46 protein-coding genes, 2 tRNA genes and 3 pseudogenes (1 of these 51 cut by a window edge) are annotated in these 57,671 nt (G+C 37.1%); 22 read left to right on the top strand and 29 right to left on the bottom strand.

Annotated elements, in window-relative coordinates; all coding sequences use genetic code 11:
• Positions 1–1,001, bottom strand: partial view of an ATP-binding protein gene (locus tag MCO_RS08355; RefSeq protein WP_007553865.1) — the start only. 1,540 nt of this gene lie to the left of the window's left edge; 1,001 of the gene's 2,541 nt are visible here — the first part of the coding sequence; its start codon is at positions 999–1,001; the stop codon falls past the left edge of the window.
• Between the two features lie 190 nt (positions 1,002–1,191).
• Here MCO_RS08355 and MCO_RS08350 point away from each other — a divergent pair, with 190 nt between their 5' ends.
• Positions 1,192–1,713 carry a flagellar biosynthetic protein FliO gene (locus MCO_RS08350; RefSeq protein WP_007553859.1) on the top strand — a complete coding sequence of 174 codons (522 nt, stop codon included), beginning with the start codon at positions 1,192–1,194 and terminating at the stop codon, positions 1,711–1,713.
• Positions 1,714–1,765: 52 nt separating this feature from the next.
• On the opposite strand, the gene dksA is transcribed toward MCO_RS08350, so the two are convergent.
• Positions 1,766–2,182, bottom strand: a complete 417-nt coding sequence (gene dksA, locus MCO_RS08345) for an RNA polymerase-binding protein DksA (RefSeq protein ID WP_007553852.1) — start codon at positions 2,180–2,182, stop codon at positions 1,766–1,768.
• A 321-nt stretch (positions 2,183–2,503) separates the two neighbouring features.
• Positions 2,504–3,037 (bottom strand): flavin reductase, encoded by a 534-nt coding sequence (locus tag MCO_RS08340; RefSeq protein WP_040299107.1) that lies wholly within the window; start codon positions 3,035–3,037, stop codon positions 2,504–2,506.
• 133 nt (positions 3,038–3,170) lie between these two features.
• On the opposite strand from MCO_RS08340, the gene rpe reads away from it, so the two are divergent.
• From rpe to MCO_RS08285, 10 genes are all read left to right on the top strand, one after another.
• Positions 3,171–3,845, top strand: coding sequence for a ribulose-phosphate 3-epimerase (gene rpe, locus MCO_RS08335; RefSeq protein ID WP_007553846.1), 675 nt, complete (start codon positions 3,171–3,173; stop codon positions 3,843–3,845).
• A 9-nt stretch (positions 3,846–3,854) separates the two neighbouring features.
• The gene (purB, locus tag MCO_RS08330; RefSeq protein WP_007553844.1) at positions 3,855–5,159 is read left to right on the top strand and encodes an adenylosuccinate lyase; all 1,305 of its coding nucleotides are present in this window, start codon (positions 3,855–3,857) and stop codon (positions 5,157–5,159) included.
• A 78-nt stretch (positions 5,160–5,237) separates the two neighbouring features.
• Positions 5,238–5,786, top strand: coding sequence for an alpha/beta hydrolase (locus tag MCO_RS08325; protein ID WP_007553842.1), 549 nt, complete (start codon positions 5,238–5,240; stop codon positions 5,784–5,786).
• A gap of 174 nt (positions 5,787–5,960) precedes the next feature.
• Positions 5,961–6,725: a phosphoribosylaminoimidazolesuccinocarboxamide synthase gene (gene purC, locus MCO_RS08320; RefSeq protein WP_007553840.1), complete on the top strand. Its 765-nt coding sequence runs from the start codon at positions 5,961–5,963 to the stop codon at positions 6,723–6,725.
• An 86-nt stretch (positions 6,726–6,811) separates the two neighbouring features.
• On the top strand, positions 6,812–7,051 hold the full coding sequence (gene purS, locus MCO_RS08315) for a phosphoribosylformylglycinamidine synthase subunit PurS (RefSeq protein WP_007553838.1): 240 nt from the start codon (positions 6,812–6,814) through the stop codon (positions 7,049–7,051).
• Positions 7,052–7,063: 12 nt separating this feature from the next.
• Complete coding sequence (purQ, locus tag MCO_RS08310; protein WP_007553836.1) at positions 7,064–7,735, top strand: phosphoribosylformylglycinamidine synthase subunit PurQ; 672 nt, start codon at positions 7,064–7,066, stop codon at positions 7,733–7,735.
• A gap of 302 nt (positions 7,736–8,037) precedes the next feature.
• Positions 8,038–10,251 carry a phosphoribosylformylglycinamidine synthase subunit PurL gene (gene purL / locus MCO_RS08300; protein ID WP_007553832.1) on the top strand — a complete coding sequence of 738 codons (2,214 nt, stop codon included), beginning with the start codon at positions 8,038–8,040 and terminating at the stop codon, positions 10,249–10,251.
• A 70-nt stretch (positions 10,252–10,321) separates the two neighbouring features.
• On the top strand, positions 10,322–10,555 hold the full coding sequence (locus tag MCO_RS08295; protein WP_007553831.1) for a BolA/IbaG family iron-sulfur metabolism protein: 234 nt from the start codon (positions 10,322–10,324) through the stop codon (positions 10,553–10,555).
• 99 nt (positions 10,556–10,654) lie between these two features.
• Positions 10,655–10,987: a Grx4 family monothiol glutaredoxin gene (grxD, locus tag MCO_RS08290; protein ID WP_007553830.1), complete on the top strand. Its 333-nt coding sequence runs from the start codon at positions 10,655–10,657 to the stop codon at positions 10,985–10,987.
• Positions 10,988–11,055: 68 nt separating this feature from the next.
• A complete protein-coding gene (locus MCO_RS08285; protein WP_007553829.1) occupies positions 11,056–12,312 on the top strand; it encodes a multidrug effflux MFS transporter in 1,257 nt (418 codons plus the stop codon).
• 101 nt (positions 12,313–12,413) lie between these two features.
• On the opposite strand, the gene parC is transcribed toward MCO_RS08285, so the two are convergent.
• Together parC and aspS are read right to left on the bottom strand one after the other, a co-directional pair.
• Positions 12,414–14,663, bottom strand: coding sequence for a DNA topoisomerase IV subunit A (gene parC, locus MCO_RS08280; RefSeq protein ID WP_040299097.1), 2,250 nt, complete (start codon positions 14,661–14,663; stop codon positions 12,414–12,416).
• An 861-nt stretch (positions 14,664–15,524) separates the two neighbouring features.
• Complete coding sequence (aspS, locus tag MCO_RS08275; RefSeq protein WP_007553825.1) at positions 15,525–17,318, bottom strand: aspartate--tRNA ligase; 1,794 nt, start codon at positions 17,316–17,318, stop codon at positions 15,525–15,527.
• 136 nt (positions 17,319–17,454) lie between these two features.
• On the opposite strand from aspS, the gene rnd reads away from it, so the two are divergent.
• Positions 17,455–18,609, top strand: coding sequence for a ribonuclease D (rnd, locus tag MCO_RS08270; RefSeq protein WP_007553824.1), 1,155 nt, complete (start codon positions 17,455–17,457; stop codon positions 18,607–18,609).
• A gap of 236 nt (positions 18,610–18,845) precedes the next feature.
• Here rnd and ppx read toward each other — a convergent pair whose 3' ends face one another.
• Together ppx and MCO_RS08260 are read right to left on the bottom strand one after the other, a co-directional pair.
• Complete coding sequence (gene ppx / locus MCO_RS08265) at positions 18,846–20,357, bottom strand: exopolyphosphatase (protein WP_007553823.1); 1,512 nt, start codon at positions 20,355–20,357, stop codon at positions 18,846–18,848.
• Between the two features lie 6 nt (positions 20,358–20,363).
• Complete coding sequence (locus MCO_RS08260; RefSeq protein ID WP_007553822.1) at positions 20,364–22,547, bottom strand: RNA degradosome polyphosphate kinase; 2,184 nt, start codon at positions 22,545–22,547, stop codon at positions 20,364–20,366.
• A 322-nt stretch (positions 22,548–22,869) separates the two neighbouring features.
• Here MCO_RS08260 and MCO_RS08255 point away from each other — a divergent pair, with 322 nt between their 5' ends.
• Positions 22,870–23,118, top strand: a complete 249-nt coding sequence (locus MCO_RS08255; RefSeq protein ID WP_007553821.1) for a zinc-finger domain-containing protein — start codon at positions 22,870–22,872, stop codon at positions 23,116–23,118.
• Positions 23,119–23,150: 32 nt separating this feature from the next.
• On the top strand, positions 23,151–24,404 hold the full coding sequence (locus MCO_RS08250) for an FAD-binding protein (RefSeq protein ID WP_040299095.1): 1,254 nt from the start codon (positions 23,151–23,153) through the stop codon (positions 24,402–24,404).
• Between the two features lie 203 nt (positions 24,405–24,607).
• On the opposite strand, the gene dnaE is transcribed toward MCO_RS08250, so the two are convergent.
• Positions 24,608–28,096 (bottom strand): DNA polymerase III subunit alpha, encoded by a 3,489-nt coding sequence (gene dnaE / locus MCO_RS08245; protein WP_007553819.1) that lies wholly within the window; start codon positions 28,094–28,096, stop codon positions 24,608–24,610.
• A gap of 402 nt (positions 28,097–28,498) precedes the next feature.
• On the opposite strand from dnaE, the gene recG reads away from it, so the two are divergent.
• Positions 28,499–30,607 carry an ATP-dependent DNA helicase RecG gene (recG, locus tag MCO_RS08240; RefSeq protein WP_007553818.1) on the top strand — a complete coding sequence of 703 codons (2,109 nt, stop codon included), beginning with the start codon at positions 28,499–28,501 and terminating at the stop codon, positions 30,605–30,607.
• 46 nt (positions 30,608–30,653) lie between these two features.
• Here the strand turns inward: recG and glmS are convergent, their stop codons facing one another.
• The 5 genes from glmS to MCO_RS08215 form a co-directional block, all read right to left on the bottom strand.
• Complete coding sequence (gene glmS / locus MCO_RS08235) at positions 30,654–32,477, bottom strand: glutamine--fructose-6-phosphate transaminase (isomerizing) (protein ID WP_007553817.1); 1,824 nt, start codon at positions 32,475–32,477, stop codon at positions 30,654–30,656.
• 174 nt (positions 32,478–32,651) lie between these two features.
• Positions 32,652–34,001, bottom strand: a complete 1,350-nt coding sequence (glmU, locus tag MCO_RS08230) for a bifunctional UDP-N-acetylglucosamine diphosphorylase/glucosamine-1-phosphate N-acetyltransferase GlmU (protein ID WP_007553816.1) — start codon at positions 33,999–34,001, stop codon at positions 32,652–32,654.
• Between the two features lie 14 nt (positions 34,002–34,015).
• Positions 34,016–34,804 carry a cytochrome c biogenesis CcdA family protein gene (locus tag MCO_RS08225; protein ID WP_007553815.1) on the bottom strand — a complete coding sequence of 263 codons (789 nt, stop codon included), beginning with the start codon at positions 34,802–34,804 and terminating at the stop codon, positions 34,016–34,018.
• A gap of 44 nt (positions 34,805–34,848) precedes the next feature.
• On the bottom strand, positions 34,849–35,865 hold the full coding sequence (locus tag MCO_RS08220; RefSeq protein ID WP_007553813.1) for a hypothetical protein: 1,017 nt from the start codon (positions 35,863–35,865) through the stop codon (positions 34,849–34,851).
• Positions 35,866–35,877: 12 nt separating this feature from the next.
• Positions 35,878–36,201, bottom strand: coding sequence for an iron-sulfur cluster assembly accessory protein (locus MCO_RS08215; RefSeq protein ID WP_007553811.1), 324 nt, complete (start codon positions 36,199–36,201; stop codon positions 35,878–35,880).
• 106 nt (positions 36,202–36,307) lie between these two features.
• Between MCO_RS08215 and MCO_RS08210 the strand changes: the two genes are divergently transcribed.
• The 3 genes from MCO_RS08210 to MCO_RS08200 all read left to right on the top strand — a co-directional run bounded on the left by MCO_RS08210 (position 36,308) and on the right by MCO_RS08200 (position 41,941).
• Entirely contained in the window at positions 36,308–37,504 is a 1,197-nt protein-coding gene (locus MCO_RS08210) for a deoxyguanosinetriphosphate triphosphohydrolase (RefSeq protein ID WP_007553810.1), read from the top strand.
• Between the two features lie 31 nt (positions 37,505–37,535).
• Positions 37,536–39,293, top strand: a complete 1,758-nt coding sequence (gene argS / locus MCO_RS08205; protein WP_007553809.1) for an arginine--tRNA ligase — start codon at positions 37,536–37,538, stop codon at positions 39,291–39,293.
• A gap of 155 nt (positions 39,294–39,448) precedes the next feature.
• Positions 39,449–41,941: an SPOR domain-containing protein gene (locus MCO_RS08200; RefSeq protein ID WP_007553808.1), complete on the top strand. Its 2,493-nt coding sequence runs from the start codon at positions 39,449–39,451 to the stop codon at positions 41,939–41,941.
• Between the two features lie 148 nt (positions 41,942–42,089).
• Here the strand turns inward: MCO_RS08200 and MCO_RS08195 are convergent, their stop codons facing one another.
• Positions 42,090–42,407 carry a hypothetical protein gene (locus MCO_RS08195; RefSeq protein WP_007553807.1) on the bottom strand — a complete coding sequence of 106 codons (318 nt, stop codon included), beginning with the start codon at positions 42,405–42,407 and terminating at the stop codon, positions 42,090–42,092.
• A 303-nt stretch (positions 42,408–42,710) separates the two neighbouring features.
• Between MCO_RS08195 and MCO_RS08190 the strand changes: the two genes are divergently transcribed.
• Positions 42,711–43,817 (top strand): branched-chain amino acid aminotransferase, encoded by a 1,107-nt coding sequence (locus tag MCO_RS08190; RefSeq protein ID WP_007553806.1) that lies wholly within the window; start codon positions 42,711–42,713, stop codon positions 43,815–43,817.
• A gap of 127 nt (positions 43,818–43,944) precedes the next feature.
• Here MCO_RS08190 and glpX read toward each other — a convergent pair whose 3' ends face one another.
• Positions 43,945–44,931: a class II fructose-bisphosphatase gene (glpX, locus tag MCO_RS08185; protein WP_007553805.1), complete on the bottom strand. Its 987-nt coding sequence runs from the start codon at positions 44,929–44,931 to the stop codon at positions 43,945–43,947.
• Between the two features lie 150 nt (positions 44,932–45,081).
• Positions 45,082–46,392 (bottom strand): homoserine dehydrogenase, encoded by a 1,311-nt coding sequence (locus tag MCO_RS08180; RefSeq protein ID WP_007553804.1) that lies wholly within the window; start codon positions 46,390–46,392, stop codon positions 45,082–45,084.
• 1,681 nt (positions 46,393–48,073) lie between these two features.
• Here MCO_RS08180 and MCO_RS08175 point away from each other — a divergent pair.
• A tRNA-Glu gene (locus MCO_RS08175) sits at positions 48,074–48,148 on the top strand.
• An 88-nt stretch (positions 48,149–48,236) separates the two neighbouring features.
• Here the strand turns inward: MCO_RS08175 and MCO_RS08170 are convergent.
• The 6 genes and pseudogenes from MCO_RS08170 to MCO_RS10335 all read right to left on the bottom strand — a co-directional run.
• The gene (locus MCO_RS08170) at positions 48,237–48,611 is read right to left on the bottom strand and encodes a helix-turn-helix domain-containing protein (protein WP_007552642.1); all 375 of its coding nucleotides are present in this window, start codon (positions 48,609–48,611) and stop codon (positions 48,237–48,239) included.
• A 64-nt stretch (positions 48,612–48,675) separates the two neighbouring features.
• Positions 48,676–49,461 (bottom strand): DNA adenine methylase, encoded by a 786-nt coding sequence (locus MCO_RS08165; RefSeq protein WP_007552641.1) that lies wholly within the window; start codon positions 49,459–49,461, stop codon positions 48,676–48,678.
• Positions 49,462–49,487: 26 nt separating this feature from the next.
• Positions 49,488–49,718: a hypothetical protein gene (locus MCO_RS08160; RefSeq protein WP_007553803.1), complete on the bottom strand. Its 231-nt coding sequence runs from the start codon at positions 49,716–49,718 to the stop codon at positions 49,488–49,490.
• Positions 49,678–49,902 carry a hypothetical protein gene (locus tag MCO_RS11355; RefSeq protein WP_007553802.1) on the bottom strand — a complete coding sequence of 75 codons (225 nt, stop codon included), beginning with the start codon at positions 49,900–49,902 and terminating at the stop codon, positions 49,678–49,680. The genes MCO_RS08160 and MCO_RS11355 overlap by 41 nt, the downstream gene beginning before the upstream one ends.
• A pseudogene (locus MCO_RS11350) lies at positions 49,835–50,033 on the bottom strand (hypothetical protein). The gene MCO_RS11355 and the pseudogene MCO_RS11350 overlap by 68 nt, the downstream one beginning before the upstream one ends.
• Positions 50,015–50,200 (bottom strand): annotated as a pseudogene (locus MCO_RS10335) (hypothetical protein); the annotation flags it as partial. The pseudogenes MCO_RS11350 and MCO_RS10335, both read right to left, overlap by 19 nt.
• Between MCO_RS10335 and MCO_RS11600 the strand changes: the two are divergent.
• Positions 50,200–50,397 (top strand): annotated as a pseudogene (locus MCO_RS11600) (hypothetical protein); the annotation flags it as partial. The pseudogenes MCO_RS10335 and MCO_RS11600 overlap by 1 nt on opposite strands.
• Before the next feature lie 1,315 nt (positions 50,398–51,712).
• On the opposite strand, the gene MCO_RS08155 reads toward MCO_RS11600, so the two are convergent.
• The 6 genes from MCO_RS08155 to MCO_RS08130 all read right to left on the bottom strand — a co-directional run bounded on the left by MCO_RS08155 (position 51,713) and on the right by MCO_RS08130 (position 56,841).
• Positions 51,713–52,021: a hypothetical protein gene (locus MCO_RS08155; protein ID WP_007553800.1), complete on the bottom strand. Its 309-nt coding sequence runs from the start codon at positions 52,019–52,021 to the stop codon at positions 51,713–51,715.
• A gap of 469 nt (positions 52,022–52,490) precedes the next feature.
• Positions 52,491–53,045: a biotin transporter BioY gene (locus tag MCO_RS08150; protein WP_007553799.1), complete on the bottom strand. Its 555-nt coding sequence runs from the start codon at positions 53,043–53,045 to the stop codon at positions 52,491–52,493.
• A 15-nt stretch (positions 53,046–53,060) separates the two neighbouring features.
• On the bottom strand, positions 53,061–53,699 hold the full coding sequence (locus tag MCO_RS08145; protein ID WP_007553798.1) for an energy-coupling factor transporter transmembrane protein EcfT: 639 nt from the start codon (positions 53,697–53,699) through the stop codon (positions 53,061–53,063).
• On the bottom strand, positions 53,696–54,376 hold the full coding sequence (locus MCO_RS08140) for an energy-coupling factor ABC transporter ATP-binding protein (protein WP_007553796.1): 681 nt from the start codon (positions 54,374–54,376) through the stop codon (positions 53,696–53,698). The genes MCO_RS08145 and MCO_RS08140 overlap by 4 nt, the downstream gene beginning before the upstream one ends.
• Before the next feature lie 12 nt (positions 54,377–54,388).
• The gene (locus MCO_RS08135) at positions 54,389–55,843 is read right to left on the bottom strand and encodes an amino acid permease (RefSeq protein WP_007553794.1); all 1,455 of its coding nucleotides are present in this window, start codon (positions 55,841–55,843) and stop codon (positions 54,389–54,391) included.
• Between the two features lie 821 nt (positions 55,844–56,664).
• Entirely contained in the window at positions 56,665–56,841 is a 177-nt protein-coding gene (locus MCO_RS08130) for a SlyX family protein (protein WP_007553792.1), read from the bottom strand.
• 451 nt (positions 56,842–57,292) lie between these two features.
• Here MCO_RS08130 and MCO_RS08125 point away from each other — a divergent pair.
• A tRNA-Thr gene (locus tag MCO_RS08125) sits at positions 57,293–57,368 on the top strand.
• Between the two features lie 99 nt (positions 57,369–57,467).
• Here MCO_RS08125 and MCO_RS08120 read toward each other — a convergent pair.
• Positions 57,468–57,671 carry an AlpA family transcriptional regulator gene (locus tag MCO_RS08120; protein ID WP_007553275.1) on the bottom strand — a complete coding sequence of 68 codons (204 nt, stop codon included), beginning with the start codon at positions 57,669–57,671 and terminating at the stop codon, positions 57,468–57,470.

The following is a 57,671-nucleotide window of genomic DNA, read 5'->3' as shown; positions in this document are numbered from 1 at the left end:
CCCTTTTGTACCTGCTGCGGAATTACGACAATACGATAAATAGCTTCATCTTCTAGGAGAGAAGAAACACACATAAAACAATTCAATATTTTCTTAACACTGATCTCTGAATTTAAACATAACGAAAACGTGTAAGGTAAAGGGTACCCTGAACTTTGATGTTTGTCATATTGCAAACAAATATCACGCCACGCGCCATTAACTCCAACGCTACCAAATAATTGATCAAAACTATATTGCCCAATAGTAAAGTTAACCAAGTCAATTGAAAACCATTCAGCAAAAACTGCATTTACATAAAGAACATTCCCTTGGCTATTCACGGACAAAAAACCAACAGGAGCTTGATCCAAATGATTTATAGCTTCTTGAAGATTCGAGAAAAAAACTTCACGACATTCTTGCAAATGTGAAACATCAGCAATACGCCAAAATAAAAGCTTTTTTCCCCGCTTTGTAATTGGTTGAACAGAAATATTATACCAAACAGATTTTTTTTGCGTAGAATGGACAAAAATTGGTTGCTCGACCCTCAATTCTTCTTGCGCTGCAAGATGACTACATGCTGCAACTTTTAAGCGATACGCAAGTGCACCAGCCCCAGGAAGATCAGCAATAACTACATAACAAGAGGAGTCAGGCTTATAGGTAAGAATTTTTCGATAACTTTGATTAGAGTAATAAACAAAACCAGATAAATCGGAGATTATAATTGCATCATCGCTACTATTAAAGATGCGAAGATCAAAATCTTCATGAAATTGTGCTGCATTACATTTTAAAACTCCCATTCCAATCAGAACGAGTGCAGCAACCCCTATAACCGCTAAAGCTAAAAAAGAAATCAATTCGACCTTTTGCAAATAGCTTTGTGGATAAAAAAAACCTAGAACACCCACAATGAAAAGAAAAGCTATTACAAAAATAACACCAAGAACCACACCTCCTCGATTTACAGAAGAAGACGATGATCTTCCATTATTCTCAAAACTTTTATCCATCTTACTTTGCCTTGATTAAAGCTGTTACCATAAATTAACTCCATAATCATTGTTATAAAGTATATACCATGATAATATCTCCCTAAGAAACGTCACCCATATTATGTTATAAGCAAACCTTTTAAGGGTATATTTATAAGCTTATCTCAATATAAAATAATATTTCCATTCCAAAATGGGAGAAATTTTTATGTATGTCTGGTTATCAAGCCAAATAGGCACATCTGCCGCGAACATAACCACAAGCGCTGCGTTTTTTATAATAACAATCGCTGCTCTTTCTGCAATCATCCTGTTTGTACGTCGTTTAAACACAGGAAAATTCAGTATCAACAGAAAAAAGCGTCCAACGCGATTAACAATATGTGATACAATTGCTATCGATCGCGCGCGTAGACTTATTTTGGTACGTTGTGATGATAAAGAGCATTTGCTTCTTATTGGCGGATTAACAGATGTTGTTGTAGAATCCAATATCACCAGTACATCCATCATACAAAAGAGAGAAGCACAGCCAACATTAACAACAGCAGAAATCACTCCAAATGCCAACCTTACAGAAAAAAGGTCTTTTTCCATAAAAGAAAGAGAACGCCCACAGAACGATTCTTCTAGCTCTTTTATGAAACAAAACGTTGAAGATTCAGCAATTATCGCTGAAATTGAAGGGCGACAAGAGCCATCCTTATTTATCCCTGCCCCCAAAAAATAAAATACACAACTCTAACAGCGCGCATCTCACTTGCTCATCATCTCAACCAACTTTAATCATCACGATAAACTTTTTCCCGTCGTTCGTGGCGTTCCTGTGCTTCCAACGATAAAACTGCAATTGGTCGAGCCTCAAGACGCTTTATACTAATAGGCTCACCAGTTTCCTCACAAAAACCGTAAGTTCCATTATTGATGCGCTCTAAAGCAGCATCTATTTTTGAAATGAGTTTTCTTTGACGATCACGAGCACGTAATTCAATTGTACGATCAGTTTCGCAAGACGCCCTATCAGCCAAATCGGGTTGACCAACATTCTCTTCTTGCAAATTTTCCAAAGTCCCCCGCGCTTCTCTTAATATATCATTTTTCCAAGAAACCAATTTAGCACGGAAATATGCCTTTTGTCGCTCATTCATAAAAGGCTCGTCTTCGCTAGGGCGATATTGATCATCAATCTCTTCGCTCATGCCATAAAAACCTCCACATACGGTATGTGCGGTCTATATATTGTGCAACACCGATCAACACAAGCGCAAAATATTTTTTTATACACTCTATAATATGTTTAAAATTCCTGTTTAACTCTTCAGCTACTCTTTCTAAATAGCATGTCACTCCCTTGACATAATGACTAGTCAAGGCTTGTCCATAAATCCTCTTTCTCATGATATCTACAAGCCTAGAAAAGCAGATATTCAAAATCAGATGCAATAATCTTACTCAATTATTGGAGCAAGACTCAAACCTACTAAAAACAAATCGTCTCAGTATGCAAAAAATAAAAATCTTTACAAAGGCAGAGTATGATATTCGCGATTCAAATACATCAAAGCGTTTTTTTCTTGATTACGGTTGATCGCAACAACTTCACCAATCAAAACAAAATGAGTTGCATGTTCATGCCAACAAATCAAACGACAATCAAAAGACGCTAAAGCGTCTGAAAGACTAGGTGCACCAGTCTGCAAAGTACTCCATCGCGCTATACTAAAATGTTCATTTTGTGTATCATGACAAGACCTAGAAAAAATATCTGCTAATGAACGATGTTTTCCTGCTAAACTATTAACACAAAAATTCCCATTTTCTATAAATAACTGATTCTTAGGATTATGCCGCATGAGGCAAACAAGAAGTGTTGGGGGGGCATCAGATAAGGAACAACATGCTGAAACTGTTACACCACGCCTTCCTTTAATGCCATTTGTTGTCACAATATGCACGGCTCCTGCAAAATGACTCATAGCATCTCGATATTCTTGCGAGGAAACAGTAATATTATGTTGAAGTCCAAGCATTAAATGTGTTGTATGGTTTGACATATCTTTCACTTATACAGCTCTAAAATTTCAAGTGATCTTTCCATAAAAAAAATCTATTACACATACTCTATAATACAAATGATATTTTAGTATACAAAACTACATGCTAAAAAAGTCAATCTAGGAGATCTTAATGCCTCATTCTCATCTCATTTCGCCTTCACTCTTGGCTTCTGACTTTTCCAAACTTGGCAAAGAAGTGTTAGATGTTGTTGATGCCGGTGCAGATTGGTTGCATCTTGATATAATGGATGGGCACTTCGTCCCTAATATCACTTTTGGCCCTGATGTCGTCAAGACACTCCGACCATTAACCAAAGCAATATTTGACGTTCATCTGATGATCACACCTGTAGATCCTTATCTTGAGGCTTTTGCAAAAGCTGGTTCAAATATTATAACGATTCATGCTGAAGCAAGTCCCCACCTTCATCGTTCACTACAAATAATCAAAGCAACAGGAAAAAAAGCAGGAATTGCAATCAATCCAAGCACACCAGAACATGTGCTTGAATATTTGCTTGATCAATTAGATCTTATCCTCATCATGACAGTCAACCCTGGTTTTGGTGGGCAAAATTTCATTCCAGAAATGAAAGATAAAATCAAGCGCGTTAAAAGCATGATCGCTAACAGACCTATTGATCTTGAAGTAGATGGTGGCATCACTGTTGATACAATTGGAATAGCTGCAAAAGCTGGTGCCAATGTATTTGTCGCAGGCTCTGCAATTTATAAAAATGGAAACAAAGAACTTTACAAAACCCGAATTAATGCATTGCGCCAAGCAGCAGCTCTCTCACAATAAGGAAAAATCATGATAGCACGTTATTCTCGCTCTGAAATGGTAACAATTTGGTCAGCAAAGACAAAATATCGTATTTGGTTTGAAATTGAAGCACATGCCTGTGATGCACTTGCTGAACTTGGAATTATTCCAAAAGAAGCAGCAAAGATCATCTGGGAAAAAGGGGCAGCAGCCGAATTTGATGTTAATCGCATTAATGAAATTGAGGCAATCACCAAACATGATGTCATTGCCTTCCTAACCCACTTAGCTGAATTTGTTGGACCAGAAGCACGCTTCATTCACCAAGGTATGACATCATCAGATGTTCTAGATACAACGCTTAATATTCAATTGATGCGTGCCAGTGATATTTTGCTAAAAGACATAGACCAACTTCTTGAAGCATTAAAAAAACGTGCTTTTGAACATAAAGAAACAATCACCATTGGGCGAAGTCATGGCATTCACGCTGAACCGACAACATTTGGAGTTAAGTTCGCTCTTGCATACGCTGAATTTTTCCGTTGTCGCAAACGTCTTTTTGCAGCACGTGAAGAAATTTCTACTTGCGCTATTTCAGGGGCTGTAGGGACTTTTGCAAACATTGACCCACGCATTGAAGAACATGTAGCAAAAGCATTGGGAATGCGTACTGAACCTGTTTCCACCCAAGTCATACCACGTGATCGTCACGCCATGTTCTTTGCAACACTTGGTGTTATTGCTTCATCTATTGAAAGATTAGCTATAGAAATACGCCATCTTCAACGAACAGAAGTTCTTGAAGCAGAAGAGCATTTCTTACCTGGGCAAAAAGGCTCATCCGCTATGCCCCATAAACGTAATCCAGTTTTAACAGAAAATTTAACAGGATTAGCACGTATGGTGCGTGCATTTACAATTCCTGCCATGGAAAATGTAGCACTTTGGCATGAACGTGATATCTCTCATTCATCTGTTGAGCGTTATATTGGCCCTGATGCTACCATTACACTTGATTTTGCTCTTGCCAGACTCACATCTGTCATTGAAAATCTAATTGTCTATCCAGAAAACATGAAAAAAAATCTTAATAAATTCCGTGGGCTTGTTCATTCACAACGGGTGCTTTTAGCACTCACGCAAGCTGGAATGAGTCGTGAAGATGCTTATCGGATTGTACAACGAAATGCGATGAAGGTTTGGGAACAAGGAAAAGATTTTTTAGAAGAACTGCTCAATGACAACGATGTTACAAAAGTTTTAAGTGAGACAGAACTTCGCGAAAAATTCGACCTTTCTTACCATACAAAACATATCAACACAATTTTTAAACGTGTTTTTGGGGAGTGATAAAAATCGCGTATAAGGAACTAACATATTTTCTTCCATCTATGATCTAAAATCTGTTTTGTAATGAGGAAACAATTCATGAAAGCAAACCAGCTTGATATTCTCATTGTTCCTGGCTACAAAGGAGCTGGCCCTGATCATTGGCAAACACGATGGGAAAAGAAATTATCTACAGCTCACCGTATTAAACAAGTCGACTGGTCAAAACCTGTTTGTGAAGAATGGGTTAATGAGGTTAAATTCGCTATTGCACAAGCTCAAAAGCCCGTTATGATTATTGCCCATTCATTAGGAGTTCCAACTGCTGTTCAAGCAACTATACAAAACGCAGAAAAAGTTTGTGGTGCCTTTTTTGTTGCACCTCCAGATGTAAACAATGAAAAAATACGCCCCAAACATTTAATGACATTTGGCCCTTATTATTGCAAAAAATTATCCTTTCCCTCTGTAGTTATAGCCAGCCGAAACGATGAATTTTGTCAATTCTCAGTAGCAGAGAATCTTGCAAATAATTGGGGTGCACTCTTTGTGGACGCTGGTCAATCAGGTCACATTAATGCAGAATCTGGACATGGACCTTGGCCTGAAGGACTTATGGTTCTCTCTCATTTTCTTGCAAAAATCTGATTCAAAAAAAGATAATCGTCTTTACCCTATCTATACAGTTTCATTTTTCTTTGGCAGAGCTACAATGACAAAAGTTGTAAGAAGTATTATAGCAATCATTGAGAATTTCTGCCAATTAGGGTAGTATCACTTATCAACGCTGTTTAAAACCTTTCAAACCAATAGAGAATCATAATGAATCGTCGCCACCGTATCTATGAAGGCAAGGCCAAAATTTTATATGAAGGACCTGAACCAGGGACCTATATTCAATTTTTTAAAGATGACACAACTGCTTTTAATGCAAAAAAGCACGAAATTATTGACGGAAAAGGGGTTTTAAATAATCGTATTTCTGAACATATCTTCAGCCATCTTAGCCGTTTGGGTATCCCAACACATTTTATCAAGCGTATAAACATGCGCGAACAACTCATTAAAGCCGTTGAAATTATTCCATTGGAGGTTGTTGTTAGAAACATTGCCGCTGGCTCTCTTTCTAAGCGTTTGGGATTAGAAGAAGGAACCGCTCTTTCGCAATCCATCATTGAATTTTATTATAAAAATGATTCTCTTGATGACCCAATGGTAACTGAAGAACATATTACTGCCTTTGGATGGGCTGTTCCACAAGAAATAGAAGACATTATGCAACTTGCCATTCGTATTAATGATTTTCTTTCTGGGCTTTTTGCAGGTGTTAACATTCAATTAGTTGATTTTAAAATGGAATTTGGTCGCTTGTGGGAAGATGAAACGATGCGCATTGTTCTTGCTGATGAAATTTCTCCTGATTCTGCTCGACTATGGGATATGCAAACACAAGAAAAAATGGATAAAGATCGTTTTCGGCGTGATATGGGTGGACTTATTAACGCTTATCAAGAGGTTGCAAAACGTCTCGGAATCATCAATGAAAATGAACCTCCGCGACCAAGTGGTCCCGTTTTGGTAAAATAAACAATAAGGTGACATTATATCGCCTTCCTTGATATTGAGGAGTAGACCTCTTCAAGGAGAAAAATTTTAGCAATAGGAAATAAAAAATGAAAGCACGCGTTACAGTTACCTTAAAAAACAGCGTTCTTGATCCACAAGGAGAAGCGATTGTTAATGCTTTAGAACGTTTAGCTTTTAAAGGCATTCACTCTATTCGCCAAGGAAAGATTTTTGATGTTGTGCTTGATGATCAACCTGCTGAAACGGCAAAGCAAAAACTCGAAAAAATGTGTGAAGAATTACTCGCAAATACTGTTATTGAAAATTACACTATAGAACTTCTTTAAGTGGAACTCTCCATGAAAACTGCTATCATTCAATTACCTGGACTAAATCGCGACCGAGATATGATCGCAGCATTACATCATATAACAGGAGTTGAACCATTCAAAATTTGGCAAACAGATTCAACAATTCCAGATGTAGATGTCATTGTTATTCCTGGTGGTTTTTCTTATGGGGACTACTTAAGATGTGGTGCTATTGGCGCACGAACACCAGTTTTACAAGCCGTTAGTGAAAAAGCAGAAAAAGGTGTTACAATAATCGGCATATGTAATGGATTTCAAATCTTGTTGGAAGCTGGATTATTACCCGGTGCTTTAATGCGTAATGCTTCGTTAAAATTTGTTTGTCGTGACATAAAACTTGAAGTAACCAACAACAGTACAAGATTTTCTCGGTATTATTCTAAAGGACAAATCATTCGCTGTCCTGTTGCACATCACGACGGAAATTATTTTGTTGACGGTGCAATATTAAAACAAATGGAAGATAATGAGCAAATTGTTTTCCGCTATGCTGAAAATACAAACCCTAATGGTTCACTTAATAATATTGCTGGTATTGTCAATAAAGCTGGTAATATCCTTGGTATGATGCCTCACCCTGAAAATTTCATTGAGCCCGCACATGGTGGCACTGATGGCCGCTTACTTTTCCAAAGTGCTTTAGAATTGGCAAATGGGTAGCAATAAAAGAGAAAATATGTTATTTAACCTTTTTAAAGTCGAAAATCTCTATCATCTCCTACGTAATAAATTTACGAATCAAATGCTTTATAGATCCATTGGATGGTGTTTCTCTAGAAATACACAAAGATTTATTCAAAAGCCGTTTCTGGTCTTTGAAACATCGAATAAATCACCAGAATCTCAGTTAATGATTTGTGAACTGCTACCTTATCAAACAATGCAACCACTTATGATCTAAGCTGCTAGATTTAGGATAATAAAAATGCTAAATTTTAATTAATTTGACGGATAAACTACTCATGAATCCTTGCAATAATAACATCGCCATTACACCAAAATTAATTGCACAACACGGCTTAAAAGATGATGAGTATCAACATATCCTAGCCTTAATTGGGAGAGAGCCAACATTTACTGAGCTAGGAATTTTTTCTGCAATGTGGAACGAACATTGTTCTTATAAATCATCTAAAAAGTGGCTTAAAACTCTCCCAACAAAAGGAAAATGTGTTATTCAAGGACCTGGTGAAAATGCTGGCGTTGTGGATATTGGTGAAGGTCAATGCGTGGTTTTCAAAATGGAAAGTCATAACCATCCCTCCTATATTGAGCCTTATCAAGGTGCAGCAACAGGTGTTGGTGGCATTTTACGAGATGTTTTTACAATGGGTGCCCGTCCTGTCGCAGCCATGAATGCATTGCGATTTGGTTCTCCTGATCATCCTCGAACACGCCATCTTGTTTCTGGTGTAGTTTCTGGAATTGGTGGCTATGGAAATTCTTTTGGTGTTCCAACCATTGGAGGAGAAGTAAATTTTGATAAGCGTTACAATGGTAATATCCTTGTCAACGCCTTTGCCGCTGGAATTGCAAAAACAAACTCTCTTTTTTACTCAAAAGCGCAAGGAGTAGGGCTTCCTGTTGTTTATCTTGGAGCTAAAACAGGACGTGATGGTGTCGGTGGAGCAACAATGGCTTCTGCCGAATTTGATGATTCAATCAGTGAAAAACGTCCAACCGTTCAAGTAGGTGATCCTTTTACGGAAAAATGCCTTTTCGAAGCTTGCTTAGAACTTATGGAACTAGGAGCTGTCGTTGCTATCCAAGATATGGGAGCAGCAGGTTTAACATCCTCTGCTGTTGAGATGGGAGCAAAAGGAAATTTGGGTATAGAACTTAATCTCGATAAAGTTCCTGTTCGTGAAGAAAACATGACAGCCTACGAAATGATGCTTTCTGAAAGCCAAGAGCGTATGCTCATGGTTCTAAAACCAGAAATGGAACAACAAGCAGCTGAAATTTTTCACAAATGGGGACTTCATTTTTCCATAATTGGAAAAACAACAAATAATTTACGTTTTTGCGTAAAGCATCAAGGAGAAGAAGTCGTTAATCTTCCCATCAAAGAACTGGGTAATGAAGCACCTGTTTATGATCGCCCTTGGAGTGAGCCTGCTAAAAAAACACCTCTTAAAGCAGAAGACGTTGAGAAAGTCGAAAATCTTGGTGGTGCACTTCTTACGCTACTAAACTCTGCAAATCTAAGTTCACGACGATGGATTTATGAACAATATGATACCCTCATACAAGGCAATACACTTGTTCGTCCAGGAAGCGATGCAGGAGTCATCCGTGTAAGCAATAACGACAAACGTGCCCTTGCCTTTTCTTCTGATGTGACACCTCGATATTGTGAAGCTGATCCCTATGAAGGAGGGAAACAAGCAGTTGCAGAATGCTGGAGGAATATTAGCACTACGGGCGCAACACCACTAGCCGCTACAGATAATCTCAATTTTGGGAACCCTGAAAAACCTGAAATTATGGGACAGTTCGTTTTTGCCATTAAAGGCATAGGTGAAGCTTGTAAAGTTCTTGATTTTCCTATCGTTTCAGGCAATGTCTCTCTTTATAATGAAACAAACGGAGAAGCAATCCCTCCTACTCCCACAATCGCTGGTATCGGTCTTCTTGACGACTGGTCTAAAATGGTAACGATCAGCGGTATGCAACATGGAGATAATATTATTTTGATTGGAGCTTGCGGCTCTCATCTGGGACAATCAATCTACGTGCAAGACATTTTAAATATTGATACCGGCACACCACCTCATGTGGATTTACAACTTGAAAAAAAGCATGGTCAATTTGTTAGAGATGTCATTCATCGTGGTTTTGTTCATGCCGCGCATGACATTTCTGACGGAGGATTAGCTGTTGCACTTGCAGAAATGGTCATTAAAGCAGGTAAAGGAATCAAAGCAAAATTAAGTAATCAATCACCAGAGCATGCAGAACTTTTTGGAGAAGACCAAGGGCGTTATCTCTTAGCAGTTAAACCTGAAGCGCTTAATAGCTTTAAAGAACTTGCACAAATAAGTGCCGTTTCCTTAACAGAGCTTGGTATAGTTGAGGGTACTTTGCTTGATATAGATGGGGTATTAAAACTTTCTGTATATGAACTCATGCAAGCCTATGAAAACTGGTTTCCAGAATTTATGGGCGGAAAATAAAGATTTTTTTCATTTCTCTTTAACCTTATGCTACTCTTATAAACAAATTAACAAACACAGGAGAATAATCATGGCAATGAGTGCCAGTGCAATTGAAGCACTTATTCGTGAAGGCATTCCTGATGCAACTGTAACAATTCATGATCTTACTGGCGATGGAGAACATTACGCCGCAGAAGTTATTTCTGAAAGTTTTCTCGGTAAAAGCCGTGTTCAGCAACATAAAATGGTCTATGATGCTCTTAAAGGCAATATGGGAAATGCACTCCATGCTTTAGCGCTACAAACGAATACTCCTAAATAATTGAAAAATTTCTTCTTGCATTCATTCACTCAATACGATTAGAAAATAATGCAAGCGTAAATTCACACTTATAAAAATCTGCAATATCGAGGAATAGAGATGACCACTGTTCATAAGTTTATTGACAACGAAATTAAAACAAATGATGTCATTTTATTCATGAAAGGAACACCGGATGCTCCACAATGCGGCTTCTCAGGACAAGTTGTTCAAATTCTTGAGTATTTAGGGTTAAATTATAAAGGGGTTAATATCTTAACTTCTGATGAATTGCGTCAAGGAATTAAAGACTATTCAAATTGGCCAACAGTTCCGCAACTGTATATAAAAGGTGAATTTATTGGGGGCTGTGATATTGTTAAAGAAATGTTTCAAAACAACGAATTGCAAGAACTGCTAAGAGAAAAAAACATTCCCTGCAAAAAAACATAAGTATTCCTCGTTTTATCCAATCTTTTATAGAGTTGTGTTCAGTCGAAACTTTTATTTCAAGGATGCATATGTCATATTTAATCGACGAACAAACGCATAGTGATACGATTAGAAAAAAAATTGGCTATAAAGAATTTGTTATTCTCATTGGCGCGCTTATGGCCATCAATTCTATAGCCGTTGACATTATGCTGCCGGCAATGCCTGATATTTTAAATAGCTTACATGCTATCAATGAAAATGATCAGCACTATATCATTTCCAGTTATCTTATTAGCTATGGCATTACACAAATATTTTTTGGCCCAATAAGTGATCGTTATGGGCGACGTAAGATTCTTCTCATCGGTCTTGCTTTTTATTCATTTACGGCGATTGGTTGTGCTTTTATATCCAATTTTTCTTTATTGCTTATTTTACGTATCTTGCAAGGTATGGGAGGTGCCGCTATGCGTGTACTCACAGTTTCCATTGTACGTGATCTCTATAGTGGTCGAAAAATGGCAGAGGTCATGTCTATCGTCATGATGGTTTTTCTTATTGCACCAATGATTGGACCCGCAACGGGACAAGTTATTCTACTGTTCGGGCATTGGCAATTTATTTTTATATTCATGGCAATGATTGGTTTTGGGCTCATGATTTGGATTCAACTGCGCTTGCCTGAAACTCTTTATGCACGACGCTCTCTTTCCTTTTCTTCGATCAGACATAATCTATGGATTGTTATAACCAATCGCACTACACTTTGCTACACACTGGCCACTTCTATCATTTTAGGTTGCATTTTCACTGCCGTTAATACATCACAACAAACATATGAAGGGATTTATAACTTAGGTCTCTGGTTCCCCCTTGCATTTGCTATCGGCGCTGCATTTCAAGCTCTATCATCATTCTTTAATTCTCAACTTGTCGGACGCCTCGGAATGCGCCGCATTGCGCACACAATGCTTTTACTCTTTTGTGCTACCTCACTCATCTGGTTTGTCGGATCCATCTTAGCAGATGGTGTTGTCCCTTTTCCTTTTTTCATGCTGTTATTCTGCGTATTAATGTTTGCGTGCGGCGGCATTATGGCAAATTTCAACACACTTGCTCTTGAATCTGTAGGAAAAATTGCAGGAACAGCATCTTCTGTATCTGGCTTTCTTCAAACATCTATTGGAACGGGTCTTAGCTTTTTTATTGCGCAACAATTTAACGAAACAACCATCCCTAATTCGGCAGGTTTTTTCTTTCTTAGCCTCATCGCTATAGTTCTAGTTTTATGGGCCGAACGTGGACATCTCTTTAGACAACATAATAGTAACCCTCATGAATAAAAGCTGTGAGGAAAACTCAACAACACTCCTATCAAGTAATAAAACCATAAAGCATTCTTTTTTGTGCTTTTATAAACTAACAATTAAATATACTATATTGATTAATTGGTGAATTTTCCTGATTTTGGGAAGCCTTTCGGAACTGAACGCCCTCCCCCAGCGCGCGTTCCCATCCATTCATGGAGATCATTAACTTGGCGATTAAAGCAGCGTGCAGCTGCGTCTTGCCAAATTAAACCTTCTGATAAATTAAAAGTTTTGGCATCGGCAATACCACCCTCTTTATAACGTTGTAAACGAACACCTTTACCACGATTCATTTCTGGTATTTGTTCAATAGCAAAAATAAGCATTTTACGATTTTCACCAACCACTGCGACATGATCACCTTTTACCGGAACACAAAGCTTTACTTTATCAGGGAGCTTCACATTCATAATCTGCTTACCTTTTCGTGTATTAGCAACTACCTCGCCTGCAGGTACAATAAAGCCATTTCCGTGCAATGAAACTAAGAGAAGTTTTTCCTCTGCATTGTGTACAAAAGCTGTAAGAACATCATGTTCATCATCCATATCAACTAAAATACGAATTGGTTCACCATGCCCACGCCCTCTAGGCAAACTATTTGCACCAATAGCAAAAAATTTTCCGCCAGTACTTACCAGCACAATCTTATCTGTAGTAGACGCCGGAAATGCCAACTTTAAGCAATCCCCTTCTTTGAAAGAAAGTGCTTTGTAATCACTTAAATGTCCTTTTAAAGCACGCATCCACCCCTTTTCAGAAATAACAATTGTAATTGGTTCCTTTTCGATCATCGCCTGATGAATGTCATCAATATCATGTCTTGGTGCTTCTTCAAATGTTGTACGCCTTCTCCCTAAGAGAGTATTAGGACCAAAAATTTTCCGAACTTTTATGATTTCTTCTGAAATTATTTTCCATTGCTTTGTATGAGAAGCCAACAGACTCTGCAATCTTTCTTTTTCAGCTTTCAGGGTTTCAAACTCCTTACGAATTTCAAGTTCTTCGAGCTTACGGAGAGACCGCAACCGCATATTAAGAACGGCTTCAGCCTGATTCTCGGTTAATTTAAAACGGTCGATTAGTTTCTTTTTAGGTTCATCCTCTTCACGAATAATCTGAATGACCTCATCAAGATTCAAATATGCGATAAGGTATCCATGGAGAATTTCTAATCGGCAATCAATTTGATCAAGCCGATAATGAGAGCGACGAATAAGCACCTCTTGACGATGTTCAAGCCATTGCTGCACACTTTCGCGCAAAGAAAGAACGTTCGGTATTTTTCCCAAAGACAAAACATTAAGATTAAGAGGAAATCTTACTTCAAAATCAGTCAATTTAAAAAGGGATTCCATGAGGAGTTCAGGGGTAATTGTACGATTTTTAGGAACAAGTACGATACGGATATCTTCTGCCGATTCATCACGAATATCTTCAAGCATTGGTAATCGCCGAGCAAGCAGTAATTCTGCTGTTTTCTCAATAAGTCGTGACTTTTGAACTTGATAAGGAATTTCAGTAACAATAATCACATAAGAACCACGACTACCGGACTCTTGATGCCAACGCGAACGCAGCCGAAAAAAACCACGCCCTATCCGATAAGATTCCTCAATACTTTTTTTAGGCTCAACTAAAATGCCACCTGTTGGAAAATCAGGACCAAGCACAAATTGATTTAATTCCTCATCATGTGCATTGGGATGTGCAATTAAATGTAGTGCCGCATCACAGAGCTCAGCAACATTATGGGGTGGAATAGATGTCGCCATACCAACAGCGATACCAGATGAACCATTTGCTAAAAGATTAGGAAAAGCTCCCGGCAAAACAACAGGCTCTTCATCTTCCTCATTATAGGTTAAACGAAAATCAATGGCGTTTTCATTAATTCCTTCCAACAGCAATGCTGCCACTTCAGTCATACGCGCTTCCGTATAACGCATAGCAGCAGCATTATCACCATCAATATTACCAAAATTACCTTGTCCATCAACCAATGGATAACGCACAGCAAAATTCTGCGCCAAACGCACTAATGCATCATAAATAGATGCATCACCGTGTGGATGAAATTTTCCCATGACATCACCAACAATCCGTGCACATTTCGCATAGGACTGCCCTGGGTTAAGTTTGAGCAAACGCATTGCATGGACAATACGCCGATGCACAGGTTTCAAACCATCACGCACATCAGGTAATGCACGGTGTGTAATAGTAGAAAGCGCATAAGCCAAATAACGCTCTTGTAAAGCAGACCGTAATTCTATTGGCTCAATATGTTCTTTATCAAAAGGTAAATTCATTTTATCAGACACAATATCAGAATAACAATTCCCCCAATAATGAGAAATTATTTTATAAGCTTTCTTCAGTAAAATCTCTCATGAGTCGACTATTTTTATCAAAAATCGACTATATAAAAATAACCATTGCAATTAAAACATGAACAAACAATTATATCAATTTGAAAAATTTATATGTATATTTAAAATAGTATATGAAAATACTCAACGAATTCATTCAAAAAAAAATTGCAAGAATGATAAAATACTGTCTTTAAAAAAAATTAACACAAAAATAAACAGCCCCTAAAGAAATAAAGAACATATCCACCGTTAAACTTGGCAATGAGCATTTTCAGGATAAACAGAAAATCTAAAAAATGCTATTACTCATTTGAAGTTGATATATCCAGACAAACCAAAAGCGTTATATGATTTCCTTAAAAACAATGCGAAAACACTCTGAAAACGAATCCTCATAATATTTTTAATAACAACAATTTATCGCTACTAATATTTTGAGTGCAAATATTTCAAAAAAAATCCTATTGTTACCCTATGTTTTTCTGAAAATCTGACGATAAATGAGCTCTCTAATCTTATAGATCTTTAACAATCAGCCATATTGCATAACAACCACATCCAGTTTTTATATGATGAGCTTTTCAAAGCATTTAAAGCTTATAAAATTCAAATTTTTCAGCATATTACAGTGTTTAGCAACACTGCATTATTCTTACTAAACTAAGATAGGTGTTTTACTGCACCATTAAAAAACTAAGAATCATAGGTCTGAGTTTGTTATCAACCGTATGTGCTCTAACATCATTGAAGATATTAAAACTTTACAACACACAGTAAAAAAGTGTCACCAACATCCAAACTTCAGCAACTTTATGAACTCTTTTTGTCAGCAGGAGCAATCCGGATTCCTAAATCACGTAATTGTGCAGCAGAAACATCAGATGGAGCACTCATCAAGAGATCAAGTGCTTGCTGATTCATAGGAAATAAAGCAACCTCACGTAAATTTTTGACACCTTGTAAGAGCATAATAATACGATCAATACCTGCCGCCATACCACCATGCGGTGGTGCCCCATAATGGAATGCACGATAAAGACCACCAAAACGATTTTCTACCACTTCCTTAGAAAGACCAGCAAGATTAAAAACTTTAAGCATCATTTCTGGTGAATGATTACGGATTCCGCCCGAAGCAATCTCATAACCATTGCATACAAGATCATATTGAAAAGCTTTAAGAGTAAGAGGATCTTGATATTCAAGCGCATCCTGTCCCCCTTGAGGCAAGGAAAAAGGATTATGAGCAAAATCAAGCTTTTCTTCATCTTCATTCCATTCAAAAAATGGAAAATCAACAATCCATGCTAAAGAGAAACACTCCCGATCAACAAGGTTTAATTCTTCTCCTACCCGCGTACGTGCCACTCCCGCAAAAGATGCAAATTTCTTTGGATCTCCTGCCACGAAAAAACAGGCATCACCATTTTCAAGTCCAAGCTGTGTACGGAGTGCTTCAGACCTCTGCACACCAATATTTTTAGCAATAGGCCCCGCCCCTTCAAACTTCCCTTCTTCTTCGCGCCAGAAAATATAACCGAGCCCTGGTTGTCCCTCACCTTGTGCCCATGCATTCATACGATCACAAAAAGCACGGCTTCCACCGGTTTTAGCTGGAATAGCCCATATCTGTGCTTTTTCATCATTTGCCAAAATTTGAGCAAAAACTTTAAAACCAGAATCATAAAAATGCCGAGAAACATCTTCCATGATTATCGGATTACGTAAGTCAGGCTTATCTGAGCCATATTTCCGCATTGCTTCATCATAGGAAATACGAGGAAAATTTTGTGTTACAGGCTTTCCATTTGCAAACTCCTCAAAAAGAGAACGTATAATGGGCTCCATTGTTATAAAAACATCTTCCTGTTCAACAAAACTCATTTCAACATCTAATTGATAAAATTCTCCTGGAAGACGATCAGCCCGTGGATCTTCATCTCTAAAACACGGAGCAATTTGAAAATAACGATCAAAACCTGACATCATCAACAACTGTTTGTACTGTTGTGGTGCTTGTGGCAATGCGTAAAATTTTCCTTGATGAATACGACTTGGAACCAAAAAATCACGCGCTCCTTCCGGTGATGACGCTGTCAAAAGCGGCGTGGTAAATTCCGTAAAACCATCATCTTGCATAAAACGTCTGATAGCAGCAATAATTTCAGTACGACGCATTATATTTTTGTGCATAGTTTCGCGACGTAAATCAAGAAAACGATACCTCAACCGAATATCTTCTGGATAATCAGGTTCGCCAAAAACAGGTAAAGGAAGCTCATCAGACTTCGAAAGAATCTCCACCTCTTTTGCAAAAATTTCAATCTCGCCGGTTGGGAGAGATGTATTAATAACTTCATCAGAACGTGCGCATACTTCCCCATCTACACGAATAACCCATTCAGAACGCACTTTTTCAATAATTTTAAAAGCTGGCGAAGCAGGATCAGCAACAATTTGTGTAATTCCAAAATGATCACGCAAATCTACAAAAAGGATTCCTCCATGATCACGAACACGATGAACCCATCCCGAAAGACGAACGTCTGTTCCTACATCACATTTACGAAGAGCAGCGCAATGATGACTGCGATAACGGTGCATAGCTTTTGCCTTTAATTATAATATTTCACATGCGCTACAAACGCTTTTTAACAACCATTTGTCAAGATATGAGGATAAAGACTCAAAAAAAAAGTCAATAAAAGACAAATTTAATTTATCTGGTTATAATAAAATAATGATGAATCTTATTACACAAACTACAGATCTTGAAATCGCACTTGCTACTTTACGTACCTCAGATTTTATAACAGTCGATACTGAATTTATCCGCGAAACAACTTTTTGGCCGCAACTGTGTCTAATCCAGCTTGCATCACCAGACACTACAGTTCTGATTGATCCAATATCACAAGATATTGATTTGCAACCATTTTTTGATCTAATGGTAGATAAAAAAGTTGTCAAAGTTTTTCATGCGGCACGCCAAGATATTGAAACGATTTATCATCTCGGAGGTATTATTCCCTCCCCTCTTTTCGACACACAAATAGCAGGATCAATCTGTGGATTTGGTGATTCTATCTCCTATGACCAAATTGTACAACGCTGCACGGGGCATCAACTTGATAAATCATCTCGTTTTACAGATTGGAGCTACCGGCCTCTTTCCGAAAAACAACTGCTTTATGCACTTGCCGATGTAACCTATCTGAGAGATATTTACCTCTTATTAAAAAAGCAGTTAGAAAAAAACAAACGCATACACTGGATGGATGATGAAATAGCAATCTTATTATCACCCAAAACTTATGATTTGCCAGAAGATGAAGCATGGAAAAAAGTGAAAGGAAAAGTCAAAAAACCTCGTGAGCTTGCTGTATTACAAAAAATAGCGGCTTGGCGTGAACGTAAAGCACGAAAATATAATATTCCACGTCGCCATATTATGAAAGATGAATGCCTTATCGAAATCGCAACGCAACAACCAAAAGATGAATCTTCATTAAAACGTTTGCGTAGTCTTAGCAAAAACTGGGATAAATTCTCAATCGCACAGACATTAATCAAAGCTATTCACGAAGGCTTAGAAGCCGATCTTGCAATTTTACCTGCCCTACCTAAGCATAAACCACTTAATGATACGACAACTGCTGCTATTGATCTTCTCAAAGTACTCTTAAAACTTGTTGCCAATGAAAATAATATTGCACCAAAAATTATTGCAACTTCCAATGATTTAGAAAAAATCGCAAATGGATGTATAAAGACAAATATTCCTGCAATGAATGGTTGGCGCTATGAAATATTTGGGCAGAAAGCCGAACAAATGCTAAAAGGTCAAATAGGCTTTTATTTTAGCAACGGAGAAATAAGCATAAAACAGTTCTAATATACAAAAAAAAATTAATCATTTGTATACTAAGCTTTTTGCAACAAAAATCTTTTAAAGAAGAAAACTATCCATTTTTGTGAATGAAAAAATTGATTAAAAATCAAAAGATTAAAATTTTTTAATTTCATTATATCTCAATATAAATGGAAATAAACTCTATATGATGATTTAGTATCCAAAATACGCAGCAATATAATATATGGATAGGTTTTTATATCTTAGGAGAAAAAGAATCAGAAAGTTTCAAAAGCAAGGGGTATTTTTATTATTTTTGATAATTTCTTCAACCGTCCGAGAGGACGTTCTCCCATTAAATCAGCGTAACGCCTTGGGATGTACAATACAACGTGATCTGTTTTTTTACGCCATGACAAGTGAGGTAGAATGCCTGCAATAGAAGCACTAAAAAGATAAGCAATACGCATAGTTGTGCCGAGAATGCGTGCTTTTTCAATTATATTTCTGGTAGCCAGTTGAAAAATGGGAAGAGATTCTTCATCAATGAGTGAGCTTGTATTACGAAAAAACACAGCCAGCGCAGCATAAAGACGCCCTTCATGAGAGATTCCCGGATAAGATCCTAATGCTATCTGATGAGCCGCCTCATTGCCACGATAATCTGGATGTATACGCCAACCAATATCAGCAAGAAGACAGGCAGCTTTACGGTAACGACATTCATTTTCCGTTTCTGAAATTCCAAAAGTTTCAAAAGCATTGGACGTGAAATCAATGAGCTCCTCTGCTTGCTTTGGTGAACGGGCTCGTAGAATAGCCACTTCCATACATGCCGCAATGAGAGGATCTGAAAGACGAATTTTTTGCGATAATCGTGAATAAAGAAAGCCTTCACGGACTCCAGCTCCAGAAAAAATTATTTTTTCAAAACCTATACAGCGAATAAGTTCAATAAGAATGATTGCCCCATAAGGCAAAAGCTGACGGCGATTTTTTGAAACAGCTGAAATCCCTTCCATATCATCAATACTGCCACTCACAACAAAACGCAAAAAATCCTCCATCTCAACTGCATCAACTTCATAGCCATGCATCACAGGTAGTCGATAGTGTTTTGTTGTCATATGAAGTTTTGCCAAATTACGCCAAGTTCCTCCTACTGCATAGAAATAACGTGCCATGCCTTTACGAAGGAAAGAAGATTTACAAAACTGCTCATGTGCAATTTTTTCAGCGACAGTAATATCATTATTGGACATATACTGTAATCGTAAACCACCTAATGGAAGAGTTATCCCTTCACCCATATCAGAATCATCAACATTAATAAGCTCAAGACTTCCTCCCCCAAGATCACCAGAAATACCTTTGGGTCGGTAAAAGGTAGAAACAACTCCGTACGCTGAATAAACAGCCTCTTCATTTCCCGAAAGAAGGTATATTTTATCTTGCAAAATATTTTCAGCATTTTGAATAAATGTTAACCCATTTTTTGCGTCCCGCGCTGCTGCTGTTGCTAGAGTATAGACCTCATCTGCGCCAATTTGTCGACAAAGTGCACGAAACCGTTTTAGTGTTCGCAATGCCATTTTCATTGATTTTTCTTCTAAAAATCCAGTTTTTGCAACTCCTTGACCAAGACCGCAGAGAACTTTTTCATTAAATAGAACTGTTGGTGAACGGACAAGTCCTTCGTAAACAACAAGCCTAACAGAATTTGAGCCAATATCGATAACAGCGATAGGCTTGCATCCTTTTAGCCGACCTTGAGCATTTATATATGTCATTGAATTTCAGTCTTTATGCACTTCGGCTTGTTGCCGATGCAACGCAATCAAACGCGAAGCAGAAGACTCGAAAGATCTCTCCCCACCCGAAAGACCTGCATTTTCCATAAAATACTCCTGTGCGTTAAACAGTCTCTCACCTCTTTGCGGCGTTATGCGTTTTGATGTGCCATTGCTCAGTATATCAAAGCTTTGCTGATTATCAATGATGTTAGCCAACATAATTTGTAAAAGAATCTGCTGACGAACCGTTTTATTAAAAACTGGAACCAATATTTCAATACGATAATCTAGATTGCGTGGCATCATATCAGCAGACCCTAAATAAACAAGTGCATTTTCATTAGGCAAATCCTCACCGTTACCAAAGCAAAAAATGCGACTATGTTCAAGAAAGCGGCCTACTATTGATTTTGCACGAATATTATCTGAAATTCCTACAATACTAGGACGTAAACAACAGATACCACGTACAACTAAATCAATCTGCACTCCTACTTGGCTAGCACGGTATAAAGCGTCAATAATTTCAGGATCAACCAATGCATTGACTTTCATCCAAATAGCAGCAAACCGCCCTTGTTGCGCATTGGTAATTTCTCCTTCAATATGTTTGAGAATACGACTGCGCAATGTTAAAGGTGAAAAAGCAACTTTCATTGCCTTATTTGGACGCGCATACTGCGCGATATATTTAAACAATAATGCAACATCGTGAGCAATATCATCATCATTGGTAAAAAAAGAAAGATCGGTATAAACTTTAGCATTAATTGGATGGTAATTTCCAGTTCCAAGATGAACGTAAGAGCAACGACGTTTTCCTTCACGCCTCACGATAAGTGACATCTTAGCATGTGTCTTTAATGCAATAAAACCAAAAACAACTTGAACGCCTGCACGTTCAAGATCACGCGCCCAACGAATATTTGCTTCTTCATCAAAACGCGCTTTAAGTTCTACTAAAGCGGTCACTGACTTCCCCTGTTCAGCAGCTTCAATCAAAGCGCTGACAATTGGGCTATCATTCGATGTACGATAAAGAGTTTGTTTAATTTCAACAACATCAGGATCCCTAGCAGCTTGACGTAAAAACTGGATCACAACATCAAATGACTCATAAGGATGATGAAGCACGATATCATTTTCACGAATAGCAGCAAAACAATCACCATTATGCTTCCGAATACATTCAGGAAAACGGGGATTATAAGAAACAAATTTTAAATCATTACGCGGGATAGAGATAATCTCTGATATCATATTAAGCGCCAAAAATCCATCGAACACACTGATACAATTATCAGGAACAGCAAGTCCATCCGCTATAAATCGGCGTAAATTCTTTGGCATCTTTGCATTAAATTCAATTCGAATAACCTGACCGCGACGACGCCTTTTAAGCGCTGCTTCAAAAAAATCAACAAGATCTTCAGCCTCTTCTTCTACTTCAATATCACTATCGCGAATAACTCTAAATGTACCAATTCCATCAACTTCATAAGTAGGGAATATATGATGTATAAAAAGACTAACAGCATCTTCAGACGCTATAAAACGAAAATGATTGCCCTCTTCTTGAGGAAGGAGAATAAAACGTCTTAAAACAATTGGGATAGGCAACAACACTATGAATGAGTGTTGATCTGTACAGTGAGACAACTGAAGCGCAAGTGAAAGCCCCAAATTAGGAATGAATGGAAAAGAATGAGCAGAATCAACAGGTAAAGGTGTTAAAACAGGAAAAATTGTATCAAGAAAATATTTTTCGAGCCATAATTTTTCAATTTTTGAAAGCTTACTAGAACAAACAATTTCAATATCATTTTGTTTTAACTCGTAACGTAAAAGACTCAATTCTTGTAGTTGATTAACCTGCAAATGTGAAATCTCAGCTAACACAAAATCAAGTTGCTCCTGCGGTGTGCGCCCATCTGCACTACACGATGTAACTCCAGCACGAATTTGAGCAGCAAGGCCAGCAACACGAACCATAAAAAACTCATCAAGATTTTTTGCTGAAATCGAAAGAAACTTTAGCCGCTCCAATAAAGGATGCTTCGGATTAGCAGCTTCCATCAATACACGATTATTAAATTGTAGCCATGAAAATTCTCTATTAACAAACCGCGCCGGATCTTTCATCGTTATATCCGACATTAAACTCTGATCTGCCACCATTTGTTTCATATATTCTAGCTAATCTTTTTTATTTCCGAAATCCTTATGAACAAATATTTCACAAAACACTTTATGATATGTTATCGTATAATAATCTATAATGTTCAATTTTTCTTATGTTATTTACAATTTAATATTTCAAAACACTTGGAGCTCTTTCCATACACGAAATGCTAAGAACGCACGAAAAAACAGCATAACATAAAAGATAATTAGTTTTTTTAGAAAAGCGTCTTGCATTATTATAAGCTTTATTACAAACTGATCTATATATAGAATAGAGGATCAAAATCATACCTGATTAAGGTGTTTTATCGGGAGTTTATACACCATGGCTGATCACAACATTCCCTATTTCCAAAATGATCTTGGATGTAGAACAATCGAAATTGGTGTAAAAGAATTTATGTGTGTGGGTGCTACACAACCATTTGATCATCCCCATATTTTTATCGACATGGGATCAGCTGACGAAAAAATTTGCCCTTATTGTTCAACACTTTATCGCTATGTTTCTTCACTATCCTACAACCAAACGAACCCAACAGGATGTCTCTATCATCCGAGCGATTCGTTATAGTGAGTTCTCGGCTTTTTCAATATGAAGTACTTATGGATCAATCGCCAATCATTGTTGGAGCAGGTATTGCTGGTTTAGTTACTGCTTTGGCACTCGCCCATAAAGGAATTGCAAGTACCATTTTCGAAAAGCATAAACAGCTTGATGCTGTAGGTGCTGGTATTCAGCTCACCCCAAATGCAACCTGTATACTTGCTCATTGGGGAATTCTTGGCAAACTTACTGAAGTAGGTACAACACCGCACTTTCTTGAATTAAGAGATGGAGTATCTTTAAAAACGCGACTGCGTGCTGATCTTCTCAATTTATCAGAAAAAAACTGGAAAGCGCCTTATATTACAATCCATCGCGCCGACTTACAAAAAGTTTTATACAACGCTGTTGTTAAAAATCCTTTTATTAAATATAAAACAGGCGAAGCTGTTGTAGCGTCTACCCAAACAACCACAAACAGCATTCATATAAAAACAATAAAAACAGATGTACCAACTGAGACACAACAACCCCAATTTTATTCAACGCCGCTTCTTATCGGATGTGATGGAGTGTGGTCCACATTACGGAAATTAGCTCCTTTTCATGAAACGGCAGATTTTAGCGGCTTTATTGCTTGGCGCGCAATAAAAAAATTCGAGCATCTCCCTAAAGGCTTTCGTTCTTTATTGCAAAATGTGAAAACAATTACTGCTTGGATGGGACCCAAAAACCATCTTGTTGTATATCCCATTCAATCATCCGAAAAAATTTTTAATTTTGTCGCCATTACTCATGGCGAAAATTCAAAAGAAGGGTGGGCTCATAAAGGAAATAAAGAAAACTTGAAATCTTTTTTCAAAGATTGGAACCTGCAAATTTTGCAAATCTTTGACCATATTGACGAATGGAGCTATTGGCCAGTCTTTCAAATGAAACAAAATCGTTTTTTAGGACTAGAAAGACAAGTATTTGTTGGTGATTGTGCACATGCTGCCCTCCCTTTCGCTGCACAAGGTGCTGCTATGGCAATAGAAGATGCCGCCACATTGGCAGAAACACTCTCTATGAAAGATCTTTCACTCATTGAAGCTCTTTCATTCTACGAAAAAACACGAAATCCCCGCGTTGCTGCGGTAAAAAAACGTGGAGATTTCAATAGAATAGTTTATCATGCAACTGGTCCTATAGCAATCGCACGTAATTTCGTAATGAAAATTCGTACATCAGAAGCTATTATGTCAAGTCTCGATTGGCTTTATAGTTATAATGCCATGAACTTAGCAAAAATGAAGCGAAGCGCTGTGCAGTAAAAAATTATAAAATTCATAATCCCCAAGTTACCTTGGATATTCATAAATGAAATAGGTGCATTTTTTAATTTTATTACATTAAAAATGTATCATATCTGAAAAGAAAATCTTTCCGAATGTAAGGCTCGCTTCAAATCCCCAATTTAAATCGCTAATAAAGATAGTACTTCCACTCAAAACAAAAAGTCACCATAGAATCCTACTCAAATCAACTCTACATCAACAACACCCTGCACCGATTTCATAGCACTCGCTACATATGCATTAACCTTGTATCGCTTTGGAAGCATAATTTCGACTTCCCGTAATCCATCCTGTTGAATGAGAATAAGCCCCACTTCACCATTACCACTAGGATTCAAATTTTGTTCAATTTGCGGCAGCATATCAACTGTTTTTATAAAGAGACGCATCATTTTATGATGCTGCAACACCTCCTGTTCCAAAGATTGAACTGTTTCAAGTCGCAAACTAATACCCTCAGAGCGATTTTCTGCACCCACAGTAATGATAAAAGATTTTCCAAGTTCTAGTATCTCCTCATAATTTGAAAGCCCCTCAGAAAAGAGAATTGTTTCATACTGTCCACTCGTATCAGAAAAATGAATAATCCCCATTTTCTTCCCAGATTTTGTTTTGCGCACTTGTTTTGCCACGACAGTTCCAGCAAGCCTAGCAGCAGTTGCCCCTCCTTTAACAGCATTGGCAAAATTAGCCCAAGTTTGTACACGCTTTTTAACGAGCATAGCCCGATACTCATCCAAAGGATGAGCAGAAAAGTAAAAACCTATTGCTTGAAATTCTCGATAAAGTTTTTCATCCAGTAACCAAGGAGATGCTTGCGATAAAATTAAGGACTCTTTTAACCCACCCGTCATCCTAAATATATCAATTTGCCCACTAGAATTATTATCAAGAATACGAAGTCCGTATGCATGAAGAGTTCCAAGATTCGCCAACAAAATCTCACGTGCAATATTAAAGCAATCAAACGCACCAGCACAAACCAAACTTTCCATCGCACGCTTATTAACAATACGAGGATCAATACGCTCACAAAAATCTTCCAGATCCTTAAAAAGTTTATTTCCACGACAAGCTACAATATGATCAACTACCGCTTCTCCAACACCTTTAATAGCAGCAAGAGAATAATAAATACAATTATCACCAACCTCAAAAACACGATGTGATGTTTGCACACAAGGTGCAATAACTTTAATACCCAATCTTAATGCCTCACGCCGAAAATCATTTAACTTATCCGTATTCGCCATATCACACGTCATTGAAGCAGCTAAAAACTCAACGGGATGATGTGCTTTCATATAAGCTGTTTGGTAAGAAACAATCGCGTAAGCAGCGGCATGCGACTTATTAAAACCGTAATCTGCGAATTTTGCTAAAAGATCAAAAATAATATCAGCCTGATCCTTATCAACACCACCAGCAACAGCCCCATTCACAAAACGTGTACGCTGTTTTTGCATTTCTTTGTGAATCTTTTTACCCATAGCGCGACGTAATAAGTCCGCTTCCCCAAGTGAATAACCAGCAAGCACCTGAGCAATCTGCATCACCTGCTCCTGATAGACAATAACACCTTGTGTTTCTTTAATCAGATGATCTATTTTAGGATGAATAGAAGCGATTTCCTCTTCCCCGTGTTTGCGTGCATTATAGGTTGGAATATTCTCCATCGGACCAGGGCGATAAAGCGCGACAAGAGCAATAATATCTTCAATACGATCTGGCTTCATCCCAATCAGCGCCTTGCGCATCCCAGAACTTTCCACCTGAAATACACCAACCGTTTCACCACGTGCCATCATAGCATAGGTCGCTTCATCATTCAGGGGGATATTCGACAAATCTATTTTGATACCCTTTCGAGCAACAAAATCTACTGCCATTTTCAAAACAGTGAGCGTTTTCAACCCTAGGAAATCAAACTTTACCAACCCAGCTTGTTCAACATATTTCATATTAAATTGTGTAACAGGCATATCGGAACGAGGGTCACGATACATCGGAACAAGCTCTGAGAGTGGTCGATCACCTATAACAATCCCTGCTGCATGGGTCGATGCATGACGATAAAGCCCCTCTAACTGAAGTGCTATATCTAATGTGCGTGCAACGACAGGATCCTTTTTCTTTTCTTCCTCAAATTTTGGTTCATCCTTGATAGCATCAGCCAATTCAACCTGACTTCCAGGCGTAGCAGGAACTAATTTCGTAAGATAATCCACCTGACGATAAGGCACTTCTAAAACACGTCCAACGTCACGTAGCACCGCACGCGCTTGTAATTTACCAAACGTAATAATTTGAGCAACTTGATCACGCCCATATTTTTTTTGAACATAATGAATAACTTCCTCGCGTCGCTCCTGACAAAAATCTATATCAAAATCCGGCATAGAAACACGATCTGGATTAAGGAAACGTTCAAAGAGAAGAGAAAAACGCAATGGATCAATATCAGTGATAGTCAATGCATAAGCAACAAGCGAGCCAGCACCAGAACCACGCCCTGGACCAACAGAGATACCATTGGACTTCGCCCATTTTATGAAATCTGAAACGATAAGAAAATAGCCAGAAAATTGCATACGTGTAATAACTGAAATTTCATAATCAAGTCGCTGCTCGTAATCTGCAATCGTATATCCTTCAGCCAATCCAATTGTTTCAAGCCTCATTTTTAAACCAGCTTTAGCTTGATTTAACAATTCACTATCTTCTATCTCTAAAGTAAAATTTGAATCAACAGATTGCTCTATAAAACGAGGCAAAATCGGTTTGTGAGTCTGCGTAGCAGCATGGCAACGTAATGCAATTTCAACGCTGTTTTCCAAAGCTTCAGGAAGATCAGAAAACAACGAAACCATTTCATCTTGTGACTTTAAATAATGCTCCGGCGTCACACGTTTACGTTCTAGATTAGAAACAATTTGTCCTTCCGCAACCGCCATCAGCGCATCATGCGCTTCATATCCTTGCCTATTCAGAAAAAAAGCCTCATTGGTAGCAACAAGAGGAATTTCATGTGTATAAGCCAACTCAATAAGTGCAGCCTCTATTTTTCGGTTATAGGCGCCATGTCGCTGTAATTCCACATAAAGACGATCACCAAAAATTTTTTTTAAATAAATTAAACGTTCAACAGCACGTTCTTTTTTACCTTCGACCAAAGAAAAATTAATAGGCCCTCCCTTGCCACCTGTTAAAGCGATTATTCCTTCATTGTGTGACAACAGCCAATCGACTTTGATATGAGGAGGATCAGTATCACACTTATCAAGATAAGCACGACTAACGAGACGAACCAAATGCGCATAACCACTTTCGCTAGCAGCTAAGAAAACAAGAGAGCAAAAATCAGGAGAAGAGCGCCCTTTAACAAAAGGCAGATTATTATTTTCATCACAAAAATCAACTGTAAGCTGACAACCAATAATAGGTTGAATCCCATGCAAAAAACAATGTTGAGAAAACTCCAAAGCACCAAACAAATTATTAGTATCAGTAATAGCAACCGCTGGTGTATGATCTGAAATCGCATGCTGAATAATTTGTGGGATTTTTAAAGCTCCTTCGAGCAGTGAGTAAGCAGAATGTACCCTTAAATGAATAAAACGAGGGAGAGATTTTTTTTTATCTCGTATTTTACTTTTATCTTCCACCACTCTCACAATTTCCCACTACAAAATAAATACCAGATCTCAACCTTTACCTGTATTATAATAGAAAAAACTATATAATTTATCGTACCTTTCAATCTATTAAATTTATTATCCCCCGCATATTGATGCGCATTCCTGTCCTATTGCTATTTATAAAAGACCCTCATCAAGAAAATATCTTTATTCACAGTAAATAAGCAACAAAAAAGGAACAAATTATATAAAGTATTACACATATTAACTTAACACTCTTTTTTGCACTATTTTTATTTTATGCATTCTTTAAGTATTTACTTTTCTACTAAAACTCAAAGTGTAAATAAAGCAATTTCTCTTCTATGACTTATCCCCAAAAAGCTCTTTTAAAGCACTAGAAAAAACAAAAAGAGCAGGCTAAATTTCCTCATGCCTCCAAGCCTTATTGCCTCTCTTTTTAATTCTATCAGAACCCTTTCTGGGGTAACACCTAAAGTATATAGCTTACTGGCCAAAGTCTTAAACATTAATCCTATGCAACGTGAGCTTACCCTTATTGATCTTCTTCAATTAATGCCCTATTCTGTTATAGACCGTAGAATGCGTTCTAACATTGCTTGTGCACAAGAAGGGGTCACGATCACTCTCGAAATTGTTATCGATCACCATCAACCGCCCCCAATTGGCCGTAACCGATTACCTTATCGGGTCGCTGCATATGATCCAACAGGGAGAATGAATTTAGTCTTCTTTCATGCTCAACCTTCTTGGCTAAAAAAACAACTACCGGAAGGAAAAAAAGTCATTGTATCAGGTAAAGCTGAGCGGTTTAATGGACAACTCTCAATGGTGCATCCAGATTATATAACACCAAGCGAACAATCAAATCAAATGCCGCTGATTGAACCCATTTATCCCTCTACTGCGGGGTTATCAGCAAAAACACTAAGACGTGCAATACAAAACGCCCTCGATTATATTCCTCCCTTACCAGAATGGATAGAGGAAAGTGTAAAAAAACAACAAAACTTTTCTTCTTTTTCTGTTGCTTTACGCCGCATCCATACCCCCATCAATCCCGATGATCTAACCTTAGAAAGTCTAGCACGTAAACGTCTTGCCTATGATGAACTTCTCGCTAGCCAATTAGCACTTGGACTTGTACGCTTGAAGACTAAATCTTTTTCAGGTGCTTCTCGTCCACCAACAGAAATATACACTAAAAAGTTACTGCAAACCCTGCCATTTCAACTTACAAATGGACAAAGAGAGGCAATAAAAGATATTGCTAATGATCTCGCTTCACAAGAACCAATGTTAAGACTTCTCCAAGGTGATGTAGGAGCAGGAAAAACTGTTGTTGCGCTAATAGCGATGACGCAGATTGCTGAAAATGCAGGACAGTCGGCATTAATGGCTCCAACAGAAGTTCTTGCCCGCCAGCATTTTGCTACAATTGCACCTCTTGCCGAAAAGGTTGGATTAAAAACAGTTCTCTTAACAGGACGAGAAAAAGGAAAATTGCGTACAAATATCTTGAACGATATTTTATCAGGCCAAGCTTCTATTATTATCGGAACCCATGCTCTTATACAAGATACCGTCATTTACAATAATCTTGCTTTGGCCATTATCGATGAACAACATCGTTTTGGTGTGCATCAACGTCTTACCCTCACAGCAAAAGGCTATAAACCTGATATGCTGGTTATGACTGCCACTCCGATTCCACGCACATTAGTTCTAACCGCTTTTGGTGACATGGATGTTTCCAAAATTACCGAAAAACCAATGGGACGCCAGCCAATTACAACAGCAACGCTTTCTTTGAAACGTATTGATGAACTCATAGAACGAGTTGCCATTGCATTAGAAAAAGGAGAAAAACTCTATTGGATCTGTCCGTTAGTGGAAGAATCAAAAAACCTTAAGCTCACTTCAATTGAGTCCCGTTTTGCTATTCTCCAAGAGCGTTTTGGAGCACATGTTGGTATGATACATGGAAAAATGTCAACAGATGAAAAAGAATCAGCTATGGCATCCTTTAAATGCGGAAATATAGGTATTTTAGTTGCAACTACAGTCATTGAAGTAGGAGTGGATATTCCGGATGCTTCAATCATCGTTATCGAACATGCCGAACATTTTGGACTTTCACAACTACACCAATTGCGTGGACGTGTAGGACGAGGAGAAAAAAAATCTTCCTGTATTTTGCTTTATAAAGATCCACTAACAAAAATGGCTGCAAAACGCCTTAATATTATACGCAATACAGAAGATGGTTTTAAAATTGCTGAAGAAGACTGGCGTTTACGAGGAGAAGGAGAGCTTTTAGGAACGCGACAATCTGGTATGCCTGAGTTTCATATAGCAAACCTTGCGGTCCATAGCGATCTTCTGTTAATGGCAAGAAGAGATGCACGTTTATTTTTGCAACGTGATCCTAACTTTTCTTCAGAACAAGGGAAAGCTTTACGCTTACTCCTCTATCTTTTTGGGCGCGACGACGCTACACGTCTGTTACGAGCAGGATAACAATAAAAAAAAGCAATCAAATAAAATTAAGATCCTTAGGTGAATTTTATTCAACAGTAACTGATTTTGCTAAATTACGGGGTTGATCAACATCTGTTCCTAATAAAACAGCTGTATGGTAAGCGATTAACTGAATAGGTAAAGCATAAATAATAGGCGCAATAAATTCTGAAACATCTGGCAAAACAATAGTTGACAAAGTATCAAAATGCACTGCTTCTGCCCCTCGTTTATCGGTTATCAAAATAATACGACCATTGCGCGCTGCCACTTCTTGTATGTTAGAAAAAGTCTTTTCAAGCCACCGATCATAAGGCGCTACAACAATCACTGGTATTGTCTCATCCACCAATGCGATAGGCCCATGTTTTAACTCACCTGCCGCATAACCCTCGGCATGAATATAAGAAAGCTCCTTCAATTTAAGCGCTCCCTCCAATGCAATTGGATAAGAGGTCCCTCGCCCGAGATAAAGAACACTTTTTACGTTTACTAAATTACGACAAATCCCTTCAATCTTGTTATCTAGTTTTAAAACCTCTTTTAAAATCCGAGGAATTTCTGCCAATTGTTGGACAAACTGATGTTCTTCCGTCTCAGAAAGATACCCACGTTGTTTAGCAGCATTAAGCGCCAACACAGCAAGCGTTGCCAATTGACAGGTAAACGCTTTTGTCGAGGCAACACCTATTTCCGGTCCAGCGAGTGTTGGTAAAACAAAATCAGCTTCCCTTGCTATTGTCGATTGCTCAACATTCACAATTGTTGCTGTCTTCACACCATGCTCGCTACAATAACGCAAAGAAGCCAATGTATCGGCTGTTTCACCAGATTGAGAAACAAACATTGATAACACATCGGATGTCATGGGTGGTTCACGATAACGAAACTCCGAAGCAACATCATTATCAACACTTAAAGCAGCAAATCTCTCAAACCAATAGCGTGCAACTAAAGTCGAATAATAAGCCGTTCCACAACTTGCAAAGAGTATTCGATTAATATTTTTCCAATCAATCAAATTCTCAAGTGGGCGAACCGTGCAATTTCCAAGATCAAGATAATGTGCCAAATTACAAGAGATCACTTCAGGTTGTTCAAACATTTCCTTGTGCATAAAATGACGGTGATTCCCCTTAGAAACCAATAAATCTCCTTCAAGCAATGTTGTAAAAGGACGTTTTACCTGTTTGTTGTTGGCATCGTAAATTGTTACACCTTCCCGTGTCAAAACAGCCAAATCCCCATTTTTCATATAGCTAATTCGAGTCACGAATGGAGCCAAAGCAATAGCGTCTGATCCGACAAAAAAATCATCTTTTCCGTAGCCAATTGCCAGCGGCGGACCAGAACAAGCAGCAATCATAAGATTGTTTTCACCTGCAAAAATAAGAGCAAGAGCAAAAGCACCTTGCAACCTTTTCCAACTCGTGCGCACTGCATCTTGGGGAGAAAGACCATTTTTTAATGCGCGCGTAATTAAATGTGCAATAACCTCTGTATCCGTTTCTGTTTCAAAAATATAACCATCCTCAACGAGTTCTCGTTGCAATTCTACAAAGTTTTCAATAATGCCATTATGAACAATCGCAAGTCGTTCAGTTACATGAGGATGAGCATTCCGCTCTACCGCAACTCCGTGCGTAGCCCAACGCGTATGACCAATCCCTAAATTTCCTTTTAGAGGTATTTTTTTTAATTTTTCTTCTAAATGAATGAGCTTCCCCTCAGCACGCATACGATAAAGACGCCCTTCATGCACTGTCGCTATACCAGATGAATCATACCCCCTATACTCAAGGCGCTTCAAACCATCAATCAAAGAGGATGTAACACATCTATTTCCAAGAATTCCGATAATTCCGCACATTAAAAAGCTCCAATTCACATCCTAGATTTATATATCCCATAAAACATTCAATAACTTTTCATTCAAAACATTAAGATATCAGATAAACCAAATATAGAGTAAGGCAATACTTAAAAATAAGTCGCCTACTCAATTATTAGATCAACATAAAGCGAGGAAATAAACTAAAAATGATCACTTTTTCTTTTCATGTCCTGATAAACGTGCACGAAACTTTGTTGCATAATTTTCTTTTATCACTTGTCGCGCACGCCCCAAAGCCATACTATTTGTAGGAACATTTTCAGTGATAACACTTCCTGAAGCAATATAAGAACCACTTCCTATCATCAATGGAGAAACAAGTGCTGAATTAGATCCAATAAAAGCATGGTCCCCAATTGTAATTTTATATTTGTGAAATCCATCATAATTACAAGTGATAGTACCAGCTCCAATATTGGTATGTGCACCAATTTCCGCATCACCAATATAGCTCAAATGATTAATTTTAGAGGACACTCCTATCTTCGCCTTTTTGATTTCACAAAAATTTCCAATCTTTACTGAGGATGCTAACTCTGTTCCAGGACGCAAACGCGCATAAGGCCCAATCCGCGCATTCATACCAACAACAGCGCCCTCCAAATAACTAAATGCATAAATAACTGCACCAGATTGTACTTTTACTCCAAGCCCAAAATAAACATTTGGCTCAATCACTACTCCTGGTTGAATCTCTGTATCATAAGAAAAATAAACACTTTCCGGTTTAAGAATGGTAACACCAGACAACATTAAATCGCGCGCCTTACGTTTTTGCCATAAAGAATCAGCTTCAAAAAGCTCAAAACAATTATTAATTCCTACAACATTATCAAAAGGTACTTCAACAACACGAACATCCAGCCCTTCATGGGCTGCAATAGATACAATATCTGTCAAGTAATATTCTCTCTTCATGTTATCATTACGAACCTTCTCTAACAGAGAAAGCGCATGCTTTCCCTGAAGAGCAAATATACCACCATTACAAAAAGAGATCTTTTTTTCTTCATCGCTAGCATCTTTTTCTTCTACAATCGCGATAAGTTTCCCATTCTTCTCAAGAAGGCGACCATAACCCGTTGGATCTGGAGCATGGAAACCAGCAACAACAACATCTGCTCCATCAGCAAGTTGCGCACGGATTTGTAGCAATGAATCTTTTTCAATTAAAGGAGTATCTCCAAAAACAATAAGAATATCATCAACCTCTTTTTGCAAAGCTAAACGTGCAGAAAGAACAGCATGCGCAGTTCCAAAACGTTCTTGTTGTTCAAAAATCATTGCATTTTTTACAAATGATTGAACAGTTTCCATAACATCTTTAGCACCAAATCCTACAACGACTGCTAATTGTGAAATGCCTACCAATTCTATTTGTTTTATGACATGGCATATAAGAGGCAGTCCAGCAATTTTATGAAGCACTTTAGGAAGAGACGACTTCATACGCGTCCCTTCACCTGCTGCAAGAATAATAGAAAGACAATTTCTAACCATAAAACCACATAAAACTAACGAGAAAATCCCCAAAAATGCACAATATCATGCCAACGAACGCCTTCAATATCATTCAACGAAGGATAATGTTCCAAAAGCCAAAATGAAAACCCCTGCATAGAGCCTGTCAAAAACAAAACACCCGTAACAACCAAAAAAATCCCAATAATTTTTTCAACTTTTCCTAAATGAATACGAAAAGCTCCTAAAAATTTCATAAAACTGCTTGAAAATAAAGCCGCTAGAACAAAAGGCACACCAAGACCTAACGCATAAATCCCTAAAAGGACAGCCCCCTCGCCTACAGTTTCTTTTGTTCCAGCAAGAGTTATGACAGGTCCTAAAATCGGCCCAATACACGGTGTCCAACCAAATGCAAAAGCTAAACCAATAACGTAAGCTCCTAAAGGCCCAGCAGGCATATTGCGTGTTTGAAAACGCGCTTCACGAAACAAAAAAGCAATCTTAAAAAGGCCCAAAAAATTTAAACCCAAAATAATAATGGTAACACCAGCAGCAAACGCAAACCAATCACGATAATAACCAACGAACCTACCAATTGTGCTTGCACTAGCACCTAAAACAACAAAAACGGTTGTAAAACCTAGCACAAAAGCAATAACAGAAGATAAAAGTGCCCGCCGTACAAACACTTCTCCCTCACGCTTTTCTGAACAAAAATCGTTAATAACAATCCCTGCCATATAGCACAAATAAGGAGGAACTAACGGCAAAACACATGGTGATAAAAAAGATAACGCACCAGCAAAAAATACACCAACTGTTGAAATTTCTACAACCAAATCTCTATCCGTTTCCCATTACCAGTCATATCAATGAACAATTATCAATCCATTCCTTCATCAATTTGTTGCATATTTTGTGCATCCGCAACCACACTTATATCTTCATCGTGTCCAGAGACAACTGAAAAAACTTTTTGATAAATTTTATCTTTATTTTTAGCAATCGCAATATACTCGCCCTCCGCTAACACAAGCGAAACATAAGCACCAACTGTTTCATAAATAATATCACCAGAATCATTCGTAATAGACCAACTTGTATCTGCAAGCGCTTCCGCTCCTTCTTGCCGTACCAACTTTAAAACGATTTGAGCTGCTTGATGTTCAAGAATAACTTCTGTAATTTTACCCGCATCCACTTGGATATCTGAACGAACAATAGCATTAATGGAACCATAATGGGAAGCAACATGATAGCGGCCTGCTTTCAAACGCACAATTGACTGAGGTTTAACATTTGATAAAATTACGCCAGTATCATCATTTTCTTTTTCATCCTCATAGATAGTGAAACGGAGCTCCTTTTCATTGATTGTGCCATTCAATAGTGTAGTATTTAAAATAACCCCCCCAGCATCAAGGTTAAAGTTTTTAACAAGACTTTGCCCACTTTCTAAATTTACATAATCCACCGCACCCACGTGACCAAATGAGAGATGAACAAGATAACTCCCTGGTTCTAAATCAAAACGCGCGCTCCCTCCTTCATAAGTTGCAATCAGCGGTAATTTATTATCAACCCCTAAGATAGGAGCATAAATCCGCCATACGAGCCCTTTCACAATATCTTCATTGCTATTTTTTAATCGAGCATGCAATATAAGGCTAGACTGAGAAACTAAATCCTCTTTTTCGTGATCTTGAGATTTTAAAATAATATTTGTTGATTGTTTTGGTGAATAATATTGCTCTTTTCCCTCTTCTGAAAATACACAATCGTTAAAGAACAATAGGACAAGCGTTACGCATAACCACAAACACCGACTTAATATTTTCGTAAGAGTGCCCATTTTTGCATTGTTTACCAAAGTAATAATCTTTTCAAGAATCAATATCACAAAACCACTATTTTAAATTGAAAAACTCACACCGCAACCGCATGATGAAACAACATTGGGATTATGAATTTGAAAAGACTGTCCCATAAGATCGTCAACAAAATCAATTTCAGCTCCTTCTATGAAGGGAAGTGATAGTGAATCAATAAAGACAACCGCCCCATCTTTTTTTAAAATGAGATCATCTTCGCCCACTTCAGAAACCAAATTGTATTTATAAGAAAAACCAGAACACCCACCACCTTCAACAGAAATACGTAATCCTATTTTATCGGGTTCACTCAAAAGTATCTGTGCAATCCGTTTGGCAGCAACATCTGAAATATTCACACCCATTTTATATATCCTTGCATTAAACTATCAAGAAAGAGTATCCCAAACTCAAGAAAAATTTATTAAGTAGTAACCAGTCCTAATTTAGGATGAGAATGGGCAGCTTGCAATGGATATAAGCAATAGAAATTACCAATCTCGAGCGGTCTATAGTGCGAACCCGCAAACAAGCCGTGGTAGATTATTCCATGAAACTATGAATACTATGCGATCACCTTTTCAACGAGACAGAGATCGTATTATTCATTCTAATGCATTTCGGCGCCTTAAACATAAAACTCAAGTATTTATCGCTGATGAAAGCGATCATTATCGTACACGATTAACACATTCAATAGAGGTTTCTCAAATTGCACGGACATTAGCTCGTGCACTCTGTCTTGATGAAGACCTTGCCGAAGCCATTGCTCTTGTTCACGACTTTGGGCATACACCTTTCGGCCACGCAGGAGAAGATGCCCTTAATGAAGCAATGGCACCTTATGGCGGTTTTGATCATAATGCACAAACGTTACGCATTGTCACAAAGCTGGAACAGCGTTATGCAAATTTTGATGGACTTAACCTTACTTGGGAAACACTCGAAGGACTTGTAAAGCACAATGGTCCCCTTTTAGGTCCCTATGCAAACAGCAAAGATGTTCCAGTCGATATTCTACAGTACAATACAAAGCAGGATCTTGAGCTCAACTGTTTTGCTGGACTAGAAGCACAATGTGCTGCTATTGCTGATGATATTGCTTACAATGCGCATGATATCGATGATGGTTTACGTTCGAAATTTTTAACACTCGATCAGTTCGAACATATTTCACTGACCGCGGCATTATTAAAAGATATAACGGACGAGCATCCACAGCTTGACCAAGATCGGCGCGGTTACACACTTGTACGAAGACAGATAACAACCATGGTTGAAGATGTTATCAAACAATCACAAGAAAACTTAACTCGTCTCCAACCAACAAGCATAGAAGATATTCACCAAGCAAAACAAACCATTATTACCTTTTCGCCCACAATGACCGTTTACGAAAAAGAACTAAAGGATTTCCTGTTTAAAAATCTTTATTACCATGATCAAGTCCTCAATCGTCGCAATGCGGCAAAATGCATTGTACGAAAATTATTCGACTGTTATTATGAAAATCCGAATACAATGCCTGAAAGTTGGTGCAGCAAAACAGCTCACTTAACAAATCAGGAGTTGGCACGTCTTATTGCTGACTTTCTATCAGGTATGACCGATCACTATGCTCTACGCGAATATCACCGTTTATTTGACCATGCAGGTAATTTCATTTAATTTCTTTTAAGTCCCATGATGGAAGTTGAATATGAATATCTTTAAAAGATTCGAAAAAAAAATTAAAAAATCACTTGAACTATCTGATATAAAAGGAAAGAATGGGGGAGATTTAGATTTATCGAAAATCACTGTTGATCCCCCACGTGATTCTTCACACGGACATTTATCAACAAATGCTGCTATGGTGCTTGCAAAGTCTATTGGACTGAGTCCTCGTATACTTGCAGAGAAGATCGTAGAACTTCTTAAAAATGATCCTTCTATCGATTGTATTGATGTTGCCGGACCTGGTTTTATCAACATCAAACTTACAAAATCATTTTGGCAAGATGCAATAAAATCCATGCTTGAATTAGGTGTCTCTTACGGTCGTATGCCAATGGGACAGGGAAAACGCATCAATGTTGAGTATGTATCAGCAAATCCGACAGGACCGATGCATGTGGGGCATTGCCGAGGTGCCGTTGTTGGAGATGTTCTCTGTAATTTGCTGCAATTTGTTGGCTACAATATTACAAAAGAATATTACATCAATGACGCTGGTAAACAAATTGAAGTACTTGCCCATTCTGTACTGTTGCGTTACCGCGAAGCTCTTGGACAAAAAATTAAGGAAATTCCAGAAGGACTCTATCCTGGTGAATATCTTATCCCATTGGGACAATCGCTTGTTCAAGAATTTGGTGATCAATTACTCACTATGGATAAAGATGAATCTTTAGCTATCGTGAAAGAGCGTGCTATTCATGCAATGATGTCAATGATTCGCGAAGATTTGGCTGCTCTTAATATTTATCATGATATCTTTTTTTCTGAGCGTATGCTTTATGCAGATAATGCGCGGGCTATTCGTAATACAATTAATGACCTTACTTTAAATGGTTATATTTACAAAGGAAAGCTTCCACCACCAAAAGGACAAAATACAGAAGACTGGGAACCAAGCGAACAAACTTTGTTCCGTTCAACGGATGTTGGAGATGATCAAGATCGTGTTTTAATTAAGTCTGACGGTTCTTACACTTATTTTGCTGCTGATGTTGCTTATTTTCGTGATAAATTTAATCGCCACTTTGATGAAATGATTTATATTTTAGGTGCAGATCATGCTGGTTATGTAAGGCGGCTAGAAGCGATGGCAAAAGCGATTTCTGGTGATAAAGCCAAATTGAGCGTTTTCTTATGTCAATTAGTAAGGCTCTTTCGTAACGATCAACCTGTGCGTATGTCCAAAAGAGCAGGATCATTTGTCACTTTGCGTGATGTTGTAGAAGAAGTCGGCCGTGATCCTGTGCGTTTTATGATGCTATACCGTAAATATGAAGCACCTCTTGATTTTGATTTTGAGAAAGTAACAGAACAATCAAAAGATAACCCTATTTTTTATGTGCAATATGCCAGTGCACGTTGTCACTCAATCTTTCGTCAAGCACAAGAAGTCCTTCATATTAAAAATTTTTCAAAAGAGACCATGATCCTCCACCTTAACAGATTAACAGATGATAATGAAATATCCCTAATACGCAAACTTGCTGAATATCCACGCATCATTGAACAAGCTGTAATTCATAAAGAACCACATCGATTAGCGTTTTATCTCTATGACCTTGCTTCCAATTTTCATGCTCATTGGAATAAAGGAAGTGATAATCTCTACTTACGCTTTATTCAGCCTGATGATACGGAACTATCACTTGCCAGACTGGGATTGATACAAGCTATCATGAATATTTTATCATCAGGGCTTACAATTATAGGAATAGAAGCATCAACAGAAATGCGTTGAAAAAGTTCTCTAAATACATAAAATAAGTACCTTATTAATAAACTTTTTCATATATCCCTGTCATAGGAGGGAGGGAATTTATAATTTTAAGATAATAATAAATCAAAATTAACCATTTATTGCACGCAAATGCAAATCATTATGTGAGAAAAGCTATGAGCGATAACAATCGCAAGAATCCACGTGAAATAAAAAAAGATCATGAACACCATGATCCTTTAGAGAGGCTTACGCGAATTTTTAATCCGTACAAACAGAGCAAAGACCAAAACGATCAATCTTCTCTACAAACTGATCGATCAGTACCTCATCCTCCTAAAACTTCATATCATGATGATAATTTTGATTTATCCTTTCTAGAGGCAGAACTTGAAAATAGTTTAACGCATGACTTGCCCTTTGATGATCAAAAAAAGCAACAGAATTTACACACAAGCAGCAATGAACTAACTTCAAATATTGCTCGAACTACTTCTTTTAACTATCCAGAACAAAATAGCTTTTTGTCTGAAGGGGTACATTCTTTACCTATAAGTCACGATGAAGAAAAAATTTTAGATTCGCTTTCCCCATTACCCATTCAAAAGAATCAATCACCTCAAAATAGTGCTACACCAATTAGCAGGGACCCTTTTTTTGAAGAAAGTGATTTTAGTACCCAATCAGAAAATCTCTTTTTTGATGAAGCTGATAAACGCAATAATAAAGGCGTTACTACAGAACCCGCTGAACAATCCGACCATTTTTCACAAACAGCCTCACAACAAGCGAATATCCCTCACATACAACGAAATTATGACGATAATAACAACTTCTACGATACTCCTGTAAATCATCCGTATAAAGTTTCAGCTAATCAACAGAATTTGGTTAACGAACATTATACTGACGTCTCTTTTCCTCCTATGGATACAAATATGTCTTTCTCATCTTCTGATATTATTTCAGAGAGACAAAACACAGCAAGAAATGAAACAACAAGTGATATTCCATCATCTTTAGATTCAGCGCACATCGACAAGCAGTTTGATTCAAAAAGCTTTTCGCAAAGAGTTTATACTCCTGATTATCCACAGTTTTACGAAGAAAAATTTTCAGAACAAAAAATTGATGCTGCAGAAATTTTAGAATACCGTGACGCTCAAGCCCAATACGTCAATAATGCTGAAAACATCTCTGATCAAAACAATTTAAATAGCATGTCCCCCTCATCGGAAATCCTTAGTACAACACAAAAGAATAGTTTTTTTTCTCATAACTACACACATAGAGATACTCCCCCTCCGAATGTCGATACTTATAAATTTGCAGAGGAAATCGTAGAAAAAACTGGACCAATTATGGTTCCTGAAGTTCCGTATGAAGCCCCAGAATATGATGTACCGACAGATAATTTAAAAGAAGAATTTGCTGATGTATTCAATGTAGGAAATATCCCAGAAGAAGATTTTTCCCAACAACAGCAAAATGAAATCTTCAATGAAATCTTTCATCAAACCATGCAAAATCGAAGAGAAGATGCATATACAAATTCCCAAGATCAAAATGCTAACTATTTTCCCGCCGGCAGTATCGGATATGATTCCTCCTCTTGTCCTGAAGATTCGTTATACAAAGGTAGAAATAAAATCCCCACTCATGCATCAACCACCCCTCCATTAAAAAGTTTTATTGTTAGTAAAACTCTTACCAAAAGTGTCGTTCTTCTTATTTTAATAGCAATTGGTTTTGCCGGTTATTCCTATTTCTTTATACCGCCACAAAAAAATGAAAGCACCCCCATTATCCATGCTGACAATACGCCTTTCAAATTCAAACATGAAACAACGGAAACGAAGAATGATGTTACACATAATTTAGATATTTATAAACAAACAACTGGAGAAAATGAAAAACAAGAAAACATACAACAATCTCTTATTGATAATTCTGAACGACCTGAAAAGTTAGCAGAATTAAACCAACAAGAATCTACAAATTTTTCATCCTCTTCTCTCGATGAATCTGACGTTGAAGATGCAGTGACAGAAGCCATCAATCACACCATTCCAACGCGAGAAGTTCAAACTGTTGTTGTAAACCAAGACGGTACAGTTGTACTGGCGCCAATGCATCATACAGAAAGTAAAAATTCTGATGAGCCAGAAGAAACAACTGATCAAACTATTGTAGACCAGCTTCAAGATACTCCCCTTGTTTCTTCACATGATTCTGATATAGACAACAAAAAAATAGAAGATCATCTCACGAATGATATCGATAGAATAATAGCTGAACACACTTCCACCTCCGATATTAAAGGAAAAGTTATACCACTTCCTTCACATACAGAGAGAAACTCAGAACTACAAAAACATACTGCTTCTCGCCCAACATCACCAAGCCAAATAGCTACACAAGATTCAGAAAGTTATTACGTACAGCTTGCATCCCAACCGACCCAAGCACTAGCGAAAGATTCTTTGAAAAACATGAAGTCCAGATTTGGATTCCTTATAGGCACTCTTCCTTTAAGTATTCATTCTGCTCTCATCCCAGGAAAAGGAATTTATTATCGTGTTCGTATTCAAACACAAAATCGGAATGATGCCTTAAACCTTTGTGAAAATATAAAAAAATCTGGAGGAAGTTGCTTCATCACACGCTAAATAAATAATGAGACGGCTTTAACAACCGCTACATTATTTATTGTGATGCCCATTAATTAATTCATCGATTAACTTCAGGAATTAAAATCCTATTATACGTTTCTAATTCATACATTTGAAGTAATTTTACACCTTGAACCGCGGTAAGTTAGATTCTTTCCTCTGAAGATTTTTTTTCATGAGATAAAGGTGAGCTCGTGCCCTTATAAGTATAAGGTACTGGAGATGTTGGATTTAAATCTTGCCTCGGATTTGTTACTGTTTGATTTGATTCTGTCGTATTATAGTGAGAGATACGCTCAGGAGATTTTTCAAAAAAAGATCCTAAAAAGCCAAAAATGAACCAGATAATAACGAGTCCAAGAAGAATAGCAAGAATAGCTTTACCAATCGAATTATGCTGTTCACGATCTTTCTTTTCTGCCGCCATACGTTCCTCGTATATGTGGTAGTTTTTATCAATCATAGTAAGTTCCTTTTCTCAATGCCCCTACCTTTAAGCTATAAGATATGCATATAAAATTATTCAGATACTTGTTTTGAAAAACGATAACTACGTATAAAGGTTCCAGATTACGTGATAAATTTGAGAAGAAAATATTATGAAAATAGAAACAAAAATATCTCTTAATAGCCTTTCTTTTTAATTCCATAATAAGATCATTGACATAAATGACTCGCTAGTAATAAAGTTTTAATAAACGTATCCCATTATTTTTTATAATGAAAAAACACATAGAAATAGAGCACACCCAAAAAGGTTTTACTTATGAAATCTCTTACATCATCGTTTCCGTTTAAAATAGAAAAACATCCATCACCTTTGCCAGACGGAAACCGTGAAGAAATTCTAAAAAGTCCTGGTTTTGGTCAATTTTTTACAGATCACATGTGTACCATCCAATGGTCTGAAGCCAAAGGTTGGTATAACGCCGTTATTTCTCCATACAAATCTTTAGAGATTAACCCAGCAAGTACCGTTTTGCATTACGGGCAGGAAATTTTTGAGGGGTTAAAAGCATATCGCGCGAAAGATGGACGCATTTTGTTATTCCGCCCTGATGCCAATGCACAACGTTTTATAGAATCGGCGAAGCGTTTAGCTATGCCGGAATTACCACAGGATATCTTTTTGGATGCAGTCAACCAATTGGTAAAAGTTGATCAAAAATGGGTTTCTGATCGTCCAAATGCAAGCCTTTACATACGCCCTTTCATGTTTGGCAATGAAAACTTTTTAGGAGTTCGCCCTTCTAAAGAATATATTTTCTGTATAATAGCATCTCCTGTTGGGTCATATTTTAAGGAAGAAGAAAAATCTGTTAGCGTATGGATCGAAACAGTTTATAGCCGTGCTGGTCCGGGAGGTACAGGATCTGCCAAATGCGGTGGCAACTATGCAGCAAGCTTACTTGCACAAAACAGTGCAGCGCAAAATAATTGCAGCCAAGTGCTTTTCCTTGATATGGTTGAACATGAGTGGATTGAAGAACTCGGCGGCATGAATATTTGCTTTATTATGGCAAATAATACACTTGTAACACCTGCACTTAATGGCACTATCCTTCCAGGAATAACACGTCATTCAATTTTACAGTTAGCGCAACAAATGGAACTAACGATAGAAGAGCGTCCTTATTCTTTTGAAACGCTCAAGGAGGATGCACAAAGTGGTCACCTTAAAGAAGTTTTTGCTTGTGGTACAGCGGCCGTTATTACAGCGATTGGCCGTTTCAAATACAAAGGTGGAGAATTAATCATCGGAAATGAAATGATTGGTGAGGTCACAAAAAGACTTCGCACACAACTGGTTGACCTTCAAAAAGGCAATATAGAAGATAAAAATGGCTGGGTGCACTCTGTCAAACTCTCATAACAATAAAAGATATTTCTAAACCATAATCAATGTTTCCATGAAGGCATCTCTTAAAATTTTTATAAAAGCGGACTCTCCAAAAACGGTATTTCTTTTATTTCTTAAGTAATGACAAGGGGAAAAAGCGCTAATCAAATTTTGAATAATCCCTGTGCTGTGCTTTAATATTACGAATTGTGCCAGTATGTGAACGCATCACGAGAGTCTCCGTCTGAATATAACGAGGAGTAAATTTAACACCAGAAAGCATATTGCCATCCGTTACACCCGTTGCAGAAAACAACACATCACCCTTTGCCATTTCTTCCATTGTATAAACTTTATTGGGATTATCTATCCCCATTTTAATTGCACGTGCAATTTTTTCTTCTGTATCAAGCTGCAAACGCCCTTGCATCTGTCCACCAATACAGCGTAAGGCTGCAGCCGCTAGTACACCCTCTGGTGCTCCACCAATCCCCATGTAGATATCAATACCCGTTTCATCTGGATGGGTCGTATCAATAACGGCTGCAACATCTCCATCACCAATTAAACGAATTGATGCCCCCGTTTTTCGCACTTCATTAATTAGTTTTTCATGGCGAGGCCGATCCATAATACAAACAGTTACCTGATTAACAGCAACTCCTTTAGCTTTTGCAAGAGCATGAATATTATCCGTAGGAGAGGTATCTATATCAACTATCCCCTTCGGATAACCAGAACCAATAGCAATTTTTTCCATATAAACATCAGGAGCATAGAGTAAATTCCCCTTTTCAGCAATTGCAACTACTGCTAGGGAATTAGCAAGATTTTTAGCACAAATTGTGGTCCCCTCAAGTGGATCAAGTGCAATATCAATTGCCAGTCCATTTTGAAGACCTACTTTTTCTCCAATATAAAGCATAGGAGCTTCATCGCGCTCACCTTCGCCAATCACCACTGTACCATCTATAGGTAACCGATTAAGCTCGCGACGCATAGCATCTACAGCAGCTTGATCAGCAGCCTTTTCATCACCACGCCCGCGCCAGCGTGCAGCTGCAACAGCAGCGCGTTCAGTTACACGTACCAATTCAAGTGTTAGAATACGATCAAGTCCATTTAAAATCTTTTGGGTTGTGGGCATATAAAAATCCTACCGAATGAGCACTAACGAAAAACGCTAGTATTTATTACTAAGCAATAAGAAAAAAGCTTTTGGCAAAGATAAGAACTTTCCACAAGAAAAAAAACACTCAAGCTTCTCCCTTTGCCATTATAAATCAAATTATCAATTTTACGCCATAGGTTCGATACGAATAAACTGAGATTTTGCAATAAGATGACCATCTTTTTCAATTGCGGCAAGTGCTTGTCGTACATTCACTTCCGTTGTTTCATGCGTTATTAAAATGATTGTTTTTACAATCTGACTCTCTACAAAAGACCTTTGAACAATCGACTCTAATGAAATATGATTATCAGCCATATGTCTTGCAACTGCCGCAAAAACACCAGCACGATCATGAACATTTAAACGAATAAAATAACCACCTGCATGTTGAGAAATACGTGCTTTTTTATGAGGAGAAAGCCCCAATGCAGGACTTCTTAAAACAGGTGCATATTGAAAACCAGGACGTGCTTTTGCTATGTCAGCCAAATCACCAATAACCGCTGATGCTGTTGCTGCTCCTCCAGCACCGGGACCAGAAAACAGTAATTCACCTAATAGATCACTTTGAATAGAAAGAGCATTTGTTACACCATGAATCTGCGCAATCATTGATGATGTCGGTACCATTGTCGGATGAACACGTTGCTCGATTCCAGAATCGGTTTCTAATGCAACCCCTAAAAGCTTAATCCGATAACCCAATTCATCAGCGGCACGGATATCAATCTGCGAAATATTGCTAATTCCCTCAACATAAACGTCATCTAATGAAACCGCCGTTCCAAACGCTAAACTTGTTAATAAAGCTAATTTATGAGCGGTATCATGGCCTCCAATATCAAAAGTGGGATCAACTTCAGCATAACCAAGTTTCTGTGCATCTGCCAAACAATCTTTAAAGGAAAGACTTTCAGTAAACATGCGTGTTAATATATAATTGCAAGTTCCATTGAGAATGCCATAAATCCGCGATACGCGATTACCGATAAGTGATTCTCTCATCGCTTTGATGATAGGGATTCCTCCTGCAACAGCAGCTTCAAAATGAAGAAAAATGCCTTTTTTTTCTGCACTTAAAGCAAACTCCACCCCATGTCGAGCGAGAAGCGCTTTATTAGCAGTAACCACATGATGTCCGACCTCAAGCGCCTTTTTAACAGCTTCATATACGACATCTAATTCACCACCAATTAATTCAATAAAAACATCAATCTCATCAGAAGCCGCCAGATCTACAGGTGAATCAAACCATTTCACATCACTCAAATCAATTCCACGATTACGACCCTGATCACGCGCACTAACAGCAGCAATTTCGATTGGTCGTCCACATTGGTAAGCCAAATCACTAGCTTTTTCGCGTAGAATTCTAATAACCGAAGTACCAACCGTACCAAGACCGGCAATGCCAACTTTTAAAGCTTCTGCCATTATCTAACCGCTCATCCCTATCTTCTGAAAAATACTTACAAAACGCACAAATCAACGCAGATGATGCTTACAACTAAGTACAATCTAGAGAAATCTCCAACTCTCTTCAATTCAATTTTTCCTCTAATACAACAACACAGCTCATTCAATCCCCCCTAAAAATACAAATGTTTATCTCTTTCAAAGAATATTAGCCTTCATAAAAATACTTCTTCAGATACTAAAGATGGCTAATAAACACACTAAAAATTTTCAATTACAAACGACACATTGCTTTTTATACATCTTTCAAACAATAGCAACATACAGAAATATTATTTTGTAAACGTTCGCAACGATAACTTTTATGAAAATAGAAGTGCACCATAATCTCATCAAGACTTTATATGCATTAAAAACTATCAATCATCCATTTCTAATAAAAAAACTTATCTACTCTCCTAACATTAAAGATGTTTCACATATAAACTAAATTATTGCAGATTCTTTCTGTGAGAATTTTCAAAATTTATAGATCTGATTGTCATCAACAAATTATAAGGATAGCTTTATTTTTAGCAGAAACAAAAAAATTAAAAAACAATTAACAAATGGCTATTGAAGACTTTGTAGAGTGCACGCAAAAATACCTCCTCCAATTTAACACATATTGAACAAACAACACTCTTACATATGAAAAATTAAGAGAACAGAACAAACTGGATGAGCAAAGGATATCATATCTCTTTCTAGCGTTGCACAGCTTAAACTATATTAAAAATATCTTTTCTTTAATAAAAAAGCCTTAATATCCTATATATCTAAGTGAAACTTTACACCAAAGCAGAAATCAGAAAATATGGTTGTACACAACTCAACTCTAGAACGTTACGCGGAATAGCATAACAATAACATTTACAAATCAAAAATTTCAGATCACCTTATCGTCAACACCTTGAAAATATTTGCGCACTCCAGTTAGATGCACCTGCATCGTTTCTCCACATGTATAACAGTTTTTTTAAAAAACGTGTCAGATATGTAAAAATAAGCGGTAAACTTTCACGTTTTCCAAAAATTTCTCATTCAATCACATAAAAATGAAAATGAAAAAAAGCGATAATTAACTTCCCTTCTGCTTTTGATGTGATGCAATATTTTTTTCATTTTACGGTGCGCACTTTTTCCATTCTATCAAATGAAATGAATCTACAATCTATAATGTAAAGACAGCTTTTGCATGATTCGTATCATCTTTCAGTTTATCAATGAGTATTTATCGTTCTATTTAAAAAAAAACTGCTCTGTAGCAGCTTATAGTTTTACCTAAAACTTTAGAAGACCTCTTTCTTTCATAGAAGATCTTGGAAAAAGTGAAGTACCAAACAAACCTCTCAAAAAAAACAATTAAAATGATACAAAAGCTCCGATCCATTTAAAATGCTGCTTTTATCATTTTTACTTATTCCTCAAAACGGTAAGCATAAAAAATATCATTCGACTATTATGATTAACATAGAAACTTTTTTATCAACCATTATAATTATTCTCTATATTTTCAATTCTGGAAAATAAAACAATCTCGACCAAAATGCCATAAACACACTCGAAAATAATTCAATAAAACGCGTTTTTTTCAAAAAAATTACGCAGAGGGCTTGCGAAGTAAAAAGATCCTCTCTATAAGCCTCATCATTGGTTTGCGCCCATCGTCTAGCGGTTAGGACGCCGCCCTTTCACGGCGGAAACAGGGGTTCAATTCCCCTTGGGCGTACCATGTTGTTTTTATTACAGGTAGTGCATTGATTTTACTTATCCTTTTTGAAGTGAGGGATGCGTAGATAAAAGTGAGAGAATAGGATTTTCTAACATTTCTCTATAAAGCACGCTTCGCACAATGTTTCTAATGTTTCTTTGAAGTCTGCTAACGCTTCTTGATGTAAGCCATCTAAAAGTCTCATAAACGCAACAACAGTTTCGCGTTGCAACGGAGTAGAAGGCTTTATTATGATGCTTTTTCGACAAGAATAGGCTGCTTTTTTTAAGAGAGAAGCCATAGCTTTATCTAAACCATAGAGCTCTATGATCTTTTCCTCCAGTCCTACAGGAACAGATCTTTTGCCAATTTCTACAGAAGATAAAAATGCTACAGATATGTCTAATTTCTTAGCCATATCTAAGAGACGTTCTGAGTGATCAATGCGAAGTTTGCGTAAAATTTTACCAAAGGATGTAAGCATCAAAAAAGTCCTATTAGAGAAGAAATATTTCTTCTGATTCTAACAAATCTTTTTATGATTTTCCTCAATTATTGCGAATCAAGAGTTCTTTTCGGGGCGTTTTTTTTGCCGTACCTGCTGTCCAAATGGTCTCTAATTCTAAAAAGTCAAAATCCCTAAAGATCTCTCGAACCGCATCACAATCATTCAGACTCAAGACAAATTTGCCTTGGAGATCTTTAAGAATGCTTGCCATCTTTACAAAATCATCTTCAACAAAATTCCCAGAGCTGTAACACTTCTTCTTCACAAGATAAGGCGGGTCTAGGTAAAATAAACTGTCTGGTGCATCAAAAAGCTCGACAACCCGTTCCCATGATAAATTTAAGATTGTCGTATCAAGAAGCTTTTGCCTTACACGCCTCATTCTTGCTAAAAGCTTATCGGGATTAAAAGTCGTAGTTTTTTTTCTTCCAAAACCAAAAGAGACATACTCTTTTTTCCCATACATGACACAACGTTGGAGAAACAAAAAACGTGCGGCTCTTTCAACCTTGGAGAGGCTCTCTGCTTCAATAGAAGCAAATTCAAAAAACAACTGTCTCGAACAAACTAACCACTCCAGCCGTTTGGCTAATTCATCAAAGTTATTTTGAACACATTGAAACAGGTTCGTGATCTCTCCATTCAAATCATTAATGATTGAATATTTCGCTGGTCGTTTGTTCAGGAAAATAACACCTGAACCTAAAAATGGTTCAACATAGGTTTCATGGTTAATATTATTTAAAATCGGTATAATTTTCTTACGCAGATAGTGTTTACCACCCATCCACGCAAACAGTGTTTGTGTAAATTCTTGTGTCATCATATTTTAAAGAAAAGATTTTTAGTGCACTAACTTTTGATTATCCACTTTTTGAGATGTGAGAAGATATTGTCTAGTGCGTCCATAATGCGGGCGAAATCAATAATAAACATAAAGACAATGAATGCTAACCATTTCATGATGCGTGACATCATCTTTAAGCCTTGATAGGTCTCTATCATCTCGTGAAGCAGCTGTTGTTCTGTTTCTGTAAGATCTTTATCTTTGCTGCTTCGTTTCTTGACCATCTTTCCAACCACATAAATGTGCTCCCTGCTTGTTATGCTTTAAAATATCTCTTGCAAGGTTAGAACTGATGACCGCAACGTCCTGATTATCCAGATAAATTGGCAACCAGCCACCACAAGAAACAGACCTATTTGCCGCGCACCCAACAAGAAAGTTCAGTACGCACATCAACATCACTTTTCTGATTAACTTCATTTTCAACCTCAAGCCGTGTCATAGCTGTCTTTAACGCATTTTCTGTTTGCTTATGCCATCCGCTTTTCTTGCCAAGGTGAAAGGCTTTCGCTAAAGATATTAAAAAAAACGGCTAAAGCCGCTGTAAACATGAGAAAATATTTCTTAAGCCAAAAAATCGCAAAAGTTGCTCTCTAAACCGCTTGACTACAAACGCTATGCCTGCACATGCCGCTAAAACCATTATCCCCACTAATGCCCATTAGATAGGACCATTGCCCGCCAACAAGCCTCCAAGACCTGAACAAGAGCCTATAATATGAAGATGGCACAAAAGAGTCTAAAAAATTTGATGGCAGACAGTGTTATACAATATCGGAAAAGGCAGATTTTAGTACCAAGGCACAAGTGAAAGCATAAACTTACGACGGTGGTGTTCCTAAAAGCGTTCTGAATTACGAACCGCTCATAGACAAAACAACAAAAAACATAAAAAACTATCGAAAAATGCTTGATAATGTTAGATATATATGGATCAGATACATGTGGAGATATCGAATATCTAACAAATGCCTTAAATTGACAGCAGATAGATTGTCGATACAATCTTTTTTCGCACATTAAAGACTTTGACTCATTATATACGCGCGTAGCATATAGCAGCTCTCTCGGGGGTGCTATGCCAAAAATGCCCTTTTGAGAGGAGCATAGCAATAACTATCGATTGTGTTTATTTGTACCAAGCACCTTTTAGAAATGTTATTAACAAACCTCTAATCGATAGGGGTTCACAATGAACACTCTCATAGAAATTACAGAAAAAACTATAGAACAAGCAATTATTCAAACAGTAAATGCACGTGAATTACATACATTTTGGGGAATAAAAAACGTGTTTTGCTACTTGGATTACAGATCGTATTAATCAGTATGAATTTGAAGAAGAAAAAACTTTATAAAAACACAAAGTTTACAATATTAGCAAGCACAAAATCTAGGGCTATTGCCGCAATTAATTATCACCTTACATGAGACGTGGTAAAGGAGCTCTCAATGGTTGAACACAATGAGAAAAGGCAGCGTTATTTTATTGAGTGCGGAAAGAAACGAAGAAGCTAACCTGTCGATGATAACTGTAATATACGCTTTGACTTACCAAACATTGGGACAAGATTAAGCTGCATCTTTGATTGTGATAACGCCTCCCCTACCAAACACAGTTAGTGCTTGCACCAGTGTTTAAAGCCTAATTGGATAGTTTCGATCAACGATACATCGTTCTTCTGTTTCTTTCTTGCCAAGACGATTAGCCAACTTTCTGTGATATCCGCTTCATTAAAAGCTTTTATCATTGCTAGTTTGAGAGCACTTCATGCATCTACCGTCATCGTTACAAGAGCCTTATACTATTTGTGCTATTGGTAAAGTAAAGATAGAGCACGCATAAGATAAGCTATGTAATGCGAGTTCTAAAGCTTCCCCTCAATTTTCTCCTGCTGCATTGCTTCTGGTACATCCAGAAAGGTTACTATAAAATCACCATTCCATTCGGATCAGATTGCAGCTTTACTTGATAAGTATATTCTATACTTCAGCTCCGTTGCCTCGAGACATTACATCCCTTTTTATCATACACAACGCTTTATTCTTATTAATCTTTTTTAAAATGAGGGAGTATAAATAAAAATAAGAGCATGAGATTTTCATACTTGCCTCTACAATCTATAACTAACGGAAAAGGACTTCTTTTTGAAGTCCTTTCATGCCATCCCGTAAAGTACATTCCATAATTTTACAGCAAAACTGAGCTAAAATAATATATTCTCTCTCCCTACCAATTAAATATGGAGAATATGGAAGCGTATAAATATCGTCCTAAATTAACATACACTTGCTTCACTTTCTGAAACATTAGCACCACACTTTTCCAAAATGTACCGTGATTCTCTGGAACAGAAAGTATAACAACTTCATTGAATAAAGAGCCAATCTGTTTCCTAGAAAATAAATCTGCACCAGAAATATTATAAGAAGTAATAACAGACTTTTCTCTTTGAATGACTGCACTATCACACGCTTGTACTGTAGAAAAAAAACATAAAACAAAAATACATATAGAAAATATATACCTTATATTCATAGTTTTAATATCACCTTCTTTAATAGAACTAACATAGTAAATTTAACATAACGTTATTATATCAATATAATATAAAATATATTATATTAAAATAAACTATTATATCATTATTAAAGTATTTATATAAAATACGTTCAGAATGATAATTATTTATTTCTCTTGTAGAAAAAAACACAAAACTTTGCAACAGAAGAACAATCATCATCACGATTTGTGTTAAAGTGCATTTATCAAATTTTTAGTGATAAAATAATTTTCAAGTTTACAGTTCTTAATAAGAATTTATATAGAATATATAATTATTATCTTTGATATAATAACTTAGATAACATAATATAAGTTTCTTTTATCTTATGGATTACTTCATTAAAGTGACAAAAAAATTAAAAATATGGCTTTATAATGTCATCAGCTCCTCTCTATTTTAGCTTCAGAGGTATATGATACAAAACCTCATTCAAAGCAAAAACTACTCTTTCTTTGATGTAATGAGAGGAACAGATTTTTTAATCGCAAATGCAATAAAAGATGCAATAAATACCTTCACAAATCCACCAAACATAAAACCTGACGAAACTGTTAAAGCTTCTAATAAAGAAACTCTAGTAATATAAGCCATCCACGGTATGCCAAAAGCATAGACAATTCCTATACCACCTACAGTGTTTATCACAAATAATGTTATAAAATTCAATCTTGCCCAAAATAGCTCCACCATAAAACCAATAAAAAATGCAGCAAATGGAAAACTAATCAGATAACCACTCGTAACTCCTGTAAAAACACTGATTCCACCACGACCTCCAGGCAAGAGAGGTAATCCAATCGCAATAAGAACAAGGAAAAGAAGCGATGCTAAGGCCCCTCTTTTGGCCCCAAGTATAGATCCTGCTAACATCGGCCCCATAGATTGAGCTGTAATAGGAACTCCAAGAAAAAAAGGAAGAAAAATCGGAGGGAAAAGACCTAAAACGGCATAAATAGCAGAAAATAAGGCGATATAAGTTAAATCTTTTGTATTCACTAGATAATTCTTTCATTATGAATGATTTTTTTGATCGTTAGATACTTTATCAACAGCATCAGCATTATAACAACGTGCCTCCAATGCTTCAGCAACTTCTTCAGCCATCCTTATGGTTCGTATAATTAGAGGTATTGCAAGAGCTGCAATATTGGTATTAAGCCCGCGTGCTCGCTGTGCTTCACGCACTTCATTAAACTTTTCACTCAAAAGAGGAATAAACCTGATCGCCATAGAGATAACCATACTCACTTTTGATGAATTTATACCAAAACAACGAAAGGGCTGAAGCCCTGCTTGAATCGAGTCCACCATATCTGAAACTTTTGTTGTGAATGAAATAAGTAATGATAAAGAAAAAAGGATAATAAGACGCAATACGACCTCAACGCCCTCAAGCCAATTAACAAAAATAACTTGAAACAAAAATATAACGACTAAAAAAAATCCTATTGATTTAAACTGCTGCATCACAGTGCTAAAGGGAATTTTGGCAACTCTATATAATAAAGTTTCTAACAATAAAAAAAATACTAAAAACGGTATAGATGAAACCATTAATAGAGTAGTTCCACATAGTGCAAGAAATAACAACTTAATGCTTGGTTGTAGCTTATGAATAAACGTATCCCTCGGAAGATATAAACCAATCACGACATTCTTCTTATATACTCTTTGATCGCAACAAAAGGCACATCATCAACAACTATCTCGCCCTTCTCGAAAACTAACACTCTATCAAACTTTTTCAAAAACTCCAAATCATGCGATACAACAATCGCTGTTTGTGATAATTCCTCTATAACTTGTGTGACACGACGCTTATTACGCAAATCAAGTAATGTTGTGGGCTCATCAAAAACAATATAATCTGGTCTCATTGCTACTACACTCGAAATAGCAACCAATTGTTTTTGTCCACCACTTAATAAATGAACTGCATGATTTTTAAAGGACTGAAGATCATAACGCTGTAAAATTTCATCCACACGTTTCTTAATTTCATCCTTACTAAGTTTTAAGTTTTTGAGACCAAAAGATAAATCTTCTTCCACTAACGGCAATACAATCTGATTATCAGGATTTTGGAAAACAAATCCTACTTTACGCTTTACTGCTTTTGCATCGCGTTTTGTATCAAGCCCATCAACACTCACAAAACCATTTGATGGAATTTGCAATCCATTAATAAGACGGACAAATGTGCTCTTTCCAGAACCATTTGCTCCAATAACTGCGATTCGTCTTTCAGTAAGCTGTAAAGTAATATCTCTTAGAACACACAAATCACCAAAGACTTGTGTCACCTTATCAAAATTTATGATCCCCAAGATTTATTCCCATCAATCCCTTTTATTACCTTGTCTACCAATATCACTGATCTTATAGCCCAAAAGCAAAAATAAGCACCATAGAGGAATGATAATAACCGCCAAACTCATATCAGACATCTGCACTGGGATATATGACTCAATAAAAGACGCTTTTATTCCCATCATGCCTAAGAGTTGAGCCATTAATCCATCTTGCCCAAAGCCGCTGATAAACATAATACAAAATAATAAAGCAAGAAAACAAAGGCAAAGATAGTTGGCGTAAGGATATAAACCAAACGCATAAATAAACGATCCTTTTTTGTTTTTATGTGCTTTGCGAAATTTTAAATGAACAATAACAATGATAGCCCAAGTAATGATCGCTGCTGCAGTAGCAAGAGCCATGATCCGCATAAAACTATTATCAGGAATAATAAAATTTACAACGACAATTATCGCAGTACAGAGAGAAGAAAAAAGGATAGCAACATAAGGAACACGAGCAGAGCTAAGTTTACTAAAAATATGCGGTGCATTTTTCTGTATAGCTAAACTATAAAGCATACGACCATTAGAATAAATGCCACTGTTATAAACTGAAACAGCAGCCATAATGACCACAAAATTTAAAATATGACCTGCTGCAGGAATTCCTACGGTCTCAAAAATTGTAACAAAGGGACTACCACTTTTCCCGATCATGTTCCATGGGCTTATCATCATGATAACACTGATAGAACCAATATAAAAAATTATAATCCTCCACATAACTTGACGAATAGCCGTTGGAATTGTTTTTTGTGGATTAGCTGCCTCTCCAGCAGCAATACCAACAAGTTCTGTTCCACCAAAAGAAAACATCACTACAGAAGTAGCCAAAATAACCCCTGTTGCCCCATACGGAAAAAAACCGCCATGATTCCAAAGATAGTGAATACTCGCTTGACTACCATTCATTCCAGTAACAATGAGAAAAATCCCGAAAACAATCATGCCAACAACAGCAGTAACTTTGATCAAAGCACAACTAAATTCAAATTCTCCATAAAAACGCACATTAAACAAATTAATTAGTGTCATAACCAAAAGAACAATGATAGATGATTTCCAATGATCAAACGAAATCCAATGATCAAGGTAAAATCCAATCACAGTAAGTTCAGTCATACTCACAAGAACATAAAGAAACCAATAATTCCAACCTGTTATAAAACCGGCAAAGCGTCCCCAATATTTATATGCAAAAAAACTAAAAGCACCTGAAGTCGGTTCTTCTGCAGACATTTCACCAAGCATCCGCATAATAAAATAGATAATAAGCCCCCCAAAAAGATAAGCTAAAATGGTTGAAGGACCAGCTAATTGAATCGCCTCCGTTGCCCCATAAAAAAGACCCGTTCCAATAACACCACCCAAAGCAATCATTTGGATATGGCGATTTTGAAGGCTACGCTTCAATTCATCGTTCTTGCCCTTAAACATCTTCCCTTATTACTCATATTGAATTTAAATCTTTATCAAAAAAAACTAACTATAATTTTTGTGCATCTTTTTTAAAAATCATAAAAAATAAACGCAAACTTATTTTTCTTGTCATAATACAACTCCTTATTTTTCTATGCGTTACGCGAATATTATGCAAAAATGATAAGAAGAAATATGCTCCGTCCTTTACTTAAATTAATGGCTTTCATTTTTGTTACGCTGACAATTATAGTATCAGTCATTGATAGCGCAAACTCTGTAAGTACATCACATCGGATGCCACCCTCAATAAAATTGTTAGTAAATTTCTTGCAAACAAATATCTATAGCTTTAACCAGTCTATACGCAATATCATGCCGTCTTTCCTGTCCTCAACTTGCATTACTCTCACCTATTTACCAATATGGTCTATCTTTAGCGCTTTAGCAATAATATTTTGTCTCTTGGATTATGCCCCCAAAAAGCCTTTTCGCAAAATCTCATATACCCAAAAATACATTTGATATTACGAGGACACCTCTCAAGCCTATAATGCCATATATACCGCCCACTAGAGAACTTCATCCTATAGAGATAGCTGAAGATCATTTGGTTAATAAAAACAAATTAAAAGCGTCTGATTATGAAATTCACTTCATATGTCTGCTACAAACATCAGAAAAAATCTGAACAGCAAATAACTGCAATTATGTAAAAGATATTGTTGCCCATTGCTACTTATTATATTACACATTACACTTCAATATCTCAAAAAAACTGAGAACTTTAATACAGGCATTAAATGCCTCTATTGATGAGAGGACAATACAACAGCTTCTTAAAAGGAACTTCGTTCTTCTAAATTTGAAAATCGCTGCGCTAAAATATCAAATTTTTTAGATATTTCATCTAAATTTTTCCATTGATCAGTTACCACAGAAGAAAGTTCCTCGATGAGTCTTTCTTGGTACGCTAGCTTTGTTTCCAATTTTATTAACCGATTTTCATCCAACATAGTTCTTACTCCACCTTAAATTTATCAAACCGCCCTCTTACTCCTATTCCTATAAAAATGAGAAATCGCCTCTTATCAATTCTGCTGATTTTGTCTTCATATCATAAAAACCAATGATATTTTTATTCTCTATATAGCTTGTTCAACAATTTTTTCTTTCCCACAAAAAGCATAGATACTTTCATTTTTACAAGAATATCTGAACCAACTCCCATCGCAAAGATGCGTTTTTATATCACTCCAAAATTAAAACATGATCACGAATTGAAAAGATCTATCAGAACTTTATAGCATAAAAATCAAAAACAGCTCCTCACTTCCTAAAGTTCTCCCCTTACTTCAATGACAACTGAAACTTATAAATCATTGAACAAAATGCTTACTTGCTTTTATATATACTTTTGGCTATTACCCTCAAAACAACTTTTGTTCAATTAATGTATAAGCCTTTGCCGCATTAGCTCAGTTGGTAGAGCACATCATTCGTAATGATGGGGTCGCTGGTTCGAATCCGGCATGCGGCACCATTTTATTTCTTTAACATATTTGAATATATAGATTTTTTCTTTAAAGAGCTGTTTTTAGACCACCTTTTAGACCACTCTTTACAGTTTATACAACTTTATCTAATTTACTCCTATTTGCTCCTTATTTTTCTTTGGAGTGAATGCTAAGATCTCTTTCTTTCTCCACCTCACTGCTCTTCCTAGCTTATAGGGCTCCGGAAATAACCCCTGAAGCACCCAATTGCGAATCGTTGTTGTGGATACACTAAAAAGCTGTGCACACTCACGTGTCGTTACATATCTATCGCCATCATCAAATATCAT

The sequence above is a fragment of the Bartonella sp. DB5-6 genome, assembly GCF_000278115.1.
GTDB classification, from domain to species: Bacteria; Pseudomonadota; Alphaproteobacteria; order Rhizobiales; family Rhizobiaceae; genus Bartonella; species Bartonella refiksaydamii.
The sequence above is the reverse complement of the archived record's forward strand: the minus strand, read 5'-3'. Positions and strand labels throughout refer to the sequence as shown.

Coding starts and splice junctions, on each gene's coding strand:
- MCO_RS08195 (WP_007553807.1), bottom strand. CDS start 42,407: ATGATTGATAAAAACTACCACATATACGAGGAACGTATGGCGGCAGAA.
- MCO_RS08250 (WP_040299095.1), top strand. CDS start 23,151: ATGGATCAATCGCCAATCATTGTTGGAGCAGGTATTGCTGGTTTAGTT.
- MCO_RS08210 (WP_007553810.1), top strand. CDS start 36,308: ATGGATATAAGCAATAGAAATTACCAATCTCGAGCGGTCTATAGTGCG.
- MCO_RS08165 (WP_007552641.1), bottom strand. CDS start 49,461: ATGATGACACAAGAATTTACACAAACACTGTTTGCGTGGATGGGTGGT.
- purL (WP_007553832.1), top strand. CDS start 8,038: ATGAATCCTTGCAATAATAACATCGCCATTACACCAAAATTAATTGCA.
- MCO_RS08190 (WP_007553806.1), top strand. CDS start 42,711: ATGAAATCTCTTACATCATCGTTTCCGTTTAAAATAGAAAAACATCCA.
- MCO_RS08295 (WP_007553831.1), top strand. CDS start 10,322: ATGGCAATGAGTGCCAGTGCAATTGAAGCACTTATTCGTGAAGGCATT.
- glmU (WP_007553816.1), bottom strand. CDS start 34,001: ATGGTTAGAAATTGTCTTTCTATTATTCTTGCAGCAGGTGAAGGGACG.
- aspS (WP_007553825.1), bottom strand. CDS start 17,318: ATGCACCGTTATCGCAGTCATCATTGCGCTGCTCTTCGTAAATGTGAT.
- purS (WP_007553838.1), top strand. CDS start 6,812: ATGAAAGCACGCGTTACAGTTACCTTAAAAAACAGCGTTCTTGATCCA.
- MCO_RS08200 (WP_007553808.1), top strand. CDS start 39,449: ATGAGCGATAACAATCGCAAGAATCCACGTGAAATAAAAAAAGATCAT.
- MCO_RS08325 (WP_007553842.1), top strand. CDS start 5,238: ATGAAAGCAAACCAGCTTGATATTCTCATTGTTCCTGGCTACAAAGGA.
- ppx (WP_007553823.1), bottom strand. CDS start 20,357: ATGACATATATAAATGCTCAAGGTCGGCTAAAAGGATGCAAGCCTATC.
- MCO_RS08155 (WP_007553800.1), bottom strand. CDS start 52,021: ATGAATATAAGGTATATATTTTCTATATGTATTTTTGTTTTATGTTTT.
- rpe (WP_007553846.1), top strand. CDS start 3,171: ATGCCTCATTCTCATCTCATTTCGCCTTCACTCTTGGCTTCTGACTTT.
- MCO_RS08130 (WP_007553792.1), bottom strand. CDS start 56,841: ATGTTGGATGAAAATCGGTTAATAAAATTGGAAACAAAGCTAGCGTAC.
- argS (WP_007553809.1), top strand. CDS start 37,536: ATGAATATCTTTAAAAGATTCGAAAAAAAAATTAAAAAATCACTTGAA.
- MCO_RS08285 (WP_007553829.1), top strand. CDS start 11,056: ATGTCATATTTAATCGACGAACAAACGCATAGTGATACGATTAGAAAA.
- MCO_RS08120 (WP_007553275.1), bottom strand. CDS start 57,671: ATGATATTTGATGATGGCGATAGATATGTAACGACACGTGAGTGTGCA.
- MCO_RS08135 (WP_007553794.1), bottom strand. CDS start 55,843: ATGTTTAAGGGCAAGAACGATGAATTGAAGCGTAGCCTTCAAAATCGC.
- MCO_RS08215 (WP_007553811.1), bottom strand. CDS start 36,201: ATGGGTGTGAATATTTCAGATGTTGCTGCCAAACGGATTGCACAGATA.
- MCO_RS08255 (WP_007553821.1), top strand. CDS start 22,870: ATGGCTGATCACAACATTCCCTATTTCCAAAATGATCTTGGATGTAGA.
- MCO_RS08260 (WP_007553822.1), bottom strand. CDS start 22,547: ATGAAACAAATGGTGGCAGATCAGAGTTTAATGTCGGATATAACGATG.
- glmS (WP_007553817.1), bottom strand. CDS start 32,477: ATGTGCGGAATTATCGGAATTCTTGGAAATAGATGTGTTACATCCTCT.
- glpX (WP_007553805.1), bottom strand. CDS start 44,931: ATGCCCACAACCCAAAAGATTTTAAATGGACTTGATCGTATTCTAACA.
- MCO_RS11355 (WP_007553802.1), bottom strand. CDS start 49,902: ATGAAGTTAATCAGAAAAGTGATGTTGATGTGCGTACTGAACTTTCTT.
- recG (WP_007553818.1), top strand. CDS start 28,499: ATGCCTCCAAGCCTTATTGCCTCTCTTTTTAATTCTATCAGAACCCTT.
- MCO_RS08340 (WP_040299107.1), bottom strand. CDS start 3,037: ATGTCAAACCATACAACACATTTAATGCTTGGACTTCAACATAATATT.
- rnd (WP_007553824.1), top strand. CDS start 17,455: ATGATGAATCTTATTACACAAACTACAGATCTTGAAATCGCACTTGCT.
- MCO_RS08170 (WP_007552642.1), bottom strand. CDS start 48,611: ATGCTTACATCCTTTGGTAAAATTTTACGCAAACTTCGCATTGATCAC.
- MCO_RS08350 (WP_007553859.1), top strand. CDS start 1,192: ATGTATGTCTGGTTATCAAGCCAAATAGGCACATCTGCCGCGAACATA.
- MCO_RS08180 (WP_007553804.1), bottom strand. CDS start 46,392: ATGGCAGAAGCTTTAAAAGTTGGCATTGCCGGTCTTGGTACGGTTGGT.
- purB (WP_007553844.1), top strand. CDS start 3,855: ATGATAGCACGTTATTCTCGCTCTGAAATGGTAACAATTTGGTCAGCA.
- purC (WP_007553840.1), top strand. CDS start 5,961: ATGAATCGTCGCCACCGTATCTATGAAGGCAAGGCCAAAATTTTATAT.
- dksA (WP_007553852.1), bottom strand. CDS start 2,182: ATGAGCGAAGAGATTGATGATCAATATCGCCCTAGCGAAGACGAGCCT.
- grxD (WP_007553830.1), top strand. CDS start 10,655: ATGACCACTGTTCATAAGTTTATTGACAACGAAATTAAAACAAATGAT.
- purQ (WP_007553836.1), top strand. CDS start 7,064: ATGAAAACTGCTATCATTCAATTACCTGGACTAAATCGCGACCGAGAT.